The sequence below is a fragment of the Bacillus cereus group sp. MYBK108-1 genome (genome assembly GCF_051917185.1).
Taxonomy (GTDB): domain Bacteria; phylum Bacillota; class Bacilli; order Bacillales; family Bacillaceae_G; genus Bacillus_A; species Bacillus_A cereus.
In genome coordinates this window covers 57,672-115,342 of record NZ_JBQAHZ010000015.1, presented here as the reverse complement: position 1 = coordinate 115,342, position 57,671 = coordinate 57,672, and the positions used below count along the sequence as shown (strand labels likewise).

The following is a 57,671-nucleotide window of genomic DNA, read 5'->3' as shown; positions in this document are numbered from 1 at the left end:
AAGGACCATTCATTAAATCAAATGGTTCTTGCGCTTCTCTCGCAATTAAACTATCTACCTCTTTTTCTTTTACTTCTAGAGGAAGTTGAGAGTAATCCCTTACAGGTAATGCTCTAGGAAGGAATTCGACAATTTGTTGCACAGGTTGTTCTCCTACTTCTTTAAAAACAGTTCGTAATGATTCATGGCGTTCAATGAGTCGATTGAATCCCTTTTCTAATGCTTCAGGTATCCAATTTCCTTTTAGATGCCATACCGTTGGAATATTATATAAAGAACTGTTTGGATTAAATCTGTCCATAAACCACAAGCGTTGTTGTGCATAAGACAACGGGAGTGCTTCTTTATTCTCCTTTTTTTGCATTTGCTTCTGAAGCCATGCTCTCTTCTCAGGAGAAAGTGAACTCAGCTTTGCAAGTAAATCACTTCTCATTTTTTTACCCCTTCCTCAATCAAATTACTCTCAAATATCCCTTGTGCTTCTTCCTCTGATAGCTCCTCTAATTGCTTAAGTAGTTCCAATAATTCTTCATCATTACTCACTTCTGCTTCTTTTTGAACATAGTCTTGAAGACTTACATTCTCCTTACTATCATTCTGCATTTCTTGATTTTTGTTATCGAGCAATTGATCAATCTGTTCTGCCAATTGCTGCACCGTATGAAACATAAATAAATCATGCAATGGTATCTCGATTCCAAAAGCCTCTTTAAGATTGGAAACAGCTTGCGTAGCAAGTAATGAATGGCCACCAATTTCAAAAAATGAATCTTGAATTCCGATGTTTTCCATACCTAAAACTTCATGCCATATCGAAACAATTGTTTTTTCCGTAGACGTACGAGGAGCAATATAACAACTCGCTATCTCCTGTCTCTCTGGTGCTGGTAAGGCCTTCCTATCAATTTTCCCATTAGGAGTGAGTGGAAATGCATTTAATCCAACAAAATAGGCTGGAATCATATAATTTGGTAGTTGATCCTTGAGATAATCACGCCACTTTTGAGCATCCCCGTCTCCTACAACATAGGCGATCAAACGCGGATCGCCAGGATAATCTTCCTGCACCATCACAATAACTTCGTTAACTAGTGTATGTCTTTGTAATGTCGCTTCAATTTCTCCTAGTTCAATCCGGAACCCACGAATTTTCACTTGATGATCGATTCGTCCAACATACTCCAAATTTCCATCTGGTAAATACCTTACTAGATCTCCAGTCCGGTATACTCGCTCTCCTTCTTTAAACGGATGCGGTATAAAACGATCTTGCGTTAAGTCAGGGCGGTTTAAATATCCACGCGCTAACCCTGATCCACCAATGTATAGCTCACCAACTACACCAATTGGAACCATTTTTTGTTCGGCACTCAGTACATATACTTCTGTATTGAATATTGGTTTACCAATTGGTGGTACCCTATGCATGTCACACTTTTCTAATTCCATATACGTGGAATACGTAGTATCTTCGGACGGTCCATATAGGTTGTACACCTTTTCGATCGTACTTCTCTCGTATAAATCTTGAACAAGCGAATATGGCAATGGTTCTCCAGCCAAATTCATCACCTTTACCGAAGAAGGGATTGTTTTTGCTCGAACCAGTTCCTTCGCTACCGATGGTACAGTATTAACCAATGTTACACCTTTGGTAGACAACTTCTCTAGATGTAGAGCATTTTCAGTGACAATCACCTTACCACCCATCGTTAAGGGAACAAATACTTCAAAAACGGATAAATCAAAAGATAGCGAAGTTGAAGCTAACACTCCCGCTAATTCCTTTCGGGAATACGTATGATGCGCCCAATGAATCATTGTTACTGTATTCCTGTGCTCAATCATTACTCCCTTTGGATTTCCAGTGGAACCTGAAGTATAGATAATATAGGCTAAGTTATCGCCCGTCACTTCACTCATACATACCGTAGTTACTTCTTGTTCTATTTCTGCTTGATTACAATCAATACAAATCACGTCAACGAATTTAGGTATAACCATTTTTTGTCGTAACTTTTCCTGTGTCACCAGTACCTTTATTTGAGCATCTTCTAAAATGTACTGTAGTCGACTTTCCGGATACGCTGGATCAATTGGGACATATGCTCCTCCCGCCTTCATAATTCCTAAGAGGCCTACAATCATCTCAGATGAACGTGTAACGCAAATCCCAACTAATGATTCGCATGTTACACCATTTTTTTGTAAATAATGTGCCAACTGATTCGAGCGTTCGTCCAACTCTCGATATGTTAGTTCTTCATCTTCGCACACTACTGCAATTGCTTCTGGTGTTTTTTTCACCTGTTCTTCAAACATTGTATGAATCGTACTTTCTTCCATATCTATAACACGCGATTTATTCCATTCCTCTAGTAGTTGCTTATATTCTACTTTCGATAACATATTCAGTTCTGATAATACACATTTTGGATGAGAGACAATTTGATTTAACCAATGTTTAAAATGACTTGCCATACGTTCAATGGTTGTATCATTAAACAAATCAGTATTATATTCAAAGGTTAGTGATAATCCTTCTTCCGTCTCAGAAGCAAATAAACTCAAATCAAATTTGGCAACAGAAGCATGGCTTTCCATGAGTTCCATTTGTCTTTCAGATAGCTGAAGAAATTCTTGTTTCATATTCTGTAAAGTAAACATAGTTTGGAATATTGGTGAATGACTTGTATTCCGTTCAGGTTTTACGGATTCTACCACTTTCTCAAATGGGATGTCCTGATACTCGTATGCTTTTAGCGCTTTTTTTCTTACCTGCGACAATAGTTCTTGGAACGTCGGATTTCCACTGAAATCAGCTCGATAAACCAACGTGTTTGCAAAGAATCCTATTAATCCCTCAATCTCTTTCACATTTCGATTAGCGATTGGGCTTCCAACTATAATGTCGTCCTGTCCTGTATAACGAGAAAGGAAGCTTTGATACGCTGCCATCAATGTCATAAATAAAGTGCATCCTTCTTGCAGACTTAAATCTTTGAGCTTTTCCTGTAGGGAATTCGCCACTATTAAGGACTGACTTGCACCACGATGGGTTTGAACTGCAGGTCGAGGACGATCCATCGGTAATTGTAAAACCGGTAGTTCCCCAGATAATTCTTCCTTCCAATATTGAAGATGCTGATTCAAATTCTCCTCTTTTTGCCATTCCTTCTGCCACATGACAAAATCTGCATATTGGATAGATAACTCCTTCAATTCCACTGTTTTTCCGGTTAGTGCTCCTTCATAAAAAGCCATCCATTCTTCAAGTAAGATTCCCATTGACCATCCATCTGAAATAATATGATGCATCGTACAAATGAGAACCCACTCTTCCCTGTCCACTTTCAATATTCGTGTTCGAATCAGAGGACCTTGTCCAAGATGAAATGGTTCCTCCGCCTCGTTTTGAATAAGGCGTTGCATTTCTCTTTCCCTATCTTTCAAAGAAAGATCTGTTAGATTCGTTTGAGGAATATGTCTGAACACAAGAGATTGAACCTGTTGAAAAGGTTCACCCTCTTGTTCTAGAATTGTCGTCCTTAATGATTCATGACGCTCCAACAATTGATTCCATCCGACCTCCAATGCTTCAATTGACCATTTACCTGTTAAGCGACACGCTGCATGAATATTGTACATAGCACTATTTGGCATTAATTGATCAATAAACCATAGACGTTTCTGCGCATAGGAAAGTGGGATAACTTCTTCTCGTTTCATAGGTACAAGAGGAGCAATCTCTCGTTTTTCATCTTCTTTTCGTAACTGATCCACTCGTTTCGCCAATGCTTCCACTGTATCGTGCTTGAAAAGTTCACGTAATGGAATTTTAATTTGGAACAGTTCTTGCAATCTAGAGACGATTTGAGTAGCAAGTAGTGAGTGCCCACCACGTTCAAAGAAGGAATCTTGAATACCAATATTTTCTGTTCCTAACACTTGGCTCCAAACCGAGGCAATAAGCTCTTCCGATGGCGTCCGAGGTAGCACATTTAAATCTTCAATAGCTTGCTCATCAGGTGCTGGCAAGGCCTTTCGGTCAATTTTCCCATTCGGAGTAAGCGGGAAGTGTTCTAACTCTATAAAGTGCGCTGGAATCATATGATTCGGTAATTGGTTTTGTAAATACTCTCTCCACTCTTGGGTATTTCCATCGCTTATTACATATGCAACCAATCGTTGATCACCTGGACGATCTTCTCTAACTAATACGACAGCCTCTTTAATAAACGAACATTTTTCTAAAGTCGCTTCAATTTCTCCTAATTCAATCCTAAAACCACGCATTTTGACTTGGTGGTCCATTCTACCTATAAATTCTAAATTCCCATCAGTTAAATATCTTACTGAATCTCCTGTTCGATATAGTCGTTCCCCCAATCGAAATGGGTGCGAAATGAATTTTTCAGTAGTAAGATTCTGACGATTTAAGTATCCACGCGCTAAACCAGCACCACCAATATATAACTCACCCTCAGTTCCTATTGATTGCAAGCGTTGATTTTGGTCTAATACATATAATTGCGTGTTCTGTATTGGCTGCCCAATAGAAACAAATTCTTGATTAGGCTGAATATCAAATGCATTCACATAAATAGTGGCTTCAGTTGGTCCATAAAAGTTGGTTAATTTCACTTCTCCACTATAATTCCATTTCTGTTGAAATCGTCTAACTAACCCTGAACTTAGTTCTTCTCCACCAGAAAATACATGGCGTACGGACGAACAATTCATGTTCATTTCAATATGATTGAAGTGATCTAAGAAAACAGATAACATCGAAGGTACAAATTGAACTATAGTAACCTGATGTTGTTTAATCACTTCAGCTATAATAGAAGGATCTTTTTCTCCACCTGGAGGTAGGAAAGATACACTTGCACCAACGTGAATGCCCCAAAACAATTCCCAAACAGAGACATCAAATGAGAATGGCGTTTTCTGCAAGACCACATCCTTTTCAGAGAGCGGATATTTATGTTGCATCCATTCTAGATAATTAATTACTGAATGATGCTCAATCATTACTCCCTTTGGATTCCCTGTAGATCCTGAAGTATACATAACATACGCTAAATTTTCTCCTGTTACACCACTTATACATGGGGTTGTTTCTTCTTTTTCAATTGCAGTGTAATCTTTATTCATACAAATCGTTTCTATATTTTCAGATACAAACAAATTTTTAGAATTCTCTTCCGTCACTAGTACTTCGATTCCAGCATCCTCTAATATATATCGAAGTCGACTCTCTGGATAAGTAGGGTCAAGTGGAACATACGCTGCTCCTGATTTTAGAATACCTAATAACGCTATCATCATTTGTAATGAACGTTCCATATATACCCCAACTAGAGACTCTGGGCCTACACCATGCTTTTGTAAATAATGAGCTAGCTGATTTGCACGCTTCTCCAACCCTTTATAGGTAATTTGTTCATTTTCGTAACTAGCCGCGATTGCTTCCGGTGTTTTTTTAACTTGCTCCTCAAACATCGTATGAATCATGCCTTCAGCCGAATAATTAACTTGAGTATGATTCCATTCCTCTAGTAACTGTATCTGTTCTTCTTCTGTTAAATGGGTAATTTCAAATAGTTTTGAGTCTAGGCTCTTCGTCATCTGAATTAATATTTGCAATAAGTGATTCTGAATCAGATTTATTGTTTCTTCATTAAAATAGCTTCGATCATACATCAACTTTAAAGTAATTTTCTTACCGGGCATTACAATGAGTGTTAAAGGATAATTTGTTTGTTCCGTGCTTTTAACATCTAGTAATCTTAAATCATCATTTCTCTCACCTTGAATTGGATAATTTTCAAACACATACAAGGTATGAAATAAGGAGCTATTTCGCGGAACCTCACTCCAGCCTTGAATATCTATCAACGAATTATACTCATACTGTCTTCGTTCCATTTCTTTCATTTGTATTTTACGAAGCCAATCTACTACTGATGTATTATCCGCTAATCGAATTCTGGTAGGTAATGTGTTAATAAATAGCCCCACCATATTCTCTGCTCCCATTAAATCAGTAGGACGTCCAGCGCTAGTTACGCCAAATACGACGTCACTGTCACCGCTATACCTACTCATCAAATAAGCCCATGCACCTTGTACTAACGTATTCAACGTTAATCGACTATTTCGTACCCACTCTTGTAAATTCTCAGTAAGTTCCTCAGATACTTGATAAGCACACTCCCCATAACCCTTCTCTTGTCCTTGATCCTTTCTTTCCATTGCTAATGGAGTAGGTGCATAGAATCCTTTTAATTCTTCTTTCCAAAATTCCTCTGCTTGACTTTGATCTTGTTTATTTATCCATTGAATATATTTTTTATAAGGAAGAGATTTAGGAAGATTCAAAAATTCTCCCTTTATCATCTTGAGATAAACTTCCATCACTTCACTAAAGACCAATGACACACTCCATCCATCTAGCAAAATATGATGATGTGTCCAGATAATTCTCGTTTCCTCTTTTGCTTCTTTAATCGCAGTGACTCTCATCAATGGTGCTTCATCCAATAAAAATCCTTTCCTACGATCTGCAGTCAAAAACTGTTGTAATTTCTTCTCCTTCTCCTCATGCGAATAGGTACTCCAATCCTCTTGATGAATAGTAAAAGGAAGACGTTCGTAAACTGCTTGTAGAGGTTTTTCTACTTCTTCCCAAACAAATACTGAGCGCAGAACCTCATGTCGTTGAATAACATATTCCCAAGCTTTTTCAAAAGTAGCAACATCCAATTGCCCCCCGAGCAAGAAACCTACTTGTACAATATAGGAAAAAGAATGTTCATCATCTTGATCGTATAAAGTATGAAACAGTATTCCTTTTTGCAAAGGTGATAAACCATATATATCAATAACGTCTCCCATTTTTACACCCTCTTTTTTGTTAATTTAAGTAATACTTTGCTTAAGCTTTCTTCCGTAAGATCCTCTGCATCAGCAAAATCTGATACCGTAAAAGCAGACTCTGTTGTTGGTTTATTTATAAGTTGACGGAGATGCCTTAACATACCATCTGCTATCACTTGAATTTTTAATTTAGAAAACTGTTCCCTACTATACATCCAAATAAAATGTAACTTTTCATCTTTCACCATTCCGATAACATCAATTAGATGAGACGGTTTGGAATCTGGAGCATGATCTAAAAATGTAAATCCTGTCTCTTGCATAAACAAAGAGTCCCTTGAAAACACCTGATCAAATTGGCCCAAATAGTTAAAGCTTATTGAAGGCTTTTGCTGATAAAACGGAAGTAATCCTTTATTCAAGTAACGTAAAATACCATAGTCAACTCCGCGATTTGGAATTCGACGTAATTGTTCTTTGACAGCCTTTAACCCTTCAATAGGTGTCTGAGTTCCTTGAAAATTGAGATGAACGGGATAAATACTCGTGAACCAGCCCACTGTCCTTGATAAATCAATACCTTCAATCATCTCTTCTCTTCCGTGTCCTTCTAGATGAATAGAAACGGTTTGCTGATTTATACAATCAACGATAGCTTGTCCTAATGCCGTTAATAGTACCTCATCAATCCTTGTCTTATGAGTGACTAGAACTTCGTATAACAATGTTTGTGTTTCTTCTATTCCTAGAGTCCTCGTCACTTGATCAATCGATTCTTCTGTTGTTTCTTGTATTGGATAGTCCATTGGAATTTTCATCGTTTCTTTTTCTACTTGTTCATTCCAATAATTTTGTACTTCTTTTGAAATACCCGAATCACTGTATGTCTGGAGTCGTTCAGACCACTCTTTAAAAGATGTACTTTTTGCAGGTAAGCGAACTTCTTGACCTTGTTTCATCTGGTTATATACCACCTGTAAATCTTCCAATAGAATCCTCCATGACACTCCATCTACTACTAAATGATGAATCACCCAGAATATTCGATCATTTCCAGTCAAGTTATCTTCAAAGTACACTACTCTCATTAACGGACCAGTAACTAAATTGAAACTAGCTTGATTAATGTTCATCTCTTCTTGTATTATTTTATTCCACTCTTTTTCATTAACTTGATTACGTTTTACAACATGGAGTACTGACAGCTCATCAGTCCCTTCATTTCTCTGCCTCCACGTTCCGTTTGGTAACTGTTCGTACCGGAAACGTAAAGCATCATGATGTTTCAGTAAATTTAATATCGCTCCCTCTAGTAATTTCACATTCAATCTTTCTTTTACTCTTAAAAGCATTGATTGATTCCAATGCTCTGTATGTGGATGTTCTTGCTCGAAGAACCAGCACTGAATTGGAGTAAGAGGCACATCACCTATCACAATTCCCTGCTCCGCTTGTACTCCCTGCGTTTCTATAGCCACTTGTGCCAGCTCAGCGATAGTTGGGCATTCAAACATTTGCTTTGGAGTAAGTTTTAACCCCACTTGACTTGCTTGAGATATGATTTGAATACTGAGAATCGAGTCGCCACCAATTTCAAAGAAATTATCATAGATTCCCACCTTTTTAACACCTAATACTCGCTTCCAAATGGTAGTCAGTATCTGTTCGTTACTATTCCGAGGGCCAACCCATTCACTATTAATCTGCTTTTCCTCTGGCATAGGTAAGGCCTCACGATCAACTTTACCGTTAGCTGTAAGTGGAATAGCTTCCATCGCCACAAATCCCGAAGGAACCATATAACTTGGTAGTTTCGCTTTAAGATACTCTCTCCACGCATCTACATTTCCATCTCCTACAACATATGCTACTAATCTTTTATCGCCCGGCTGATCTTCTCTTACAATTACAACTGCCTCTGTTACAGATGCATATGTATTTAAAGTAGACTCAATTTCCCCAATCTCAATTCTAAAACCACGTATTTTAACCTGATGATCAATTCTTCCACGATAATCTAGATTCCCATCTGGCAAATACCTAGCTAAGTCTCCTGTCCGGTATAATCTTTCTTTCGGATTACTACTAAATGGATGAGATATAAAACGCTCTGCTGTTAATTCAGGTCTATTTAAATATCCACGTGCCAATCCTGCTCCACCAATATAAAGTTCACCATCAACACCTATAGGAACAGGTTGTTGATAAGCGTCTAGTATATACACTTCTAAATCGGGAATCCGCTTTCCAATATTACTTCTTGAAGCATGCTGCACATCATCTTGAGTAATTGGATAATATGTAACATGAACTGTAGTTTCTGTAATTCCATACATATTAATTAACTGTGGTTTTTTCTCCCCATACCTTTGAAACCACGGTAACAAGCCAATAGGTTCTAACGCTTCTCCGCCAAATATCACGTAACGCAGCTGCAAATTTTTATTCTTATCTTCTTGTTCACACACTCGTATTAATTGGCGGAATGCGGAAGGTGTCTGATTTAGAACTGTGACTTCTTCCTCCACCAATACTTGATAAAAATCCTTAGGTGATCGACTAATCCAGTACGGAACAACAACTAATTTCCCACCATATAATAACGCTCCCCAAATTTCCCATACTGAGAAATCAAATGCATACGAATGAAAAAGCGTCCAAGTATCTTTTTCATTAAACTGATACAAACAATCCGTCGATTTAAATAACCGTATAACATTGTGATGCTCTATCATAACGCCTTTTGGATTTCCCGTTGATCCCGAAGTATAGATTACATATGCCAGATTTTTGGGACCGACACTAGAAACCGGCAAAGTCTTACTTTCTTTCCCAATCTCATCTTGATCACGATCCAGGCAAATCGACTCAACATTTTCTGGTAACCAGTTCAATTCTTTTAAACTTTCTTGCGTTACGAATAACTGAATGCTAGCATCTTCTAAAATATATTGAAGTCGCTGCTCTGGATATGTTGGATCAAGTGGAACATAAGCCCCACCAGCCTTCAAAATTCCTAAAATACCTACAATCATTTCGAGGGAACGTTCAACGCACAGTCCAACTAAAGTATCAGGTCCTACTCCCTTTTTCTGCAGATAATGAGCTAACTGGTTTGCACGTTCATTAAGCTCCTTATAAGTAATTTTTTCTTTTTCATACGTAACTGCAATAGCATTTGGATAAATCATCGCTTGCCGTTCGAACATTTCATGAATAGTTACTTGAGGTGGGACATCCAGTTTAGGATTGTTGAACTCAACTAAACTTTTTCTTTTATCTTCCTCAGAAATGATTTCTATTTCAGCCACCTTCTGCTTTGGGTTTTCAAAAATATTTTCCAGTATCACTAGCATAACGTTAAAGAATCGTTCTATCTCTTCCTTAGAAAATAGCTCCTCACGATAATCAATATGTACATGTAAAGAGTCTATATCAATTAGATTTTCAATATGAACTGCAAAATCTTGTACTTCTTCACGGTTTGGAATCCATAGTGAGTCACCACTTTCATCACGATCCCTATAATCAATCGTAGTTCCGAAAAGTCTCACATTACTGTTATTCTCTTTATTAATCTGCTTTAATAACAAATCAAATGGATATTTCTGGTGTCTTAATGATTTACTTTGTTTTCTGGACACTCTACTAATAAATGAAAGTACTTCTTCTTCTGGATCAATATCCATTCTTAAAGGAACTGTACTCACCATCATTCCAATCAATTTTCGTTCCATTTTAGTCATACGGTTGCCGTAAGCCATTCCTAAACCAATATCAAGCGATGAGGTCCACCGATACATGGACAACGAAAAAGCAGCAACAAAAAGAGTATATAAACTATTTTTGTAATCTTCAGAAAATTTCTCTATCTTTCTCTTCAAATGTTCCGTTAATATAAACGTCTCACGTGATGCTTTTGTACTAACTTGGTACGTATTATAAGGCTTCAATCCAGTCACAGATGGCAGTGTTTTAAATTCCTCTAACCAAAATTTTTGATCTTTTTGAAAGCGACTACTATTCAAGTATGTTTGTTCGTTGGTCAGAAATTGAACATATGAATTTTTAATTTCGCCTTCCTCATTCTCGTTATGCATGTCATAATAATATTTTGCAATCTGCTCAGTAAATATTTGAATTGATAAACCATCCATAATAATATGATGAATATTTCCAAAGACTGCACATTCATTATCGTTTAATTTTATTAAAGCGAAATAGTATAAATTTGAATTAAATAATGTAAACGTTTCTTTTGTTTTCTGCTCAATCCATTCCTCAAGCAAATTTGTATTCTCCACATTACTGAAATCAAAAAACTCAAATTCTTGTTCTTCATGTTTAGTAAAATATTGTTTCGGTTCCTGATGCCCATTTTCTTTTAACCTAATGCACAGACCGTCATTTTCACTGATAACGCGATTCACAACTTGGTTTAATTTTGAATAATTCATTTTTCGATGAAGTTTAAATAAAAATCTTAAATTACATATTCCTTTATCAGAATGAACGACTTCTGTATACCATATTCTTCGCTGCGGATGGCTTAATGGATAGCATTCCTCATTGGTCATAAAAATCTTCCCTTCAAAAATTATTTGCTCTTATAGGTTCGTGTTTATGTTTAGCCCATAAATATTTCTGCAGTGAAACTCCAATTACTCCAATAATAACAAGCCCAATCCCTCCATAAACATAGAGTTGAGTTACTCCAAACAAATGCACTAATGGACCACTCATAGCAGGAGAAATAATTAGAACTGCGTTTGTTAAACTGCTTTGTATACCAAATACTCTTCCTACTTGATCTTGATCGGATTCTATTTGTAAAATGACTTGATTAGATACAAGCATCAGCCCACTTCCGATACCAGCGATAAAACTAATTAAATAAGCTAAAACGAAGACCGTACCGGGCGTTATCAAACCAATCCCCCCAAAACCAATTCCCATTAAAACCATACCTCCACATACTACCCAGCCATATTGAAATTGTTTTAATTTCTGAGTTAGTAATGCACCAAGTATTCCGCCAAGACCAATAATAGAAATGATATATCCCATTTTACTTTTATCATGTGGGAATAAGCTCTTAAATAAAGTTGGGAATTGTGAATCTACTAATTGTAATACCGCCATGGCTATTGTAACGAAAATCATGGTTGATAATATTATCCGATTAGATAACACATAACCCCACCCTTGTACCCAAGCGGTCCAAGTACTTTGTTTTTGCTGTTCAACAAATTCTTTCGATATAGTTTCTTTAAATTTTATTGTGGGTATGAGAACTAAGGTAGCTAATAAACAACTGATAGCTCTTATAATGAGGCAGAACTCTGGTTGAAACCAGCTCAACAACATGCCCCCTATAAGGGGGCCTACTATCTTGGTACCCTGCTCTACTATTCCGTTGATACTTACTGCTTTAGTAAGCAAGTCCGGGGATACAATCTGTCTTGTTAGTGTTTGCTGTGCAGGATAATAGAAAACAATAAAAATGGAACGAATCATTAATGCCACTAAGAGCCAGTGGATATCTTGTACAAATAAAAGAGCAATTGTTATTAGACCAACCATTAGATTACAGAACATCATAATTGGAATTTTTCTAAAACGATCTGCAATAACACCTGCCCATGAGCCAAAAATAATTCCAGGAAGTGCATATGCAACAGGAATCAATCCAATCATAGTAGGATCTACTTCCCATTCAAACCCAACTATAGTCATAATCGCTAACATATCAATAAAAACACCAAGCATAAGCAATGAATAGGCAGAGAAAACTTGTAAATAAACCCTATTTCCTAATAGGCCTTTTGAATCAGTAGTTTTCATAAAAGCAAGCTCCTTAGGTTACTAATATAAACGCTTTTGCGTATAAGGTACCTCTTTATTAAACCTAATTAATCATTATAAATATTTCACCTAGAATTTACTTTGTTAAAATCTAGACTAACATCAAGGTTTTTTATTTTTAAAATAATCAGATAAATTATAGTGCACCTATTTCTTCATTTTTATATCAACTGTTACAAAATAGACCTTTTCCTCACATTAATAACAGCTAAACGTTGCCTTAATATAATCTTTTACAGTCGTTTGCACATTCAATTCACATCCTTTTTAAAGTTGGCTTTTTTCTATCTCAAATACTATCACACAAATATTTCACCTACTATATTCATAAAGTTGAAATATTTGAATCAGAAAATTCGGATAAAAAACCAAATCCACAAATCATAACAAACTATTATTTATTTATATTTTCATTTTATAGATAGCTTTAACCATAAGGGTATCAAGAATTAAGTTTTTTAATTTTATTAACATAATAGTTTAAAGAGACCGTAAATCCTACTAAACAAAAAAATATACAATAAAGTATATTTTTTTCTTATCCTACATATTTTCTATGCAAATTAATCCCAATAACTAAAGTTGATAATAAAAATATAATATTACCAATCACTAATGTACTCATAACAAGAATTGAATAATATAGTATTAATACTTCTGCACCTACTACCTATTTTATTTATTGGATATTTATACTTCAAAAAATTACACATCATTCACAATTAGGATACATACCCAAAATATGTTTTGAACGTTTTATTATATTTTAAGATAATATAAAATCAGTTTTTCTATAAGAGAACTTAATTTTTATGTAGTACGAAACTGTTAGTAATACAGTATATACTAATTTAGTTATAAAAACATTTAAAGACCACCTATTTCCATAAGTGATCTTTCTTTGTGATTCTGTACTTGTGCACTACTGTAGAAATATATCGTAGAAACGCTTTGTTTGCTAAATGTTTAGTTCTTTCCATTTACTAAAAAACATAGCTTCATACACTTAATATCATATTCGTTACATTGCAAACTATTATTTTGTCTTCTGTACAGGCAAACTACTAAAAATTAATTCAGCAACTTTTACATATCCTTTTGAGTTTGGATGAATTAAATCCTTAGACCAAAGCGTATTGTCATTAACTAAATGATGATTCCAAAAATCAACATGATGAAGCTTATACTCTCTGCTCAGTGAATGTATAACTTCATTTGCCTCTAATAATTGTTCTTTTATTACTTGTTTTTTTTCAGAAGCAAAAGGAAGCCTAACTGTAAAATCTGGAAGGTTTGCCATAATAATATCAGCCCCTGCTTTACTTAATGTATCTATCATAAATTCCATATCGTTCTTATATGCATCATGATTCCAACGTCCTTTTAAAACATCGTTTGCCCCTGCAATGAGACTAACCAAATCTGGATTAAAAGTTAGCGCCTTTTCCAATTGCTGCGATTGAATTTCTTTAGTTACTAACCCACGCTTTGCAAAATTGGCATATTCTATATCATTTTCACACAGTTGAACAAAATGATCTACCCAGCTTTTTAATGCAATTCCCTCAACTTCATCCCCTATCCCCTCTGTAAAACTATCGCCAATTGCTACAAATCGCTTCCACATATGTATTCCCCCTTTATTGTTAACCATATCTATACTATACAATAGCTCACACCGTAATTGTTATTTCTAAGTGGTTTTCGATTTCAATTATATTCCACTTTACTATATTTACATTTAGAATCTAAAATTGACCGATTCCTAAGTATACTTAGGAATCGGTCATATTCATATATTTACTAAAGAAATAAAATCTATCTAGGAATTATACTTTTTTCAAAAAATTTGTTGTTCTTTGTTTTGCCCAGTTGATACATTTCTTTTCGATTAAATGATATGAAACTATAGAAAAAAGTAGTGTCATTGCAATGCACAAAGTAAGAAGGAATAAGATAGGTATTTTTGTATACAAAAGTTTAAATAGTACCATCATGATTGGAAAATGACACAAATAGATACTGTATGAAATTTCTCCTAAATATACAAATACACTCTTATTTAGAAATGCTTTTACTTTTAGGTTACTCATAGCCATTATAATAAATATACTAACCCCCATTACGACACCCCAATCTTTTAATAAGAAAGTTGTATCATTACGGGAAAAACCATAAATTAAAATGGAATATAAATATAGGATAACCCCTAATGCAATAAGAAATCCTTTTTTAAATTTTTTCATATTCCTATATGAGTAGATAAGTTTTTCCTGATACTGAAAAAGTAACATTCCAACAATAAACATAGATGTAAAATGCAGTGTATCAGCATAACCATTATAAAATCCTTCAGCTTTCCCAATATGCAACATATTAAGAACAACACTAATTAATGAAAAGCTCAAAGCAAATAGTATCGTTTTCTTCCAATTCAGTTTATAAAAAAGAAGGAATAACAAAGGAAACACAATAGATATACGCATTTCTTGAGCCAATGACCAAATAACTGGATTATAATTTTCCGTAAAAAAGTTATTAAGAAGCACAAAGTGGTTTAGAATATCTAATTTTGTTATAGACCCTTGCCACCTATCATAGAACCAATCCCGTAATCCTACCACTTCATACGACGAAAATAAAATAAATAAAACAAAGGTAACGATTATCCAAAAATAATAAGGAATATAGATTCTTACAAATCTCTTAATTAAATATCCCCAATAATTTGTTTTTGAATGATAAAGTGCCATAGATAACACAAAACCACTTAGTACATAAAAAACGATAACAGCTTCCCCACCCGCCCATAAAAACCTAAGCGGGGAAAATTTAATAGAATTAGGCAACGATGGTAGCATTAAACAAAAATGTCCAAATACCACAGTAAGTGCCGCTAACCCTCGTATCGAATCTAATTCTTTTATTCTCTTACTCATAAAATGTTCTCCTTGTAAAATATAAATCTTGCTGTTCATAAAGGCCACTATAAGAATGTAGTGTAGAATTGTACATATTGTTTCTTTAAATTTCTAATATAAGCAGTACAAAGTTAATTTTACCTCCATTTCTTTATATACATAATTTAAAACAAAACATTTAATACAAAGAAAAGATTTTATTAAATTTTTATAAAGTGAAACATTTAGTTGTATCCTATAAAATTAGCTTTTTATTATATCAATCGCACTATCCCACATACCACTAAAAAAAGATCCTGTTTTACGCATAAAACGTGTAAACCACTTTGCTTGTTCCACATCAGATTTTGTTACAAGGTCTATTTGTAATGATTTACCTGATAAGAACCCAGGATCTGTATTATCTTTAGGCGAGATAATCATTTTACTAATTGTTACACCTTTTTTAATAGGCGCTTCTTGTTCTTTATTCAATACTTTAAATTCTTTTTTATAAATGTCTTTATTGCCCTTCGACATTGGAAGTGAAACAGCTTGCTTCGTTTGAACTACTACATCTTTGTCTTTTGCATTTGCCACTCGAACTGTTTCATATCCTTTTATTACTGAATCTTTTCCATAGAAATTCTTCACTTCAAAATTCGCAAATCCATAATCGTATAATTTCTTTGTTTCATCAAAACGTGCCGTATGAGATTTTGCTTTTATCACTACAGAAATTAGGCGCATACCATTTCTTTCTACTGTACCAGTGAAACAATCTCCCGCTTCTGGAGTCGTTCCTGTTTTCAAACCATCTACACCTTCATATTGCTTAATTAAACCTTTTAACATCCAGTTAAAGTTCGCCATATCAATTGGATATTTACCACCCTCTTGGAATGTTTTTTTAGGAATTTTTGCTGTATTTAATATTTTGGGGAAATCTTGAATAAGACGTTGCGCTAAAATTGCACAATCCCTTGCAGACATTTTATTTTTCTCGTCTAGAGTTGTCCCTTCTGGGTGATATCCTTTTAAATCTTGATTTGTTAAGCCTGTAGAGTTTACAAATTTATAATCTTTCATTCCAAACTCTTTCGACTTATCGTTCATCATTTTTACAAAATTGACTTCTTTACCAGCAATCTGTTCAACTAAAGCAATTGTTGCACCATTTGCAGAGTAAATTGCCATTGCCTCATATAACTCTTTTACCGTATAAGAGCCACCATTTTCTAATGGAACGTTTGATAATGAACGATCTTGCGAAATCTTATGTGCATATTCAGAGATTTTAACTTTTTGATCCCATTTAAGTTTTCCTTTATCCACCGCTTCATGAACTAAGTATTCGCTCATCATTTTTGTCATACTAGCAATTGCCAATGATTCATCTGCATTTTTTTCATATAAAATTTTTCCGGAATTTGCTTCTATTAAAATTGCTGATCCCGCTTCAACGTCTATAGCAGAAACTGTTTCCGCTGCTGCTCTTCCAAATGTAACGAACATGCTAAAAAATAGTGTAAGCACTGTTACTATTGCAATAAATCTCTTGCAAAACATACCTTTCACTTCTTTTACCTCCAATACCTTTGTACTCAAAAAAAGCGTTATTCTAACATAATCTCAAAAAAATAGACAGTGTTCTCAAATTATATATACATATTAGACGTTAGGATCGCTTTCATATAGACCATCTCATCCGACACTTTTAGGTGCCCTGATACTTTGTACTCCCACACATATCCCTATTTTTAATCCCCTTATATTTTTCAAAATGATTCGCACTTTCATATTTTTTTAGGATTACAATTAATAGACAATCTAGATGCTACATTTGTTCCATATTTACAAAAAATAAAGTGAAACTTTAATGAGTGGGAGTCTTACTGCCCGTTAATGCTTTATTAGCTATCAATGATTTTAATTATTCAATTCAGCTATTTGCTAGACCTATATTAGAGATGAATTTTATTTAGTCTAAACTATTAGTTTTTTGTAATCAAAAAACTACACCCTATACTGGATGTAGTTTTTCTAACTGATTTATTTATTTTTCACTTCATTTTTATAAAAAGCAAATAATGGTTCGATGGATGGATTAGATAACAGCGGAATTGCCTTCTCAATCAATTTCCTATCCCAATCAAACCAACGCATTTCCATTAACATGTTTATTTCTGTATCAGTGAATCGTTTCTTTATTTCCTTAGCAGGATTTCCACCAACTATTGTATACGGCGGAACATCTTTACTTACGACAGATCCTGCAGCAACAATTGCCCCTTCACCAATAGTAACGCCAGGCATTATTATAGCATTCATTCCAATCCAAGCATCACTTTTTATGACTGTATCACCCTTAGGTTCATATGATTGTTCAATTTGCTCAGCGAATGGATATACTGTAATCCATTCTGAGTGATGATTATGGTTACCACCCATTAAAATGACTACTCCACTTGCAATGCAAACATAATTCCCAATAATGAGTTTATCAAGATGCCATCCCATCTGTTCAATTGGATTGAAAAGTGCTTGAGACTTAGCATCCCCCCACAAATACCTTACACAGCCATCTTCAAAATTTTGATGACTATAATAGCCTGAATAATAGGAGTACTCTCCCACTTCAATGAGTGGATTTGTTACTATATCTTTTATATACTTTGTTTCTGACCAATGATTAAATAATGGATACTTCATAACTTTATTCCTCGCTTCTAAGTATTATATATTTTGCTATTTACTTAGAAGCTTACTACGACAGCTACATTTTTTAGCTTTCTCAAACGACGAATCATTATCTTCAAGCCTTTCTTTTATACTAAAAAAAGCATAACGCAATACATTACACTAGTCAAATTGTGTAATTTTGAACACATCTTAAACAGCGTAATACTGCAATAAGAACATGAAAACACTCTAACTTTGATCCAAATAATATATTGATTACATTTAGTTTATATTTTGTAAAAAAATTTTAATTGCCATGACAAAGCAAACAATAACCACTATTGGTCGTATTAATGACGTCCCTTTTGTAAGCACCATCTTCGCTCCAATATACGATCCTATAATTTGACCAAGCATCATAATCAACCCAATTGTCCAATCGATTTGGCCAAAAATAATAAAATATAACAAAGCAGCGAAATTACTTGTAAAATTCAAGATTTTAGCATTTGCAGTTGCTCTCGTAGCACTATATCCACATAAAAGAATGAACGCTAAAGCAATTAAACTACCTGTTCCTGGGCCGAAGAAACCATCATAAAATCCAAGGAATGGAGCCACTGTTAACGCAAACAACAACATACTTATTTTTCTCGGTCGATCTTCGTTTGCTATATTTGGAGATAATAGAAAATAAAGACCAATAATAATAAGTAAAAAAGGTAATATCATGATTAAATATTCTGCTCGTATCTGTAAAACAAGCCATCCACCGAAAACGGATCCCAAAAAGGTCATTAAGATGGACAAACGCATTTCTTTAAGATTAATTTCTTTCTTCTTAATAAAAAACACTGTTGCCATGAGAGTTCCGCTACTCCCTTGTAGTTTATTAGTTGCTATCGCTACAGAAGGAGACATACCTACTAATAACATTATCGGGATAGTTATCATACCACCGCCCCCAGCAATCGTATCTATCCATCCTGCTAATACAGCTACTAAAAATAGTAGTATAAGTAATTCAATAGTAAAATCCATACAAAGAATATGGGAAGGCTTGAGCTATTATAACCCAAACCTCCCCATCGTCCCTCCTCTCTTTAAACTAGTTAATTAAATCTGTAAAGTAACTTTCTTTTTGATCACGTAATCGACTGGAAACGTATTGTCTGCAAACAATTCTTCTTCCATATTTATTATTTCCAATCGGGATTTTATATTCTTCCTCAGATAACCTTTCCCTACCATGAGTTACATTTGTTTGTTTACCATAGTATGAATTTGGTATAAGTAATAAATCTTCAGATGTAAGTGGAACCTTATAAGTAGGCGTTGTTCGTAAGAGTTCTAAAAACATGTCAAATTTCAATTTTTCTTCTTCACTTTCTCCCACATAAATTAATCTATTTTCCGCTCCATTCAAACAAGTTGCAATAATATCACCATTATCATCCAAAAATATGATTTGGTTTATTTCCCCTACAAATCCCGATATTTCACCATCCGCCATTCCTGCGATATGAGCAATAGGCATTTTACTTATCGCCAATATGTCATCTTTACTGAAGTGATTTTCTTCAAGATGCTTTTGCAGTAATTTTGGCGTTCCAATATGAGTTTGAGTTTTTAAATTTAACACTCCTTTTAATAAAAGAGCATCAACTCTAGTAAATTTTCCACAAGTAATTTCAGACACTATTCGTTCCACGGATTTATTAAGTCTATTTGATACAATTTCTAAATTCGTATTGAATGTTTTCAATCTTGCTTCAATATCTGATTGGTCTTTCATATCTGTATACACTGTGGCATCGTTATGTTGATAAAAGTTCCCGCCACCGGTGCTTGCACCGACATTTCGCAAAACTTCATCGTTGTTTAAAGGTGAAATAAGATGAAATCTATTTTTCCCTGCATGTTCGGATGGGTGAATTAAAGCATCATAATTAAAAAGTGTGGCAAAAAGCCATGTGACCCATTCTGCATAAAAATATTTTTTCATTCTATCGTGTTCGTCTTCGCCATAATTAAAACCTCTGCGATTTTCCCCAGGTAATAGTGTTTCCATAGGATCACATGGAGTATTTTTAATAAGAGTAGGTGGTACGTTTCCGCCACAATTCGCTATTTTTATTATATGTAGTAGGTTTTTCATATCTGAATTCGGATTTTTCTTTGAATAGTCAATCAAACAATTAAGCCACTCTTTTGAAAAATATGCTGCTATTTCTTGATCACAAGTATAAGGATTATGAGTTTTCAATTCATTTTCTATCAGATTCTTCATTTTATCCTTCAATACATTAGGAATGCTAATTTCTTCAATTTCTGTAATCTGCAGTATTCCTTTATTCATTATAAAACCTCCGTTGTTTTATTTTTTATACCCTATCTTCTATTAAACAAACTATCCATTTCTTTTTTGCTCCTTCGCTTTTCGTCAGAGCTATTAGAACTACCGATTTACAAATAAAAAACGTGGATTATAAGAGATTTCTTCTTAGGTACATTTCCCCGACGAACCTCTATTGAATTGGTAAATTTAATTTAAAAATCTCTTTCATTTTCTAAAGTTTTCCTAATTTTAAAATCAGAATTTTCAATACAACTATGTTAACATTAAAAATATAACACGAAACCAAAAAATGTAAATGAATAGTTTTTTTATAAAAAATAGTCAGACTATTTATGGAGTAATTCGTATTCCATTGAACGAACTACGGCCCCTCAATTTTATTGATAACAATAAAAAAACCCCTAAATTGATAGAGGAATTTTTTTCAAGTATATTCTATTTTAAAGTTCTTACTTACCTTTTACCCCGCTATTTGCCGGGCAGTCCGATTGGTTCAACTAATAATCAGTGGGGATGAACAAAACTCCCCCTGATTAAAGTTTCACTTTATTTTAAAAGATATTGCTTTAACTTCTTTATTAACAGTTCCATCCCGTTTGGACTTACAATAATCTTCCCATTCGCTAACGAAATATTGCTGTCTGAAATATCCCCTGTAAGTGCACAAGCTCTTGGAGATTGATATTTTCGTAAAATAATCTGGTCCTCTTCTATAAACATTTCAAGAGAATCTTTTTCTACAATTCCTAAACTCCGTCTTATTTCCATTGGAATAACAATACGCCCCATGCTATCTGCTTTACGAGTAATTCCTCTTGATTTCATAAAATGCCACCCTTTATATTTATCTAATATTACGGTATTTATTTTAGCAATAAACAACAATTAGGAATAGTTCGTATTACAGTACTTTTTTTAGAAATAAATAACAATTAGGAATAGTTTATGTTAGAATTCTTTCTTGTTTATTCTTGATTTTTAATATATTTTTCCTTGATCATTTTTATATATTGTTTTCTTTCAGTTAGTTCAAATATAAATAATGCTTTTTTTATGTCTGTTAAACCAACTTCATTAGAGTACTGAACTTTCAATAAAATTGCACCTTTTTCAAAAAATAATTCACCTAATAAGTATAAAGTATTCATATTTATCGCTAATTTTATACCTATTTCACTATACTTTATTGCTTCTTCATATTGATTTGCAAGGTGTAAACATTTTGTTAACGTATGAATGAGTCTTAATTTGATTTCTTTTTCTCTAGGAAATTCTATCTTATTAAAATTAATTAAACTTTGTTTTAATATATTTATACTTTTCTCATACTCTTCATTTTCTGCATGTATTATAGCAATTGAATTCATTATGCTTATTTCTTTTTCTGATAAAAAGTTACTACTACTTAAGGTTTGTTTTAGTGCTCTATTTAAAATGTCAAAGGCATTACTTGTTGCTCCATTTACATAATATATAGCAATCGCTTCATGCCATAATAGAAATTGTTTATCTTCTTTTGATTGAAAATTATTCTCATCTTTCTCTTTTTTTACTATTTCGTAAAGCTCATTATATTGTTTTTGTTTCACACAATCTCTCATTACACATTTTACATTTTCAATATATTTTATTTTTTTATTTTTGGTTAGTGCGAATATATAATTTGGATCAATACCAAGTCTTTCAGATAATTGATACAACAATATGCTAGATGGATAAATAATACCTTTTTCTATCTTACTAATTTGACTTTGTGAACATATTCCATGACATAATTCAGATTGTGACATGTTTTTTTTCTTTCTAAGTTCTTTAATAATAATACCAAGATTGTAGAATTCCATCTTTCCTCCCTCAAATGTAACACTTTATGAGTATAAGAATATTTCCCAACTTTTAATGTAATGTAAAATTAATATAGTTACAATTACTAATTATATGGATTTATAGTTTCTTTTACAAACTTGTATTACAATACGAGAAATTATTAAAAAATGGTTCACTAATAATTAATGGGAGTTTTATCCCCCCACTGATTATTAGTCCACTCCAGGCAGGCTTTTACAGGGAGTTCGACTTCTTTGCCACATCTAAATTTTGAGGTGGGAATCTTACTATCCGCAAATAGCCTGATTAAAATAAATATGATTTTTCACCTTTATTTCTTTTAATAGTTTCTTTTGATTTTTATATAAATAATTTCGAAGGAGCGTATTTTATGAAAAGAATGTTGACCGAAAGAGAGTTAGAAGTAGCTATTTATGTAGCAAAAGGATATACAGATGCAGAAATTTCCAAAAAAATATATGTTACCCCTCGAAGAATTTCAACGATAATTAATCATATTAAAGAAAAATGGCATATTAATTCTAGAGTGGAATTAGGTATTTTAGTTTATCATTATGGTTTTATAGATGCACCCTTATTTTCAAATAAAAAAATTCAGCTATGTAAAAAGGTTGTACAATAGATAGCGGAATATAACGAGTTTAAATTGCAAATAAAAATAGAAGAGCAGACAAACTTTTATTATTTGGTTTACTCCATCACTTTTTAAATTTCATACATTAATATAAAAAGGTTAGAGAATTAACTTCTCTAACCTTTTTATATACACTATTAGGTTTCAAACAGTAAAGATGCCCTAATGCTACCATTGATCCTGTTCCCTATTCAACCTCGTATAAACACAAAAAAGAATCAGACATTACCACTATTCAAAACCAGTTACAATTCTCTCTTTCATTTTCTGTAATACTTCACTGCTCAATACTTTTTGACCAGCAGGAAGTTTTAATATGGCAGCGGCACCTTTACTAAGGTATATTTCTTGATCATTATTTTGATTTACTACCAATATTCCTTGCCCTTCAAATTCGAAATAACTAATATCTTTTGTTTCATTTGTATTATTCTTTATTGCTGTATATAATCCATATAAATCTTTACTTCTATTTTCTCCGCCCGTTCGAATCGGTTCAGTATCATTCGCAACAATTAGTCCTTCTGGCTGCTCACCCTTCATAATAAACCACAGCTTTTCATTTGTTGGTAATAGTAAATGCTTAAATTCAGAGCTATTTAAAATTTGCTGTGCTGGAATTGTTGCATAGATTGGTAACGAAAATGGAGATGTTGTTATTTTTTCAAAGCTTAAATTTTCAGAAGAACTTCCCTTACTATATTGATAATCTTTTAATGCGATCGATTGTACTGATTCACTTTTATTTTTTGATGCATAACTAATTTTACTAGCAAAAATAATAACGGCCATTAAGCACATGCACGGTATCACAAGCTTAAGTAGTTTTCCCATTTATGAACCTCCGCTTTTAATATTATTAGTTTGCATGGATATTATAAACAGTTTCACTCCACCAAAAATTACTATTGTTATGGAACGTACTGAAATTATGATTATAATGATCACCATACCAAGGGTCCATGTATGTTATATAATCTGTTCCATTTGTCCCTTTATAAAACCCATCAAGTACTAAAAAGTGTCCGATGTTAGCGCCATTTTGCCACATAATGAGTGCAATCATCGGCTGATTACTATTAATTTGACTTTTGAACCAATCATACGATTTTGCTCCAGAACTTATAGCTGAGCTAACCCCATATCCGGATAATCCATATTGTATTTCACGTGAAGTTGCAGGATTATTATATGATCCACCCTTAACATACCTAACGTACTGATCTTGTGAAGGAGTTTTTCCAAAATAATTTAAAACTGAAACCGAAGTGCCTGCCCAACACCAATTTGACCTTTCTTGTAATATGTTAGGTACAGATAATTTACGATCTATTGATGTATTTGGAGGATTTCCATTAATATACGCTGACGTTACATATACTTTTTTTCCATCTTTAAAATAATAAAACCAACGATTATCTAAATTTCCTGTCCAGTAATCTTTAACCGCTTCACCATACTCCCATCCTTTAAAAGATACTGTTGTATTTCCGGGAATCACATCTACAATATTTGCATTCAAACTTTTTGCCTCTCTAACATTTACATTCAATGGAGCTGTTGTTCCTGAAAATTCAACTTCTTCTGCTATTATTTTCTGAACACCAATAAAACTAAATGTGAAGAACAATAAAAACATACAAACAATAAAATGCTTTCTTTCCTTCATTTCTCCACCCCTTCATCAGTACTAAAAAACATCAACAATTCATCCTTATTAATTGTTCAAGCTTAATATTACATACTAACGAAAAATGACTTCTCATAAATTGAAACTTTAATCAGTAGTGGTTTTATTCATCCCCCACTGATTATTAGTTGAACCAATCGGGCTGCCCGGCAAATAGCGGGATAAATTCCAATACAAAAAAGGAACCTATAAATTTTTATAGGCTCCTTTTTATTCCGTCGTTATTACTCAGCTAATTCTTTCGTAGCCTTCATTACATCAACGAAGAATCCCCAGTTATTCACTACAGAAGAGATACTGATATGTTCATCTGGAGTGTGGACGTTAAAAATGTCTGGTCCGAATGAAATTGCATCTAATTCAGGCATTTTTTGAACGAATGCGCTACACTCAATCCCCGCATGTACAGCGAAGATTTCAATTTCTTTATTGTATTTTTCTTGATGTACTTTTTCAAATAAATTACGAATTTGTGAGTTTGGATTGTATGGCCATTCTGGATACTCTGACTCTATTTCAAATGTAGCACCAACTAATTCAGCAATATATTTTATTTCTTCTGCAACATGTTGTTTTAAACTACTTACAGAACTTCGCACTTCGTTACGTAATTTAATTTCATCTCGCAATGTTTCAATAACACCTAAATTCGTTGAGCTTTCTACAAGACCTTTAATATCCATGCTCATGCTTTGAATGCCATTTGGAATTAAGAATAATGATGAAATAAGCTGCTTTTGTGTCTCTTTAGCAAATACTTTTTCAACTGTTTCATCCAATTTTGTCAGTGTAACATGAACATCTGGATCAACAGCACGCATTTCTTCTTGTAATACACGTGTCCATGATTCTAATTTTTCTTCTACTTTTCCTACATCTTCTGTACGAATTAAAATTGTAGCTACACTTTCACGCGGAATTGCATTCGTTTTTAAACCGCCGTGAACTTCACTTATGTTAAACTCCATATGTGCTGATAAATCACGTAATACTCGTCCTAATACTTTGTTCGCATTACCGCGTTGTTTATCAATTTCCATACCAGAATGTCCGCCTTTTAGACCACCAACATATAGACGGTATGCATCCATATCCGCTGGTGTTTCATCCCAAATTACGGGAATTGTTTCAACAGCTTTCGCACCACCTGCACTACTTACAAGTAATTTATGATCTTCTTCAGAATCAATATTTATAAATATCTTTCCTTCAAAATGATTTGGATCAATAGCAAAAGCCCCGCCCATTGTCGTTTCTTCTTCAGTAGTGATAACGACTTCAAGTGCTGGATGCGGAATTTCTTTCGAATCTAATAAAGCTAATGCATACGCAACTGCAATACCATTATCAGCACCTAAAGTTGTTTGATTTGCATATAACATGTCCCCAATGATTCGTAATTCAATTGGATCTTTTTCAAAATCATGTACTGTTGCTTGATTTTTTTCGCAAACCATATCCATATGACCTTGGATAATAATAGCTGGTACATTTTCATAACCAGCTGTTGCTTCTTTTTTAATAATGACATTTAATGCTTCATCTTGAATGACTTCTAAGTTACGCTCTTTTGCAAAGCCCACTAAATAATCACTAATTTCCTTTTCATTACCTGATCCTCTAGGAATCTTTGAAATTTCTGCAAAATGATAAAATACAGGGTGCTTTGTTAATTGTTCTAAAGTAGAATACATTTTTCAAGCTCCTCTCCAAATGACAAAATGATATGTAAGTCTTATATCATTATACCATGATTCATTATTTTACCTTTCTTTTTACTTTTATTGTTCATTTTATTTACAACACCCTTACACCATTGTAAGGGTGTTGTAATCTATATCGACTTTTCTTATTAAATAATAGTCCTATAATTTTTAAAGAAATACTTTGAAGGAGATAAAGAAATGAAAAAATTCCCAGTAATTATTACACTATGTTTATTACTTTCTAGTTTTACTATTAGCTGTGAGAGAGCGTTACTAAATAGAATTGGTAAAGATGTATATTACATGCAGATAAAAGACGAAGAAACTATCGAAAATGTAGATGATAGAAACTTACGAAACTATACGCTGCCCGCATATGATGAAGATGGTGTCAAAAAAAACAAATTACATTTAGAAGTACAAAAAAAGAAAACGACCATAAATTAAATGAAAACGCGTTTTTACGCCATTATGTAGATCAAGATGATAATAGCAAAAATGAAATATTATCAATTGAAGTAAAGTCCTATGAAGAGATTCAGAAAGCAGATTTACCTGAAAAATTAAAAGATAAGTTTACTATTAAATGAAAAAACAAAAGAAAATGCTCTATGCATTTTCTTTTGTTCTTTTCACCTGTATATATTTTGAACTACTATTATTCATCAATTTCTCTAACCGATTTATATTCTCCGTTAATGCACCTTTCACAAGAGAGAAATCTGTATTGGATTCTTCTTTTTTTTCTTTAAAAAACGAAGACTTTTGCACATTGACTTCAGCCATCTCTTCTCCCCCTTTTCAAAAAGATACAACCTTTTATTTATATTATATAGCAAATGTAGAAAGAGTGTACACTTATGATTTTCTTTTTAATTCTTCTTCTAATTCTTCTACTTGCTGCAACGTATCCCCTTTTATTAAAGAGAAATCTGTTGTATCTTCGTTACCTTCTTTAAAAAAATCATTGTCATAATCTTTTACCACTACAATCACCTCTACATGCTAGTGTAGGAATGATTGTCCAATTTTATTCAACTTTGTCGGATTTTGTTTTTAATTTATGTATAGAAGAAAAGGACAGAAAAAGATTCTGTCCTTATTTACTAAAATAACTATGATGTATTGTTAAATTATATACATTTTCAAAATCCCGATCTTGCAGGTTATTTTTCTTTCCATCAATAACAATGAAAACGTCACTTACTATTTTTGCTGGTATAATCCCGACATTTTCTACTTGCACCGCTTTCTGCTCATTCAATTGCTCGATATGTTCTAACGGAACGATAATACTAAATTGCGAGCGAATACCACGAAAGTTTGTATTTAACTCTTTCGCGGCTTCAAAAACAACAATTTTCGCGCCAATCTTTTCCCCATATGAATCTAAAAATGCATTTAAGCTCTTTGTATATTCCTCTTCCGTATGCCATTCCATCGTACCGAATACTGCTGGATTAACATTTTGAATAATTGTCGTGTATATTTCTCCTCTCGCTTTAGATGCAATTAATGATCGTTTTATTGATTGAACTGTCTTGCCAATATCGCTAAATTTCGCACCCCATATTTCAGAAATATTAGGTGTTAAAATGAACGCAATATCAACAAAAATAGTCATTGCAGTAAACATTAAAAGATTTTTCCAGAGGGTTAAATCAATTCCTTTTATCATGAAATACACGGTGACAGATATGATAAACAAACCATACCAAGTCTTTCTAATACGTTGCTTTTTCTCCTCGTACAACTCCTCATTTTTCCAATAAAAGAAAACAAGGACTACAAAGACAATCGCTAAAACAAATAAGCCAATTCGAATGTTAGAGATCATTAATCACATCACCCTCCATTCAAAAACTACTCACGATATCATTACATGCGCAAGCTGCTCTCTTTATGACAAAAGACGTGGACAAGCTTCTAAAATTAGCTACATCGCATATATATTAGAAAGTACCACGTCTTTTATCCTGTTATTTGTGGGCAGTAAGATCCCCACTGATTAAAATTTCACTTTACCATGAGTCTATATTGTATATGTAGACAAGCATTCATTTCAAATTTTCGTATTAAAAAGAAATATGTTTCGGAATTTCCCCTTCAGGTACTTCTCCATCCATACTTAAATAATAATGACGAATCGGACGTAAGTTTTCGTCTAATTCATAAACAAGCGGAATGCTAGTGGGAATATTTAATGAAACTACACCATCACTTGAAAGGTTGTCTAAATATTTTACTAGCGAGCGAATTGTGTTACCGTGTGATGAAATAATTACTTTGTTACCACTTTTTAATGTCGGCGCAATTTCTGAATGCCAATAAGCAAGTACTCTCTTCTCCGTATCCTCTAAACATTCAGTTAATGGAAATTCACCTTTTTTGAGTGTTTTATATCTTGGATCGATCGCTTCATATCGAGGATCGTCTTCAGTAAGAGCCGGTGGTCTTACATCAACACTTCTTCTCCAAATATGAACTTGCTCCTCACCATATTTTTGTGCAGTTTCATCTTTATTCAGCCCTTGCAATGCACCATAATGTCTTTCATTTAGCTTCCAAGATTTATGTATTGGAACCCAAGTAAGATCCATCTCATGAAGTACAATCCATAACGTCCGAATTGCGCGTTTTAATACTGATGTATAAGCCACATCAAAAGTATATCCGTTTTTCTTTAATATTGCTCCTGCTTCTCTCGCTTCACTTAATCCATTCTCTGATAGATCAACATCTGTCCATCCAGTAAAGCGATTTTCAAGATTCCATAAGCTTTGTCCGTGACGAATAAGTACAAGTTTTATCATTATAATTCCCCTTTCGGAAATGTGAATTTTATTGTTCCATTGCGTACACGTATAAAGTATCTAGTAATGTATCTTTTTATCCATTCACTCTATGACCAAATCATAGTTGCCAAATGTATGGATAAAATTTGTTCTTTTTCAAACGATAAAAACAGAAGTTTTTTCCTTATTTTTGATCGACTGGTATTTCACGTTTCGATATCCAAGCATCAAAACCTGATCGGCTATTTGCCATTTCATTCATAACTTGGTGCCAATTGTCCTCACATGATTCACCAAATTTTGAAAAAATAGCACCCATTTGTTGTCTTTGTACATCACTCAGTTTTTTCTCTAAATCTGTACCTTTTTCTGTTAAAGACAACTGTTTCACACGTCGATCATGCATAGCTTCACTACTCTCAATTAAGCCCTTTTCCACAAGTTGACGTAGCGGTCCGTGGAGCGCTTGTTTACTTATTTCTAATAGTGATAATAACTCATTTACACTTATCCCTGGAAAACGTGCGATAAAAAATAAAATTCGATGATGTACTCGTTGAATGCCATATTCTTTTATAATTTCATCTGGCTTTTCAGTAAATGTTTTATATGCAAAATAAAATAATGCTAATGCCTCATTCATCTGTTCTTCTTTATGTTGTGTCATCTACTTTCCCCCTGTATGTAAATTATACCACAATCTAGTAATGAATATTTTAATCAACGCATTAGAACTTGTTCAGTCTATTGAAACATTCATTGCATAATTAGGAGATGATTCATTTGAAAAAACAATATACTGTAAGTACATATTTATTGGATAGACTACACGAATTAGGAATTGAACATATATTTGGGGTTCCTGGTGATTATAATCTTGCCTTTTTAGATGATGTGGTAGCACATAAAAATTTAAAGTGGATTGGCAATTGTAATGAATTAAATGCTGCATATGCAGCAGATGGGTACGCTCGCATAAAAGGAATCGCTGCTCTTATTACTACTTTCGGTGTCGGAGAATTAAGCGCCATTAACGGTATTGCTGGCTCATATGCAGAAAACGTGCCAGTTATAAAAATCACGGGTACGCCACCAACAAAAGTAATGGAAAATGGAGCAATCGTCCATCATACGTTAGGCGATGGAAAGTTCGATCACTTTTCCAATATGTATCGAGAAATCACTGTGGCACAAACAAATGTAACACCTGAGCATGCAGCTGAGGAAATTGACCGTGTATTACGTGCATGTTGGAATGAAAAACGCCCTGTTCATATTAATTTGCCAATTGATGTGTATAATAAACCAATTAATAAACCGACAGAACCTATTATAAATAAACCTATTTTAAGTAATAAAAAAGCATTAAATAAAATGCTTCTACATGCCATTTCAAAAATAAATAGTGCCAAAAAACCTGTTATTTTAGCTGATTTTGAAGTAGATCGATTTCACGCTAAAGAAAATTTACATCAATTCGTAGAAAAAACTGGGTTTCCCATCGCGACGTTAAGTATGGGAAAAGGAATATTCCCAGAAAAACAGCCTCAATTTATAGGGATTTATACTGGTGATGTAAGTTCTCCGTACTTGCGAAAAAGAATTGATGAATCTGATTGTATTATTAGTATTGGTGTGAAGTTAACTGATACTATTACAGGCGGCTTCACACAAGGTTTTACAAAAGAACAAGTTATAGAAATCCATCCCTACACTGTGAAAATTATAGATAAAAAATACGGTCCAGTTGTAATGCAGGATGTTTTACAACATTTAAGTGATTCAATTGAGCATCGTAATAAAGATACCCTTGACGTTAAGCCATTTATTTTAGAATCCTCACCTTTTACTGAAGAGTTCATTCCAAAAGCACAAATGGTCACACAAAAACGTTTTTGGCAGCAAATGTACCATTTCTTACAAGAAAACGACGTCTTAATTGTAGAGCAAGGAACACCTTTCTTTGGTAGTGCTGCTATCCCTCTACCTAATAACACTGCATATGTAGGACAACCGTTATGGGGATCTATCGGATATACACTGCCCGCTCTACTTGGTACACAGCTCGCCAATTTATCACGGCGCAACATTTTAATTATTGGTGATGGTTCTTTCCAAGTAACTGTCCAAGAGTTATCAACTATATTACGTCAAAATTTAAAACCAATTATATTTTTAATCAATAACAACGGATACACTGTTGAACGTGCCATTCACGGCCAAAACCAACCTTATAATGATATACAAATGTGGGATTACAATAAACTATCAATGGTATTTGGGGCAGAAGAAAAAAGTCTAACATTTAAAGTAGAAAATGAATCAGAATTAGCAGAAGTCTTAACAAATATAACTTTTAATAAGAATCAACTTATCTTTATTGAAGTTATAATGAGCCAAAGCGATCAACCTGAATTGTTAGCTAAACTCGGGAAAAGATTTGGTCAGCAAAATTCTTAATATAAAAGCATAACCTAATTATACAATTGGTAGTGTAAAACTTGTTTTGAGAATAGTTTCGACACTCAAAATACATAAGGAAAAGGATGGAAAGCACCATCCTTTTCTATTTTAAGAGCGTTCTTCGACTAACGCCCCGTGCGACAAGCAAAAATTCTTAATCCATCTTTAACTTTATAGCTTTTGTCGCAATAAATGTTTTAATATGCTTATCTAATATCCTTGTTCCACCAAAATCATCCTCATAAAAACCTGTTATAGCAAAACCAGCTTCAATTTGGCCTTGGATTTGGTCTTCTAAAGTATGCGCATATTCTATTGTTTGATTTGAATCGATGTAATCTTGAACTTCATCCTCTGGTAAATAATCCAATGTTGATGAAGGAATTGAATGTTTAACATCAAGAATACCTTTTTGCTCTTGGTTATCATCAAAAATCCATAGTAACGGATTTGTAAATCCAGCAATAAGAATACCTTTATTCTTTAAAACCCTAGAAACTTCATTCCATACAAGATGAACATCTTTTACAAACAAATAAGCTACGCTTTTTCTTTTTTATTCAGCAAGAGTTAACTGCCAAGATACACCATACTTATCATTTAACCAGCCAAACTTTTTACTAAACGGATAAGAACCTAAAGGCATAAGAATTGCTCCATCCTGCGCTAATTTATGAAAGACCGTTTCAATTTCTTCTTCTGTCTCACAAGTTACATAAAGAGACATAGCTGGAGTGAATGTGAAATTATGATTTACATAACTATCAATACACATAAACTCTTGGCCATTTAGCGTAAAAGTTGCATGAATTACAGTTCCCTCTTTACCAGGTCCATTTTCATCGTAGCGAGAAATACTTACAATTTCTGATTGATCAAATAGCGACGTATAAAAATTCATCGCTTCCTCAGCTTTGCCCTCAAACATTAAAAACGTAGTAATTTTTTGATTTGTGTTACTCATATGGAGACAGCCCCTTGTTATATATTTATGTAAAACATAAGCCGGCCAAAAACCGAACGTATATTCCTATAAGTGTATTGTCTATAAAAACGATGAGTTTGTCAATTATCTACTTTCTTATTTCTTCTTAAATAATGCTGTCCAAAGAAATGATTCTCCAAACATTTCATTCGGTTGTTTTATTTGTTTCATCCTTCTAATCTCAATTACCTCAAATTCTTTAAATATCTCTCTTAACTTTTCTTCCGAGTATGCAAGACCACCTTGTAGACTCCATTCTCTATATACGTCCCAATCTGTTATTTCTGATCCATTTCGCTCATCTAAATCGCCTGCCGCAAAACATGTTAATCCGAAATAACCACCCGATTTTAATAAGTTTTTAATTAAATCCACATAATTTATTCTTCTATGCGGTGGAATGTGATGCAAACAGCCCGAATCATATACAAAATCAAATTCGTTTTGAACCTCTAAATTAAAAATTGAATCACAAATAAAATGAATTTCTACCCCTTTTGCCAATGCCCTCTCTTTTGCCCAGTTAATGCCTTCTACAGATAAATCCACTGCTGTTACATCAAATCCTTGAGTCGCTAAATAAATGGCATTTCTACCTGGACCACATCCAAGTTCTAATACCTTCCCTTTTAAAACCCTCTCTTTTTGTATATACGAAACTAGATTCTCATCTGGAACATTTTCAAAAAACGGAACATCCTTTTCTCTATTCTCATAAAACTCATTCCAAAAGGGTTCAGCAGGTCTTAATAATGAATCAAGCATTTTTAAAATGTCTTCTTGTGTGTGTAACATTTCAGTTTTCATTAATACCCCTCCATATTTTAATAGTCAGAAAATTATTATATATCTTTTTGAACTTTCAAACAAAGAAAAAACTCCTACATTCAATAGGAGTTTTTTCCTTTAAAATCCAAGTACATCTTGCCATTTTAGCAATTTCTCTTCCCGTACTTTCAAATAATCATGTTCATATTTCCCCATCCGTATTTCACTAACAATTTCTCAGTCTGCCAAAAAAAGAACTCTTTCTGTTTTCGCTGCTACCTTTACAACAGGAGTCACTTAAGAAGAATACTTTGCTGAAAAATAAAGCCGATTTCGTTAAGGTATATTTTTGCTAACGCCTCTTCTTTCATACAATCATACTTTTCTAATAAAATAACGTTTTTGTTCACTTTTTTGATACATTTACGAAACATTCATGTGTTATCTTCATTAAGTTCTTTTCTTTTTATAATGTCGTGTGAGATATACCAACAGAGGAAGCCCTAGATCCCCTAATCCTAGGGCTTTTTTATAAGAATTTTATACATTTTATTATTTCCACTAACTCTTTAAATTGTATATACATAATATAAAATTCTCATGTTGTTATATTTTTTGATGGCCTCTTATCTTTCCTTAAAAGGCCCTTTTTTCAAATAACGCTTTTGTTTAATTTATATTTAAAAAGTTCCTTTTCATAAAGAGTTTCCTTATATGCTATACTCATTTTTAAATAATTGTATAAGGAATGTTAAAAATGGATGATAGATCGTCAAGACAATGGAAATTGCGACAAAAGTTAAGAGCATTGAAAACAAAAAACAGAAATGATACAAACCCTTTGTTTAATGAATGCCTTGAATCCCTAGGAAACGAAACTGTCATTTTCCCCCAAGAAAAAAGCCAGCAGATTGCTACTATTTTAATGAATTCATTTCCTATAACTGGCTCGGGAAGAATAGATTGGGAACAGATAGATAATCAATTCATAGCTTCGAACAAAGAACAACTAATTTCCCTTATTAGAGCAAACCAACTAGATTTTAACGAACAGATTTTTATAATATGGGATAACTATGAAATCCCTGTAGTAAGTACAAATCTTGATAAAGTATTCCAATCACTAGTTGACGTTGATGCAGTCAGTTTTTATTACTGGCTATTAGACAAAGAATATAGATTCGTAATTGAAATAAATGATGAAGAATTGATTAGGGTTGGGTTTCGCTAATACTCTAAGCATATTTCCTCATTCTACTGATCTGCAAAATTTAAATTGTATTATTTATCAAAGACTTAAAATATACAAATGTCACGTAAAACGATTGGTGTTAATCATGTTTATGTTTATAATTACGTTGATTTGGATAACTTGCATTTATAAAATGTAAATATTTTATAAATGCAAGTTAAACAAACATTGTTATATCAAGGTTTGTTTGACCTAACATGTTATATTCTTGATATTAAGACGGTTTTTATGAGCATTTCGTATAAGTGTGATTTAACTGATTAAGACTATTTTTAAAAACGACATATCAGCGATAATTTATGTCTATTCTGTATAAGTGTTAGCAAGATCGTTTGCAAACTTGTTAGCACTTTTTTAAAACTTAAACCAGAGGAGATTCATACAATTTAGTAACAATGTAAAATTGAATTTATCAAGGATAAACCATTTAACAAATAGTTTGCAGCACTGAATGATTTACAAAAGAATACCCATCGATACACTACGAATAAAAATAATTAGCTAATCGAGGGAATATAATTATTTTTATTTAATTCGCACTTGTACTTCTTGTTCTTGTATTACTTGAATGATTAACTCCAATACAATATTTTGTATTAACTGATGCTCATTATCATGAAGTGTACTTTGTTCTGATATGTATTCAATACATTGATATATATACCCTTCTACCAATAAGCTCCCTTTTTCAACTGTAAGTGTATTTTGCCCATTCTTTTTTACCTTTGGTATTAAAAATTCGGTTTTTGTCAAAATAATCTCCTGTTCAACCTCTTTTATTCCTATGACTTTTTCTTTAAATACAACCTTTTCTCGTAAACTAATTTCACCTTTATATCTTCCTATTTCTACTGGTAGTTTCGCTGTAATAAAATTATTTACGTCTTCCCCATTTTCACTCTCTAATATTATACTGTGAATAGGAATCCATGAAGATGCCTCTACCTTATTCTCTTCTTTATTTCCTTTATTTTTTGGGTTATATAATTCAAAATGAATTCTCTTCTCATGAAGATTTAAAGAAACTAATTTACAATAACTATCCGAATGATATTGTTGCACTGTAGTTAATAACTTACAATCTAATTCACGCCCTTCTACACCTTTTTCATTCCTAAATACAAATGCTTCTTGATTTTTAACATTTATTTTTGGAAATATTTTAAAACTAGTTACTTCTGAAAAAATAGAAAATGGAGTTTTGACCACCAGTGAGCGTATTAAAGGCCCTATTTGTGATCCAGACGCTTTACCTTCTTTCTCTAATTTTGATGCTACATCTTCTCCCTTTAATTCAGGTGGTACTTCTTCTTTTTCCCCTCTGTTTTCGTGTGAATTATCTTGTATATTCATTTTATACTTGTAAATTTCATCCCATATTCCCTTACCAATCCATGGATTTTTCATCACCATCCCCCCGTCTGATGAAATTCAAAAAATTTGTTTTTTGTATGTGACCATTTCATCATTATATATGTTGTATACAAATAAAAAAGAAATTGTCTTTTTAACAAAGACAATTTCTTTTTATTTTTATGGTGCTACTTGTACTTGTTGTACTTGTAAAACTTTTAAAGTAAGATCTAGTACAATTTTTTCACGAAGCGTATCAAATGGTTCGTTTAGGTCTGTAGGACAAGGTGAAAAGTCTAATTCAAAAAATTGAGCGCTTACTAATTCACAATATGGTTGTTCGTTATAAAAAACTGCATTTTCAAAGAAATATTTGTCTAGACGTGGTAAATCACCGTTTTTAGGATTTATAAAATGAGAAGTAGTGTCCGAAGAAGAAGCTACTAAAGCTAATGATAGAAAATCACCTTCTGTCAGATCTGCAAAACCAGAAAATGGAACATTTGCAATACGATCATATAGAACTCCATTACACTCGTCATTTGCATATTCAATATTTTTACGAATATAGCCTTGTACAAATAATTTTGCTCTTGTAACTCGTCGGTAAGGTGTACCTGGTACTGGTACGAATGCTACAGGCACTAACTTACATTGTGTTAAAAATACGTTTTTTAAGATGCGTTTAATTTCGACTGCTGGAGGATCTAATGAAATATCGGACTCTACAACAATTTGAAGCGTTCTTTCAGCTAATACAACTGGAATCTTTACAATGGGTGCTCCTGGAGTAAGAATTGGTGTTGCAGTCTCATCACTTAATGGTGTTTGGGTTTGTCCTTCTACCTGACATGGTACATTAATTGGACATTGTTCGCTCATGTTTCATGCTCCTCTTTTTATAAGATTTTAGAGTTTATGAAATTTTCAAACTCATAATACTTGTATATGTCTTTCTTCTATTAATGTTTGGGTTCTATAGTAGCCTTTTTAATCATTATCGTTAAGTTAGTATAATCTAATCATTTTTATTGAAAATTCAGAAAAATAACATTTTTATGGAGATACAAAATCTGTTTTCAACGTATCTCGCAGATTCGGTAAAATTAAGCAGTCTTTATTAAATGAGTTATCTTGAATTAAATTTTGGATATCACGATATGAATATGGTTACCAAATGAAGATTTTTATTTTTTATCAAGCTATATATTCGTAAAAAATCGCTTTACATATACTGAAGTTTTATTTATTGTTACATAAAATCTTTTACCTATCCAATTTTGATATATATTCAAGACAATATACTCCCAAATAAGAAATTATTTTAAATTAGAATGTTTTCTTTGATAAGTGTGTTTTAATCAATATTATAATCAATAGTTCCATCCACTCTCCCTTGAAAATTAGCATAGTTTGTATGAATTCTATATCTAATAGAAAGCACTCTATCATATAAAAATATAATAATAGGTTAATGAACAAGCAGTTTTTTTACTAAAACATAGAATAATATGAACCCTAATTGAAGGGAGGTATAAAAGAATGTCCTGGAATAATAATTGCTGGAGTTCTAAGAAAAATCATTGTTGTGATGATTGGTGGAAATCTAAAGATAAGCATCATTGTGATGACGATTGGTGGAAATCTAAAGATAAGCACAGTTGCGATGACGATTGGAAGTTTAAGCGAAATAAGTGTCGTTGTAAATGTTTCTTTATTTGTTGTCATTGTAAAAAGAAACAGTGTTAAGTTTTTCAGTGCCAGCTTAAAGGCAAAGAACATGCCTTTGGGATTGATAAATACTAGATTATAGTATACAAAAAGCTGACTAATTATTATAGTCAGCTTTTTAATTACTTTACTACATACACATAGGCTTCACTTGTCGTAATATAGTATGTTTTTCCTTCGCTATTGTGTACTTTAGTTAACATTTACTTTCGCATCGATTGTGAAACCTAATCCTGTATCTACAGATCCAGCAACATCTTTATTCTGCCAAGATGGAGCATCATAAAATCGTAAATTATTAACTTTAGAAACAACACGCTTACCTATAATTGATGAATTCACAGTGCTTTTCTTACTAAACTTTACATAAGATGGATCGTTCTTAACCCATTGTTCACCACCAAGATTTAACCAACCATCCTTTTCAGCGCATACAACATAAGATTCCGGTTTATTTAGCTGACGAATCTTAGAATAGCTTGTACCAGGTCCTTTACGTAAATTCACATTGTAACCTTCAATAAAAGCAATTCCATTTGTTACAGCTGTTGGGACTTCTGCTGGTTTAGATGGTTTGTCAGGCACAGAGACCTCAACACTAGAACTATTGTATGCTCGTTTTACATCTGCTCTAAATTGCACTTCTGAAATTCCCATCGTTTGACCAGGGGACAATTGATTTATGAGTTCTTCCATATCTAACTGAGTATATAATGTTCCTTTCTTCACCGTCCCATTTCGAAAATACCCTGGATTATCATTCTTATGATAGATTCGAGAATTTAATTTCAAACGTGAGATATAGTAAGCTTCCTTTTCGTGAATCTTCTGTAAATCATGTAAGTCGAAATAGCCCAAATCTCTTATACACAAGTCTTTTGGTTACATGGCTTGTAGGCTTGTTGAACTAAAAGTTTTATCATTTTCTCTTCCTTCTCCTACATAAACTTAGAGGAACTTTCCGCTCAATAGATCATACTCCAATTGAATTTTAACTCCTGCCGTATGGCTACTTCCACCGGAACCTTGATAATGTGAAGAAAACTTATCTGGAAGCTGAAATGTTGTGGAATCTAGAATCCGAATGTGCTTAAAAGTCGTGGTATATTGATGAATTATTTTTTGTGTTGAATAAATCTTTTGAGTTAGAAGGTTAGATAAAACTTGTTCAAGAAACTGTACTGCGGAAGCATTGAATCGTTGGTTAAGCCCTTCAGGGCTGATAAGAACACCTCTAGATACTTCGAGACAGCTACATAATTGTGTGAGTGATGTACTAGCGACTTGTTGACTAAGCCATACACATAAAGCAACTAACTCCTGTGCTTGATATTTACTCTTTCGCTGAACGAATCCTTTTTCTTTGGCTAGATGTTCTAGAACATGAGGAGACATATGTCGTTGTAATTCTTCAGCAATCAGTTGAAGTTCGTCAAGAATCGAAAGATTCATAAAGAAACGCCATCCTTTCCTATGATTCTACAGAAAGAATAGCGTATTTTTCATTTGAGGGTAATTTATTTTCGTTAGATTAATAACAATTTGGCGAGATTATAACACAATCATCTCTAAATTATAAATCATCACCAATTCAGTTAACTTTTTAATAGTAGGTATCACTGCAATTACTCAATTATTATACAGTAGTTAGTATATAATTTTTAGTCTCAGGTTGAATCATGTATGTAAGATCAAGGATGATTAAAGAAGATTCTTTATTTCAATAATTGAGTAATTGCTGCTTCAAAATCACATTTTCCATATCCTGCATCAATAGCTGCTTTCATTTGATTTTCCATAACTTCACATACACTGGTATCAATGTTATTATCCTCTAATGTTTTCATTATCGTTTGGAGTCCATGCGTATGAACATCCAAGGATGCGACAGTAGCATCTTGGAATTTTCCAGTGTAGTTTTCTAGATTATCAGGCAAGTGGGTAACAAGTTGGTGCCCCACCACTGGAAGTGCTGTCTTAATATGTTTGCAATACTCGGAGACAGGTAAATTGTTTCGTATACAAAGCGCTGAACCTAGTAGGGCAAACCAATAAAAACCGAATTGCAGAGCTGACGTGCTCATCTCAATGATTTCTGCAAAGCGAATGTCTGTCCCCACAAAATGTGGCTGCGAAAGTGCCGCAAGCTGATCTTCAATTTGGTCAAAAGCCTCCTTAGGGCCAGAATATACAAGATATGCCCGAGGTGTACCAATATCGTGAGGGTAACAAATAATCACACTTTCAAGGGCGATAGCGCCTTTGTCTTTAATCATTTGCTCAAAAATTTCGGCTTGAGTTGGGGTTGTTGTAGTAGTATTTACAATGATTTTCCCTTTGATAGCTTTCGATTTGCATTGTTCAATAACCTGCATTGCTATCCTATGATCTGGTAAGTTTAACAGAATGAAATCGCAATTCAGAGCGTCATTCAATGATGATTTGAACGTAGCACCTTCAGCAACAAATGGTTCGGCTGCAACAGGATTTTTATCGACAATAGTAATAATGTGACCTGCTTTCATAAACGCTCGAATCAGTGCGCTTCCCATAACACCACAACCAACTACAGTAATTTTTGACATAAGCGACCTCCAATATGATTTATTTAGTCCACTTGGACTAAATAAATCATATTACTCATATCAAGTTTCGTCAATTTTTTTGAACAATCAAAAAACATCATAGCGTAATATTTGCTAGCACAGCATCTATTCTTGACTCATCTATCTTTTCGTGAAGTGAATAAATAAGAAGCCCATCAATAATGATTAAAACTGCTTCTGCCTTATATACCATGTGGTCATCCTTGCCTCGATAAATCTCTTCCAAAACACGTTTGATGGACTCTCTCCAATCGTTATAAACATTTTTGATTGCAGACCTTATTTCCGTATTGTATTGACCCATAGTGCTTATTTGTGTGAAAGCCCACGATTGTTTTTGATGACTTATCAAAACCATATCTTTGATGAAATGTTTTACTATCGTTTGTGAACTTTCGTTGAGATTGGCGTTATTTTGTTTATACTTTATGTACCAATGCTCAATCTCCGTTTTATATGAAATAGCAAAAAATTCGATATAAGCCAGTAGAAGTTTCTCTTTTGTATTAAAATAATAGTTGATTTTTGAATGAGCGATTTTGGCCTTGGCTGCGATATCTCGCATAGAAACCTTTAGAAGAGGCTTTTCCTCTAAACATTGCTGAAGTGCATGCAGTATTTCATGCCGTACCTGTTCTCTGTCAACAATAAGTGGCATATCCTTCCTTCTCCTTTTCTAATTTAATGTGCCTGATATCTTTTTCCAATCGATACCTCAACACATGAGATTATAGCACATTATTGACCTGTTTGATCTTGAGCATTTTTGCTTTTAGATACCCATCAATCCAAGATTATATAACTTTAATTTCACGTAAGTTTTTTCTTTTTTTAAATATCAGTCCGATTTATTTAAAAATAGGAAAATTCCCATCACCATCCACTTAAGAAATTGATTGTTGTCCAAAACGAAGGAATTGAGCCAAATTCTCATGAATAATTGTAAAAAGTTGAAATTTTCGTTATGGGGATAATTAAAAACCTTAGGTTGATGGGCATGTGGTGCTACCCCGAATTGCCCGCCACATCTGAAAATATTTCCATTTAAGAGAGGAACCTATCATGAAATAAGATGGGTTCTTGTTTTATTATCTAAATTAGAATTATCTTATGGGGTTAATCATGCTAAACATTCAAATCACTTATCCTGAAATAAGTAATTTGAATGTACTCTATTGGCTAAAAGTTTACTTTCATTTTATTGTATTATTACTGGCTAAGTAGTTTAGGCTTTCATGTCCCGTTATTGAGACAAGAAAGTACCTACAAAATTTATGGTAAGGGCTATTTATCAACGATTGTTCATGAGATTTTAGTTTAGACTTTTATGTCTTTCTACACTTAATGTACTGTACAAAGACAAGAAACTCTAAACTGAAATTTTTTAGATTTTATATAATATCCATTTAACCTAATGTTAAACCAAATAAATAAATTCGAAAGAATATAATTTATTTAAAGAAAAATCCCCAAAAATATGAATTTTTAGGGATTAAATGCATTATACGTATAAATGGTTTACCACTTGTTTTATTTTTTTATTGATATTAGTAATTAAACGAATTTCTTCTGCTTTTAGTTCAGTTGATTTCACGTTAGGTGAATACCCTACTTCCACCAACAATTCTATTGCAACCGCATCTTTACAAGCCTGTTTACCGAAGTGTAGGATTACTTTTCTCAATTTATTTGATTTAGTACAATTACTAAAATATCTACCAAAAACATGTATAAATCACTTGTTATTATAAAAGAGTATTTTTTTATAGTTAACTTTTGAGTATTAAACAATGCAATTCTAGACTGATAACCTTTGAATTTTATATATTGTTCAAAGAAATAATCCTGGTGACTCCTAATTTAATGCGCCATCATCTCGTGCGCAATATCATGTCCATTCATATCCGATGGGTAGTAGGTAGGCCAGTGTATGACTTCATCGAATAAAGCTTCACGATTGTCACCCCAATACAAGTGGTAGTGATCAGCTTTATTCGGATAAATACTATGATCACTAAATTGAATATACTGAGGAACTCCTTCTGTTTTTTCTGCTAGTTTAAATATGTATCTTACACCTCTATTCCCTGCATCATATGTCAAAATTTTGTACCCATCATAGATATATTTACCAGAATATTCTTCTTTGTTTTTATAGAATGTTACAGTATCTCCTTGAATCACGATACGGTTGACATCTGTTTGATATCCTTCATTATAATACTCCTTATATTCTTTGGCTGACATTTTACCTTTATGTTTCGCTTTGTAAGCAAATACCTCATCAAGCGTTCCATCTTGTAAATATGGATATACCGATTGCCAGTCTCCTTTCCAATCGGAGAGTGATCGATCCTTCACTTGGTTGTCTTCGAAATACCCTTCATAAATTTTTTCTGTTGCTTCATCATGAGCATGACTATGATCATGACTGTGATCGTGTTCATTTTCGTGTGTATGACTTTCAGATGTTTGCTCTTGCTTTTCAGAAGGTTTTTCTGCAACTAATGCGAGTTGTGTTGCTTCTTTTAAAGCATTAACATTTTCTTTCATTAAAGTGAAGTAATCTTTATTATTCTTCGCATCGTCTTCAGAAATAGTAGCAAGGTGATTTAAGCGTAAAACTTTTGTAGCAGTTTCTTTCTGAATAACTGATGCTACTTTTGGAGTAGAAAACGTTTCGAATAAGATGTATTTTAACCCGTGTTCTTTAACTGTTTTTGTAATTTCACCAAGCTCTTTTTGAGATGGTTCATCAGAAGCTGAAATCCCAGCGATAGGAATTTGTTTTAAACCATAGCGTTGTTCCCAGTAACCATAGGCTGCATGAGAAACTAAAATTTCTTTCGTTTTTGCATTTGCTACAGCAGCTTTAAATTGATCGTCTAAATCTGTAAATTTAGTTTGAAGTGCTGCAAAATTCTTTTCGAATTCTTGTTTATGATCAGGCTGTAATTCTACAAGAGCATTTTTGATTTTTTCAGCTTGTTTCATCGCTAGTATAGGATCTAACCACACGTGTGGGTCTTTATCATGATGATCTTCATCTTCTTTATGTCCATCTCCATGATTATGATGTTCATCTTCGGTTGCAGCACGCAGTTCGATGCCTTTTGATGCATTTACAATTTTAACATTTTCTTTTTGTAATGTTTTTTCCATTTTTTCAGCAAACGGTTCTAATTCTGCACCGTTATAAATGAATAAATCGGCTTTTGCAACTTTAACTGTTTGTTTTTGGCTTGGTTCAAATGTATGTGAATCTGCACCAGGTGGATAGATTGATTTAACAGTTATATAGTCACCACCGATTTTTTTTGCGAAATCTGCAAGCGGGAAAATAGTTGTATAAACAGAAAGTTTCTCATCTTTTTTTACTGCACTTTCTTTTTTATTAGAACATCCAGCAAAAATTAAAGTGAAAATAAGTAGGAATGAAAACATAGTTAATTTTTTTGGCATGAAATTCTCCTCTTTTCTTTTTTACAAGTTTATTTTCTCCAATTCCATGAAGAAAATATCGTCTCGGTATAAAACGTAATGATTACGTTTTAGTTTGCGAACTTAGTATAATACATCTTTTCGAAATTCGCAATAAATAATAATCATTACGATTTATCTTTGTTATAAACTTATTGGGGTAGCACCACACATCCATCAACCTAAGAATTCCGAAATACCCCAAAATAAAAAAGCGTAGAAATAAAACCTTTCTACACTTTTTTATTACTTAACTAAATCTAATTTATATTATTAAAATTTCTAATTAGGCCTCACCATACCATTTCGGGAAATTTGTACGTTTAGACACATGTTAGACACAGAAAAACAAGGGTGTAAATTTAGATGATGGTTATAAGTTCAAAAGGGGATCTAATTTTTTTATTATTACTAAAGATAGCCGGTTCCTTGTTTTACAGGAAATCGGCTAATTTGGTTTAATACGTACAATTTTCTTTTTTTGATATGATGATCCGAATTAACTCTTTAACATTTACACTTGTTAATTTTTTATTTATCTTCCTTTAACTCATACTTTCGTTGCCCATTGGGTACATGGATTGCTTTATTCATCTTCAATTTTCGAAAATCCCCTGTTTCCACGATTTCATTTCTAATTGATCTACTGTTCATCATAATTTTTCAAGTTAGAAACAAAACTCATCCCGTTAACCTTTTTGAAAATATTAATTTTAAACCCCTTTTAGATTTGAGATAATACTTTACGATTTAAGAATTTCTTTAGACACCTAGAATGCGTACAAACAAACTGCTCAATCATTTGATTTAACTCTGTAGCCGCTTTTGTTGGTATTTGATGTTTTGCACCAGTAATAAATCTTAATTCATTACATGGCAATTCTTTATGTAGTAAATTTGCATGACTATAAAAAGTTTTGTCATTTTTTCCATAAACCAATAACATAGGTAGATGAATGTCTTTAAGGCGATTGGTACAATTATAGTGCAAACTATAGCGATAATATTGTTCGATATTTTTTGCATTACCTTTCCGAGCTTCTCGAAACATTCTTTTAAATAATTTTTTTGTATTAGAATTTCCCCACGAAATGACAAATGCTAAAAATGAAATTGCTCTTGCTTTCGCCAATTGGACACCTAGAGAAATCTTATTTTTTAAGTACCCTTTACGCACTTCTGACATGCCACCTATTAAAATTCCCCCTAAACTATTTTCGGGATATGTTAATAAAAATTCCAAGGCAACTGAGCTTCCTGTTGAATACCCACATACAAAAGACTTTTTTATTTCCAAGTGGTCCAGTAAACTCTTTATATCTTTAGCAATTAGTGAATACGTAATTGGCTGACTTGAACTCTGACTGTTCCCATGTCCTCTGACATCAAAAGCGATTACTTTAAAATTTCTAGATAATTCTTCTATCTGATATTCAAAATTTTCACAGGTAAGTGTAGGTGGGTGAATAAAAATGATAGGAGTCCCTTCTCCTTTTACTATGTAGTAAAGACTACATCCCTCTACCTCTAACTTTGGCATGTATTAAATCACCCCAACAATTTATAATCTCTTAATAAAAGCTACTGATTTCATAAGTATTTTACTCTTAATAATTTGTATAAAAAGAAAGAAATATACTCACTTCCTATTTTGTTAAAGGATTCAATATTCATTTCTCTCTTTACAAAACATAAAATGTTCAAAAAAGTTCATTTTGATTAATGAAACATTTTAGGCAGATATTTACCCGGTTCATTATTCATTTTGGGATAAAGCTTTTAATACTTTTTATTCCTGCATAGCTCTCCTCAACTCGCTTATACTATAACTGTAACTTAAAGTCACAAATTATTAATCGGTGCGCGTAGGATTCCTTTTTACTACACGTAGGTATTTGGAATTTGCCATATAAAATGAAGCTTGTTAAACGTTCTTTACCTCTAAAATATCTAATAATAGAATATTATGATGTTAAGTAAGTACTATTAAAAAGGTGAATGATATGAAAAGATTTCTAACTTTGTATGCCTTAGTTTTAATTTTAGCGGGATGTTCAGAAAAAACACCCTCTCTTAAAAAGAATGAATTACAAGTTAAACAAAAAGATAACAAATTGATTCAAAATACAACACATTCATTTCCAAAAAGTAAATCTTTACAACCATCTCCCACTTCAGCCACTAAAAAAATCATTTTAGATGTGCCGCTTATATCGCAAAAGCCAGAATTAAAATATGGATGCGAAGTTACAAGCTTAGCGATGGTATTACAGCATGCAGGTATTAAAGTTAATAAAATGGATTTAGCTAAAGAGATAAAAAAAGATCCTACTCCACTGTCTACAAATAAAAGTGGAGACATTATTCAATGGGGAGATCCTAAAGAAGGTTTTGTCGGAGATATAACTGGGAAAAATAAGGGATACGCTGTCCATGTTCAACCGTTACAAGAATTAATGGAACGTTATCTACCAAATCGCACAGTAAACTTAACGGGAAAAACTTTTAATACTGTGTTAGCTCAAATTAAGCTCGGTAAGCCTGTGGTTGTATGGACTACAGGAGATTATCGCCTTCCAGATAGATGGGAGGCTTGGAAACATGATGACAAAAAAATTACAGCTCCTTTGGATTTACACGCTGTTGTTATTGTAGGTTTAGAGGACAAATACATTTATATCAATGACCCATTAATTGTGAAAAAAGCGCATAAAGTGAGCCAAGATATCTTCATTGAATCGTGGGAAGCATTAGGGAAACAAGCATTATCCTATCGCTAATCTAAATTTGCTGAATATCTAATACTTCTATTAGTTGTACCCTTTGTATACAACTAATACAAAGTGATTTGATAATAAATATATTTTGTCCATAGAAGTACAAAATATAAAATACTCATTAAACCCGTTTTTATTTTGTATTTAAGGCTTTTTAGAATACGGAAGACTTCTTTTGTATCGACGATTTATTGCTAAAGCTATGTATAAAAAATGGCTTTTTAGGCGTGAATATCCGAGCTTATTTCATAAGAAATTTCTAAAAGAGATAGAATATATAAAGTTCGATTAAAATTAAGGATTTTCAACTGATAGGAAATACAAAAATCTTTTCCAATTCTTTTTTACACAGTATCCTTTATTAGGATCATATCCCATTATTGAGTTTATAAAGTACATTACAAGAATTAGTAATGAAACAATCAAAATAGAGTCCTGTTAATACAGGATTCTTCATTTTATATTAAATCTCAGCTTCAGTCGCAATCCCCGCAGCCCACAGAGATTTAATATAATTAATCCATTGATTACTACTTTGAGGTAATCTTTCACTTTCGAATATTGTAGTATTACTGGCTAAGTAGTTTAGAGTTTCTTGTCCTATGTTCGAAAAGTTTAGACTTTCATGTCTTTCTACAAATGCTTAGATTTTAAACCTAGTCATTGCTTTATCCATTGCATCTTGATTTACCCTATATAACGTAATGTGACCTTCTCTGACGAATGATTGAATATTTCCATAAGTAATGCTATGTTTTTTGTTTGCATGTACATGTGATACCCGTAAGTCTTTCTCAAGGTATGTGTGCCTATTTCATCTAATCCGAATTCTGCCGCTGCTCCAATTAATATCTTATATGCCATGCTACGACCAATCGGACGATTCCTACCTTTTCTACTTTGTAATAGGTACTCATTATCTTCTCTTTCTTCAATAAACCATTTAAGCTCCCTTTTCAGTGCTGTAGTAATTTGTATTCGTTTCTGTTTCCCTGTTTTCTTTTCTCTCATAGATATATGACTACCTTTTACATCTCCTACCTTCAATTTCAAAATGTCCGAGATTCTCAGGCCTGTATTAATTCCCATAATAAAGAGAATATAATTACGTAAGCTCTTTTCCTTAAAATATTCTTTTAAGTGCTGTATTTGCTCTGGATCACGTATTGGCTGAACAAAATTCATTTTTCATTATCTCCAGTTTCTTCAGTCTCATAAACTTCTAATCTAAGAGCAAAAGCAAGTTTATAAAACACTCTAGCCTTAACGCGTCGATAAGTACGCTCGCTCATGCCAAATTCGTTATACACCATATAATCGCATACATCTTCATCTTCTAAATAACGCTTAATAATAATGTTTCTTTGGTCCTTTCCAGCACTCCCATTTCCTAAACGACTTAGGAATTGATCAATACAAAATGATGTTTGCTTAATCCACTCTTCTCGTTTACTGTGTTGTACATTAGCCATTGCAACATTTTCTAATGGCTTTCCTACATCATTTGTAGGTGCGTGATATCTAATTTCATAAGAAGGAGTGACTTTCATTTCTTCACGCATCATTCCAAACTGCCTAGATAAACGTACACTTTCCAGAACACCTTCTAATTTTTTCTGCGTTGCTACTCTATCAATTTTTGGCAAGAAAGATAATTGTTTAGTCATGTAAGACCACTCCTTTTTATTATTAAATTACTTTTGTCTTAATGCTCCATGTCTACGTTCATAACGCGGTCCACGAATCCCCATTAAATCCTCTATATCACGCGTACTTAATTTCTCTTTTTTTCTTTTCTTATTTTTCTTTTTTGTTTGATTCGATTGCTTTTTCCACTCACGTAATTGATCACTTAACGCCTTCATTTCCCCATCTCCCTTTTCAAAATAAAAAGGACACCTATTCCTAAAACAGCCTTACTTGCTGCTTTAATGAATTGGTGTCTTCTAGTTTTCTAGCCGGACTGTATTTATTTTGTGATACTTGACTGCACGAAAAGGTTCATCCATGCTTTATCTAATCTTTCTTTCTCATATTTTTGTATAGCCTTTGTGCGACGAGAAATTGCTTTTTTGAATTTCTTCTTCTTTAAATTATTCAATCCTCTCACTCCTTCTTACGAAACACTTTTACTTTCCATTTTTGGATGTTTTCATTAATTTAATACCTTATTACATTCAAAAAACTAATTGAATGTGAATTGTACCTATTTAACTTCAAAAGGATTATTTTGTTTAAAATTAAATTTACTTTTAATTAATAAATGTAAATTTCTTTTAAAAAACTTAACTAAGTTAAAATCTCATTCATTTGTTAATCACGTTACAATATAAGTAAATTCGTTCATAGACGAATACCCTATGACTTGCTAGGAGAAATCCTAGCCTTTTTCTCTTGAAAAAGAGTTTCTACCCTTGAATAAAACTCAACACACCGTCAATACTACAAACGACACGGTAATTTTTCTCCGATTCACTTGCACGAGCAGTTAACTTTTGTTAGCTGCTTTTTTATTGAATAACTCCCTAAAATATGTTAATAATATAGATACACCAAGGTTGAATACGAATGACCATTGTGTTCTTCTTATTCACTGTGCAGTTAGCTTTTGCTAACTGCTTTTTTATATTGAACTAATAATAAAATTTTGGTTTTATTTCTTTTCTACATCATATAATTTTAACCTAAACATCCACTCAAAGTGTTACCTCCTATCTTAAAGAGCACTTATGCATGGTGCTCTTTTCTCATACTGTATAATTCTTTTATACTTGTATAAACTACAGATAGTTCCATTTTTGAGATTGTCACATTCTGTCTTAAGAAGATTCAACGGAACAGTTATTCTTTTTGAGATAATATTGTAAACTTTTAATTAGGTGCTCATATATTAATATTGAATGACAACTCATAGGACATTGAGCTATCTCTCCGAGGGCACTTTTCGCAGTGCTCTTTTTATTTGTTATTCAATTTTAAAATATCCATTTTGTTACACTCCTTGCACTTTTAAATAAGGCAAGCATATGTTATAGTATTATGTTTCATCACATTCCTTTTTTTCAAGAGTACATATTCAATATGTACTCTTTTTGCATTACTATAAAATGAAGTTTTTGTTTAGTTTCCTTTCATTTCCGAATAATATTTCCAACCCGGTTCATACTATTTTTGCAACTTAAAGTTACAAATTATTTCTGTAAGTGCAGCATTTCTTTTGTACAACGAGCAGTTAGTTTTATTAACTAGCTGCTTTGTTTTGCTTAATAAAGTTTTCATTTAACTTTTTGCATAACATTTTCAACTCTGTTCATACTATAGCTGTAACTTGTAGTTACAACTCATAATATGTATGCTTAGTAAAACTCCTCAGCGTATTACAATGGAGCGGTTAGCTAGATTAGCTAGCTGCTTTATTGCGTAAAATGAAGTTTTTATTTAACTTTTTGCATAACATTTTTGCTGCTGCTCATACTATCTTTGTAACCATAAGTTACAAAGTATTGTGGGTATCGTCATTGTTGGATGACAAAGCAATTAGTTCATTTAGCTAGCTGCTTTGTCATTTATTAAGCTCAAAATAGCGTTTCTGTTAAAAACTTTTCACGTTTAAATTGGACGAGCATATGTTGTTGTATGGAGGCAATCCACTTATAGAAATCTACCTTTCTTGTTAAAGAGCATGCTTATATGCGTGTTCTTTTTTATTATGTTTCCTTTTGTACAACAGGCAGTTAGTTTTATCCATAACAGTACAACTCTGCACTATTCACTATAAATTTTCATATATTGTATTGTGCTTGTCCAAAACGTGAGGTGATTACTCACGTAATCTAAATAAAAGAAAGGAGTGAAAATATGCGCTCATCTAGTCGTAAGCTCACAAACTTTAATTGTGGAGTACAAGCCCCCAGTACACTACCAGCTCTCGGTTTTGCTTTTAATGCTACTTCACCTCAATTTGCAACACTATTCACGCCACTACTACTACCTAGTACGGGCCCAAATCCTAATATTACTGTTCCTGTAATCAATGATACAATTAGTACTGGAACCGGTATTAGAATTCAAGTAGCTGGTATTTATCAAATCAGTTATACATTAACAATCAGCCTCGATAATGTTCCAGTAGCCCCGGAAGCAGCGCGCTTTTTCTTAACACTAAACTCATCAACTAATATTATTGCAGGATCTGGAACCGCAGTCCGTTCTAATATCATCGGAACTGGTGAAGTCGATGTATCCAGCGGTGTCATACTAATTAACTTAAACCCTGGTGATTTAATTCAAATTGTACCGGTTGAAGTAATTGGTACAGTAGATATTCGTTCTGCAGCGTTAACAGTTGCACAAATTCGTTAATAAATACAATATGCTTGGCTAATTAACATTTAATGTTCCTTATACACACCAAAATATATGTTATAGATTTGACACACATTTATATCAAACAAGCATATTTTATAGTATGATGACTATCTAGTCATACAAATCTAAAGCGTTCATAAGAGCACACTTATATGTGATATGTGTGCTTTATTTTTTATGAAAATCAAGCTTTAAACACACACCACTCTAAAACAGCATGCATATAATGTCATGTTTCCTCTTTCAACTTATATTTTGGGGCAGAGCGCTGTAACAAGCGCTCTATATATTTAAATAAAGATTTTATATATAAACTGCACATATACTAGAAACATATATACAATACTCATGATTATTTCAGAATTAGCCATTGAGCACCTTTTACAGTGCTCTTTATTTGTTACTAAATAAGGGTTTTGTTAAAGAACTTAATAAAATTCAATATTTTGCTAATATTAATCATAATACAATCTGCTTCTTACCCAGGTTGTATCGAATAGAGCAGTTATTATAAATAGCTGATCTTTTTTATTTTATTCCCTTTCGTTTTTGAATAACATTTTTAACCATGTTCATACTATTTTTGTAACTTAAAGTTACAAACTATTACTGTAAGCGCAGCGTTTCTTTTGTACAACGAGCAGTTAGTTTTATTAACTAGCTGCTTCGTTGCGCAAAAGAAAAATCTGCACATGTATTAAGAACATACATAAAATATGTTGTGGGATTCTTTTTCAGCATTAGTTTTGATCATGGAGCACCTTAAAAAGCGCTCTTTACATTTATAATTAATAACCATTTCGCTCGAACATACTCACGGTTTATATTGGTTAAGCATTATATTTATATAGACAATACATAAATTTTATTATGCATGCACAATTTTTGTGCATGTTTTTTCAATATAATATGGGGGATTTTTAACCATCTAAGAACCCAGCTTCACCAATATAGTTTCAAAATTTCCCATTTCTCATGTATAATACTGTTAAACAATTGAATTCTACAATCAGTAATGGAGGCATTTAAATGGGTAGTATCGCAAAATTATCACAACAACAATTGAATCCTAAAAATTATTCTCAAAAGGATAAAAAACTGAGTCGTCGTCTTTTACTAGCAATAGCTTTTATGCTACCTATGATTATTTCCGTCCAAACCTCTCTCTATAAGCAAGAGCAAATAATTAAGGAAAGACAAATTTCACTTAATAACGAAAAGAAAAAACTATCTGAATTAGAAATACTTGGACGCTATTTTGACAACGATATTAAAACTTTAACAGAGAGCGAAGAAGGTATTTTAAAATTCGCAAGGAAATTGTATGGATTTTCTAAGCCTAATGAAACTATATTTCAAATAGCTGAATAACCTTTTTTAAATAACTATTTTATTAAAACTTTTCATCTTTTAACTGGACAAGCATATGTTATTGTATGGAGACATCCTCTCATAAAAACCTACCTTTCTTGTCAAAGAGCATGCTTATATGCTTGCTCTTTTCTCTTGTTATGAAATACAGATCTTTGTATAAAACTACACCTCTCTAAAAACCATACATACAATATGATGTGAACTCTTTTTTTCTAAATAAGTCTTTTGGTTATAAAGCGCCTTCCTCCCAAGGCACTCTTTAATTTTCAAATAAGGATTTTGTATAATTTTATTCATTTCGCTCCCGATATTATATATACTAAATATTTTGAAATACGTTATAATTCTGTTGTGAAACATCACGTATTTCAAATAAAACATCTTTTGATGACCTCTTATCTTTCCGTAAGAGGTCTTTTTTTCAAATAACTATTTTGTTCAAATTTTAGATAGATGTTAATATTTTTAATAAAGGAGGTATACTGATGAAAAAATCATGGATAAAGATTTCTTTAATTATTTTCACAGCAAATTTCCTTTTAATAATCTTATATTTTGGTGGTACATCTGTTTTTTGGAATAAACCATAAATCAAGTACAGCTGTTATATTTTCCTAACTGTTCTTTTTTTATTTATTATTTTCGCTACTCTCAATTCCTACATTCGATTAGCCTGTCAAAAAAATTTCAAACGGATGGACAGACACCGCTTCAATTCTCCTTTTTTCTAATAGATTAAATTATAAGAATAAAAGGAGTGAACTATTGCAAAATGAATAGAAAAAAATACTCTGATAGTTATAATTGCTATAATTATGAAGATGATTACAAAAAGTACAAATCTTCTTGCCGTAACTCGGATCAAACGATTGTTAAAGTGTATTGTAATTATAAAAGTAATCTTGAAAGTCAATCGGCTTTTAAGGCAACGCAAAATACCTTCCAACCACTTATTGCCAATCAACCTACTAGAGTTTTGTTTCCAGTTGAGGTATTTGATATTAATAATGAGTATAATCCATCTACATCGATTTTTGTCCCTCGTCAAAACGGTATATATACTTTTAATACAAGCATTATTTTTACCCCAACCGCACAAGCATCTGCCACAATAATTCTAGACATACAAGTAAATGGAATCAGTGTATCTAGAAACGAGCAAGGCGGCTCACCAAATGAATCACTTATTGTAAAAACTTCTACTATCGTACTATTACAAGCTGGTGACAGAGTTGACATATTAGCTGAAGCTGGGTCGGCAAATGGAACTATTGTAGGCGTTCCGAGTCTAACATATTTTGAAGGCGCTCGAATAAGTTAAGCTGTTCCTTTAAATATACAATCTTCTTTTAATATAGATGGTTCCTTTTACAAAATTTATTACCTGTTGAGCAATTAGCTTATGCTAGCTGCTCTTTTGTATTGAGTTGATAATATTTTTTAGGTCTTATTTCTTTTCTACGTCATATAATTTTAACCTAAACATCCAGCTCAAAGTGTTACCTCCTATCTTAAAGAGCACTTATGCATGGTGCTCTTTTTTATTTTGTTTTCTTTCATTTCTGTATAACATTTGCAAACTATTTCTATAAGCGCAGCGTTTCTTTTGTACAACGAACAGTTAGTTTCATTAACTAGCTGCTTTGTTTTGCAAAAGAAAGAGTTTTTTAAACTGCACATTTATTAAAAACATACATAAAATATCATGTGGTATTCTTTTTCAATATTAGTTTTGGTCATGGAGCGCCTTAAAAAGCGCTCTTTAGATTTGTTAATAAATAACCCTTTTGTTCAAACATACTCACGATTTATATAAACTAAGCATATATTTACAAAGACAAGACATAGCTTTTTATTATACATGCGCAATTTTTGTGCATGTTTTTTCTTTAATAAAATAACTATTGTTTTAGATTTCATAAATACAAACACTTGTCCATTTCATTTTGTTCTCCTCCCACATTTACTATTAGTAATACGAACTTTTCAGAGGTGAAAATAAAATGGATGAGTTTTTATCTTCTACTTCAATAAACTCTAATCTAGTTGGACCTACATTACCACCTATTCCACCATTCACACTGCCTACTGGACCTACTGGCGTTACTGGACCTACTGGATTACAATCTGTAGCTTACGGCACTTTTTGGCAAACGGAATTCATTACAGTCCCTTTCGGTGCTCCTTTTTCTTTTAATCAGGCTGAACCTTTGGTAGGGGGAGTTTCTCTGTTAAATCCTACCACAATTAATATCACACAACCGGGGGATTATCGCGTTTCTTTTATTTCCTCAATTAATTTAACTGTCCCTCTTACATTCCCTTATCAGCCTGTTATTTCTATACTATTAAATAACAATCTGATTCCAAACTTCAAAGCTACTTTCAGTATCCTAATACAAGATTTAGAGGATGTAGATTGTGATCAACTCACTGGAGAAACTATTTTATCAATTCCAGCCAATTCAACAATTCAACTTATAAATAATAGCTTTGTAGGTAATAGAGACATTGGTACATGCAATAATGGAATAAATGCTTTGGAATTAACCATTATCAAATTAAACTAGTACAATTTTCTCTTTAAAATTAGGTACTATTACAACATCTAGTTTTCAGTTTCCAATGATTTTTTTAATAACAACACACACAAAACAAAAAATAAATCTATAAAATGTTTTATATTCTTTTCTTTTTAGAATAAATAGTCTTTACAGAGCACTTCTCCAAGTGCTCCTACATTTACATATCAAATAGCATTTTTACTTATTTACAAGAGCGGATTTTATTATTTTGTACAAGCACTCTTTTCTTTTTTTTATACAATATATAGATATCTCAAAGAAAGGAGAGTAACATAAGTATGGCTGATTATTTTTATAAAGATGGTAAAAAGTATTATAAAAACCGATCGTATTCTCACCATCAAAAAGATAACTGTTTTATCAAAACCCATACAATATCCGGTTCAAATAGTGCTTTAGCTTTTAGTGTACCAGCTAACACTTCAAGAACATCTTTTGAAGATTTGACCAATAATCACAATAAAACATTACTTGATTTTCGCGTTCCTGGTGGTGTTCAACCAATTGAAGTAACCATTCGAACAAGAAGGTCTGGACCAATTACCTTTACAATAACTGCAGGTGAACAAAGGATATTTCAAGTTGAAGATTTTCAAAACCTCACTCTCACAAACAATACCAATACCGGTAGCACCATTAGTATATTTATTCAAAAAACGTTTTGTATCTGCTGTAATAATCAAAACAATTTTCATAAAAAGTATTATAAAGAACAATCATATTCTTACTTTCAAAAAGATAACTGTTTTATCCAAACTCATACCGTAGCTGGTTCAGATACCACTCCAACTGAAAATGTTCCTGTAACCATCATCGTACCCTCTGACACTTCAAGAAGAGTTTTTGAAGATTTGACTAATAACCACAATAAAACATTACTTCAAATATCTGTTCCTGAAGATGTCTCCCCTATTGAAGTAACTATCCAAACAAGAAGTTCTCCCACGCCAATTATCGCGACTCTTGCTACAAATGAAACAAGAGTATTTCAAGTTGAAGATTTTCAAAGTCTTATTCTCACAAATAATACCGAATTCCTTAACTTCATTGAAGTATTGATAAAAAAAACATTTTGTATTTGCTGCAATGATAGGAATGATTCTTGCGATGAATATTACCGTGATTACGAATGTGATTGTTAGGTTGATTCTCCAAAAGAATCCTTATAAAATGAAGTTTTTCTTTTACCCTTGTAGCATCTAATCATTCACATTTGTTCACTATTTTATCTCTTAACAAAATTCAAATTTAGTATTCATCAATAACTTCAATCTCATGTTAAATCTATGTAAAGATGGTTATAATTCATCCTATCCAACCAAGAAACGTTATATAATGAATTTGCAAACAATCGTTTTGCACGCAACTAACTTTCCGTACGATATAACTCTTTACTAGGAGCAATCCTAGTCTTTTTTATTTCTCTCATATCAGTTGGGTCTTTCCAAATACCTACTTGTTTCCATTTCTGCTTTACTATCGAATACATGGGCAACTAGTTTTACCTTTTATTAAAAATTCCATGTTTCTTCATCCCTTGAATATTTTTCAAATAAAAATACATACTATTTTCAAGCCGCCGTATCCACGGCTAATACTTCTTTCTTTTGTTGCAGTAGAAGCAGGTAGGTTCTTCACTTATCTGCTTTCTCTGTATATTTTTTAAGAAATCGAAAATAATACCAACAAGCTGTTTGAACTAGCAGCTTCACTCTTCTCGTAATGGGGATGCAATTTATCACAATTAGCTAACTCATTGAACTCATTGGCAGACAACAAAAATCGTTGTCTGCTTTTTGTATGAAATCTTTCATTTTACATATAATACTTTTGAACCTGCATACCAATACGAGCCATTTTGGTGCTTGAGATTTCCCTTCCGGGGATAAGTATTTTTTACTTATCCCTTTTTTGTATAGACACGTATATTTACGGCAAAGCTAATTACAAGCAGATTTTCTGTTTATGCGTAGTTCTAAACAAGATTACTTTTTCTCCTATTAAAGGACGGCAGGTACGACTGCTAGTCCTTTTTTCTTATTTCGCATACTATCCCTTCTGTTAACTTCACACTGCATTATCTTCATCATCGTAGTAAGTAATTTCCCAATAAGGATGGTAGTTGTGTTTCTCGAGTTCCCCATCCAACAAAACTAACAAATTAGTTTTTCAGTTTCCAACGTTCGTATCCCAATACCCAATACGAGTTAAATCCTTCATAAACTTCTCTTGTTCCATTTCGATAATTGCGGAATGTGTAATGAAAATACTCGCTCGCTTCAATACCTTTTCTTTCAACCAAAGTGGTCTACTGAAATAGTAGACATAATAAGTTCCGTTCTCTTTTTGCTGCAACATAACATTCTCGTACCATTTGGATGTGTTACGAATTTCTTTCAACCCATCGTCCAATTCTTTGTTTGCAAAAGATATTTTCGTATCGTTATACCAATTGATGTTTTCATAATTCGTATCATCAGAGGAGCTAGTACGAATTGCTTTCTCTCGATTTTTTCCGATTAAATATTGTTCATATGTAAGTTGCACTTATTCTTGAATTGCGACATG

At 32.8% G+C, this 57,671-nt stretch carries 41 protein-coding genes and 7 pseudogenes (1 of these 48 only partly in view); 11 read left to right on the top strand and 37 right to left on the bottom strand.

Going from position 1 to position 57,671, the window contains the following annotated elements:
• The 12 genes from ACTFSL_RS19890 to ACTFSL_RS19835 form a co-directional block, all read right to left on the bottom strand.
• A protein-coding gene (locus ACTFSL_RS19890; RefSeq protein ID WP_440042258.1) for a non-ribosomal peptide synthase/polyketide synthase crosses the window boundary here: on the bottom strand, nucleotides 1–433 show its 5' end (the start). Its footprint begins 14,450 nt before the window's first position; 433 of the gene's 14,883 nt are visible here — the first part of the coding sequence; its start codon is at nucleotides 431–433; its stop codon lies off the left edge, out of view.
• On the bottom strand, nucleotides 430–6,900 hold the full coding sequence (locus tag ACTFSL_RS19885) for a non-ribosomal peptide synthetase (RefSeq protein ID WP_135277600.1): 6,471 nt from the start codon (nucleotides 6,898–6,900) through the stop codon (nucleotides 430–432). Before ACTFSL_RS19885 ends, ACTFSL_RS19890 begins: the two co-directional genes overlap by 4 nt.
• A 2-nt stretch (nucleotides 6,901–6,902) precedes the next feature.
• Nucleotides 6,903–11,459: a non-ribosomal peptide synthetase gene (locus ACTFSL_RS19880; protein WP_135277602.1), complete on the bottom strand. Its 4,557-nt coding sequence runs from the start codon at nucleotides 11,457–11,459 to the stop codon at nucleotides 6,903–6,905.
• A 13-nt stretch (nucleotides 11,460–11,472) separates the two neighbouring features.
• Nucleotides 11,473–12,726, bottom strand: a complete 1,254-nt coding sequence (locus ACTFSL_RS19875; RefSeq protein ID WP_000858621.1) for an MFS transporter — start codon at nucleotides 12,724–12,726, stop codon at nucleotides 11,473–11,475.
• Between the two features lie 1,057 nt (nucleotides 12,727–13,783).
• Nucleotides 13,784–14,374, bottom strand: coding sequence for an SGNH/GDSL hydrolase family protein (locus tag ACTFSL_RS19870; protein WP_135277604.1), 591 nt, complete (start codon nucleotides 14,372–14,374; stop codon nucleotides 13,784–13,786).
• A gap of 202 nt (nucleotides 14,375–14,576) precedes the next feature.
• Nucleotides 14,577–15,725: an acyltransferase family protein gene (locus tag ACTFSL_RS19865; protein ID WP_135277606.1), complete on the bottom strand. Its 1,149-nt coding sequence runs from the start codon at nucleotides 15,723–15,725 to the stop codon at nucleotides 14,577–14,579.
• A 186-nt stretch (nucleotides 15,726–15,911) separates the two neighbouring features.
• Nucleotides 15,912–17,225, bottom strand: a complete 1,314-nt coding sequence (locus ACTFSL_RS19860; protein ID WP_000677649.1) for a D-alanyl-D-alanine carboxypeptidase family protein — start codon at nucleotides 17,223–17,225, stop codon at nucleotides 15,912–15,914.
• 474 nt (nucleotides 17,226–17,699) lie between these two features.
• Entirely contained in the window at nucleotides 17,700–18,359 is a 660-nt protein-coding gene (locus ACTFSL_RS19855) for a CatB-related O-acetyltransferase (RefSeq protein ID WP_135277608.1), read from the bottom strand.
• A gap of 252 nt (nucleotides 18,360–18,611) precedes the next feature.
• Nucleotides 18,612–19,370 (bottom strand): TSUP family transporter, encoded by a 759-nt coding sequence (locus ACTFSL_RS19850; RefSeq protein WP_000347993.1) that lies wholly within the window; start codon nucleotides 19,368–19,370, stop codon nucleotides 18,612–18,614.
• A gap of 67 nt (nucleotides 19,371–19,437) precedes the next feature.
• Nucleotides 19,438–20,688, bottom strand: a complete 1,251-nt coding sequence (locus tag ACTFSL_RS19845) for a hypothetical protein (RefSeq protein ID WP_071740618.1) — start codon at nucleotides 20,686–20,688, stop codon at nucleotides 19,438–19,440.
• A 546-nt stretch (nucleotides 20,689–21,234) separates the two neighbouring features.
• Nucleotides 21,235–21,513 (bottom strand): AbrB/MazE/SpoVT family DNA-binding domain-containing protein, encoded by a 279-nt coding sequence (locus tag ACTFSL_RS19840; RefSeq protein WP_088339131.1) that lies wholly within the window; start codon nucleotides 21,511–21,513, stop codon nucleotides 21,235–21,237.
• 140 nt (nucleotides 21,514–21,653) lie between these two features.
• The gene (locus ACTFSL_RS19835) at nucleotides 21,654–22,532 is read right to left on the bottom strand and encodes a helix-turn-helix domain-containing protein (RefSeq protein WP_000397980.1); all 879 of its coding nucleotides are present in this window, start codon (nucleotides 22,530–22,532) and stop codon (nucleotides 21,654–21,656) included.
• A gap of 374 nt (nucleotides 22,533–22,906) precedes the next feature.
• Between ACTFSL_RS19835 and ACTFSL_RS19830 the strand changes: the two genes are divergently transcribed.
• Complete coding sequence (locus ACTFSL_RS19830; RefSeq protein ID WP_000827560.1) at nucleotides 22,907–23,158, top strand: response regulator transcription factor; 252 nt, start codon at nucleotides 22,907–22,909, stop codon at nucleotides 23,156–23,158.
• Nucleotides 23,159–23,401: 243 nt separating this feature from the next.
• On the opposite strand, the gene ACTFSL_RS19825 is transcribed toward ACTFSL_RS19830, so the two are convergent.
• The 3 genes from ACTFSL_RS19825 to pepD all read right to left on the bottom strand — a co-directional run bounded on the left by ACTFSL_RS19825 (nucleotide 23,402) and on the right by pepD (nucleotide 26,554).
• Nucleotides 23,402–24,004, bottom strand: a complete 603-nt coding sequence (locus ACTFSL_RS19825) for a hypothetical protein (RefSeq protein ID WP_088339130.1) — start codon at nucleotides 24,002–24,004, stop codon at nucleotides 23,402–23,404.
• A 25-nt stretch (nucleotides 24,005–24,029) separates the two neighbouring features.
• Entirely contained in the window at nucleotides 24,030–24,839 is an 810-nt protein-coding gene (locus ACTFSL_RS19820; RefSeq protein WP_000664546.1) for a papain-like cysteine protease family protein, read from the bottom strand.
• 245 nt (nucleotides 24,840–25,084) lie between these two features.
• Complete coding sequence (pepD, locus tag ACTFSL_RS19815; protein WP_135277610.1) at nucleotides 25,085–26,554, bottom strand: beta-Ala-His dipeptidase; 1,470 nt, start codon at nucleotides 26,552–26,554, stop codon at nucleotides 25,085–25,087.
• Between the two features lie 210 nt (nucleotides 26,555–26,764).
• On the opposite strand from pepD, the pseudogene ACTFSL_RS19810 reads away from it, so the two are divergent.
• Nucleotides 26,765–27,156 (top strand): annotated as a pseudogene (locus ACTFSL_RS19810) (YxeA family protein).
• A gap of 19 nt (nucleotides 27,157–27,175) precedes the next feature.
• Here the strand turns inward: ACTFSL_RS19810 and spoIISB are convergent.
• From spoIISB to ACTFSL_RS19785, 5 genes are all read right to left on the bottom strand, one after another.
• Entirely contained in the window at nucleotides 27,176–27,352 is a 177-nt protein-coding gene (spoIISB, locus tag ACTFSL_RS19805; protein ID WP_000852629.1) for a stage II sporulation protein SB, read from the bottom strand.
• A 72-nt stretch (nucleotides 27,353–27,424) separates the two neighbouring features.
• The gene (locus ACTFSL_RS19800) at nucleotides 27,425–27,553 is read right to left on the bottom strand and encodes a hypothetical protein (RefSeq protein ID WP_000237819.1); all 129 of its coding nucleotides are present in this window, start codon (nucleotides 27,551–27,553) and stop codon (nucleotides 27,425–27,427) included.
• A 112-nt stretch (nucleotides 27,554–27,665) separates the two neighbouring features.
• Nucleotides 27,666–28,403 carry a type II toxin-antitoxin system SpoIISA family toxin gene (locus ACTFSL_RS19795; RefSeq protein WP_135277614.1) on the bottom strand — a complete coding sequence of 246 codons (738 nt, stop codon included), beginning with the start codon at nucleotides 28,401–28,403 and terminating at the stop codon, nucleotides 27,666–27,668.
• Nucleotides 28,404–28,641: 238 nt separating this feature from the next.
• Nucleotides 28,642–29,379, bottom strand: a complete 738-nt coding sequence (gene gpmA, locus ACTFSL_RS19790) for a 2,3-diphosphoglycerate-dependent phosphoglycerate mutase (RefSeq protein WP_088339127.1) — start codon at nucleotides 29,377–29,379, stop codon at nucleotides 28,642–28,644.
• A gap of 166 nt (nucleotides 29,380–29,545) precedes the next feature.
• Entirely contained in the window at nucleotides 29,546–30,028 is a 483-nt protein-coding gene (locus ACTFSL_RS19785; RefSeq protein WP_135277616.1) for a MarR family winged helix-turn-helix transcriptional regulator, read from the bottom strand.
• A gap of 107 nt (nucleotides 30,029–30,135) precedes the next feature.
• On the opposite strand from ACTFSL_RS19785, the gene ACTFSL_RS19780 reads away from it, so the two are divergent.
• The gene (locus tag ACTFSL_RS19780; RefSeq protein ID WP_135277618.1) at nucleotides 30,136–31,821 is read left to right on the top strand and encodes an alpha-keto acid decarboxylase family protein; all 1,686 of its coding nucleotides are present in this window, start codon (nucleotides 30,136–30,138) and stop codon (nucleotides 31,819–31,821) included.
• Nucleotides 31,822–31,978: 157 nt separating this feature from the next.
• Here the strand turns inward: ACTFSL_RS19780 and ACTFSL_RS19775 are convergent.
• From ACTFSL_RS19775 to ACTFSL_RS19760, 4 genes and pseudogenes are all read right to left on the bottom strand, one after another.
• A pseudogene (locus ACTFSL_RS19775) lies at nucleotides 31,979–32,368 on the bottom strand (SAM-dependent methyltransferase); the annotation flags it as partial.
• Nucleotides 32,369–32,380: 12 nt separating this feature from the next.
• Nucleotides 32,381–32,788 carry a VOC family protein gene (locus ACTFSL_RS19770; protein WP_000072495.1) on the bottom strand — a complete coding sequence of 136 codons (408 nt, stop codon included), beginning with the start codon at nucleotides 32,786–32,788 and terminating at the stop codon, nucleotides 32,381–32,383.
• Nucleotides 32,789–32,905: 117 nt separating this feature from the next.
• A complete protein-coding gene (locus ACTFSL_RS19765; protein WP_135277620.1) occupies nucleotides 32,906–33,616 on the bottom strand; it encodes a class I SAM-dependent methyltransferase in 711 nt (236 codons plus the stop codon).
• A gap of 99 nt (nucleotides 33,617–33,715) precedes the next feature.
• Nucleotides 33,716–33,874, bottom strand: a pseudogene (locus tag ACTFSL_RS19760) (ABC transporter ATP-binding protein); the annotation flags it as partial.
• Between the two features lie 460 nt (nucleotides 33,875–34,334).
• Between ACTFSL_RS19760 and ACTFSL_RS19755 the strand changes: the two are divergent.
• Nucleotides 34,335–34,808: a CDI toxin immunity protein gene (locus ACTFSL_RS19755; protein ID WP_135277622.1), complete on the top strand. Its 474-nt coding sequence runs from the start codon at nucleotides 34,335–34,337 to the stop codon at nucleotides 34,806–34,808.
• 546 nt (nucleotides 34,809–35,354) lie between these two features.
• Here the strand turns inward: ACTFSL_RS19755 and ACTFSL_RS19750 are convergent.
• Both ACTFSL_RS19750 and ACTFSL_RS19745 read right to left on the bottom strand, forming a co-directional pair.
• Nucleotides 35,355–36,236 carry a BC_2427 family protein gene (locus ACTFSL_RS19750; RefSeq protein ID WP_088338929.1) on the bottom strand — a complete coding sequence of 294 codons (882 nt, stop codon included), beginning with the start codon at nucleotides 36,234–36,236 and terminating at the stop codon, nucleotides 35,355–35,357.
• A 126-nt stretch (nucleotides 36,237–36,362) separates the two neighbouring features.
• The gene (locus tag ACTFSL_RS19745; protein ID WP_135277624.1) at nucleotides 36,363–37,064 is read right to left on the bottom strand and encodes a CsxC family protein; all 702 of its coding nucleotides are present in this window, start codon (nucleotides 37,062–37,064) and stop codon (nucleotides 36,363–36,365) included.
• Between the two features lie 640 nt (nucleotides 37,065–37,704).
• Between ACTFSL_RS19745 and ACTFSL_RS19740 the strand changes: the two genes are divergently transcribed.
• Nucleotides 37,705–37,995: a hypothetical protein gene (locus ACTFSL_RS19740; RefSeq protein WP_205664826.1), complete on the top strand. Its 291-nt coding sequence runs from the start codon at nucleotides 37,705–37,707 to the stop codon at nucleotides 37,993–37,995.
• A 40-nt stretch (nucleotides 37,996–38,035) separates the two neighbouring features.
• Here ACTFSL_RS19740 and ACTFSL_RS19735 read toward each other — a convergent pair.
• From ACTFSL_RS19735 to ACTFSL_RS19710, 6 genes and pseudogenes are all read right to left on the bottom strand, one after another.
• Nucleotides 38,036–39,365, bottom strand: a pseudogene (locus ACTFSL_RS19735) (IS4 family transposase).
• A gap of 263 nt (nucleotides 39,366–39,628) precedes the next feature.
• Complete coding sequence (locus tag ACTFSL_RS19730) at nucleotides 39,629–40,498, bottom strand: NAD(P)-binding domain-containing protein (protein ID WP_072192703.1); 870 nt, start codon at nucleotides 40,496–40,498, stop codon at nucleotides 39,629–39,631.
• Between the two features lie 97 nt (nucleotides 40,499–40,595).
• A complete protein-coding gene (locus ACTFSL_RS19725; RefSeq protein ID WP_135277628.1) occupies nucleotides 40,596–41,177 on the bottom strand; it encodes a TetR/AcrR family transcriptional regulator in 582 nt (193 codons plus the stop codon).
• Nucleotides 41,178–42,379: 1,202 nt separating this feature from the next.
• A pseudogene (locus ACTFSL_RS19720) lies at nucleotides 42,380–43,009 on the bottom strand (metal-binding protein ZinT); the annotation flags it as partial.
• Nucleotides 43,010–43,036: 27 nt separating this feature from the next.
• Nucleotides 43,037–43,981: pseudogene (locus ACTFSL_RS19715) on the bottom strand (metal ABC transporter substrate-binding protein); the annotation flags it as partial.
• 742 nt (nucleotides 43,982–44,723) lie between these two features.
• Nucleotides 44,724–45,539 carry an alpha/beta fold hydrolase gene (locus tag ACTFSL_RS19710; protein WP_440042256.1) on the bottom strand — a complete coding sequence of 272 codons (816 nt, stop codon included), beginning with the start codon at nucleotides 45,537–45,539 and terminating at the stop codon, nucleotides 44,724–44,726.
• 463 nt (nucleotides 45,540–46,002) lie between these two features.
• Between ACTFSL_RS19710 and ACTFSL_RS19705 the strand changes: the two genes are divergently transcribed.
• The gene (locus tag ACTFSL_RS19705; protein ID WP_135277636.1) at nucleotides 46,003–46,779 is read left to right on the top strand and encodes a C39 family peptidase; all 777 of its coding nucleotides are present in this window, start codon (nucleotides 46,003–46,005) and stop codon (nucleotides 46,777–46,779) included.
• Between the two features lie 640 nt (nucleotides 46,780–47,419).
• Here the strand turns inward: ACTFSL_RS19705 and ACTFSL_RS19700 are convergent.
• The 4 genes and pseudogenes from ACTFSL_RS19700 to ACTFSL_RS19685 form a co-directional block, all read right to left on the bottom strand.
• Nucleotides 47,420–47,961: pseudogene (locus ACTFSL_RS19700) on the bottom strand (site-specific integrase).
• Nucleotides 47,958–48,443 carry an ArpU family phage packaging/lysis transcriptional regulator gene (locus tag ACTFSL_RS19695; RefSeq protein WP_135277639.1) on the bottom strand — a complete coding sequence of 162 codons (486 nt, stop codon included), beginning with the start codon at nucleotides 48,441–48,443 and terminating at the stop codon, nucleotides 47,958–47,960. The pseudogene ACTFSL_RS19700 and the gene ACTFSL_RS19695 overlap by 4 nt, the downstream one beginning before the upstream one ends.
• Nucleotides 48,444–48,470: 27 nt before the next feature.
• On the bottom strand, nucleotides 48,471–48,641 hold the full coding sequence (locus ACTFSL_RS19690; protein ID WP_088119035.1) for a hypothetical protein: 171 nt from the start codon (nucleotides 48,639–48,641) through the stop codon (nucleotides 48,471–48,473).
• Between the two features lie 104 nt (nucleotides 48,642–48,745).
• Nucleotides 48,746–48,877, bottom strand: a complete 132-nt coding sequence (locus ACTFSL_RS19685; RefSeq protein ID WP_135277641.1) for a DUF3983 domain-containing protein — start codon at nucleotides 48,875–48,877, stop codon at nucleotides 48,746–48,748.
• A gap of 1,757 nt (nucleotides 48,878–50,634) precedes the next feature.
• Between ACTFSL_RS19685 and exsF the strand changes: the two genes are divergently transcribed.
• From exsF to ACTFSL_RS19660, 5 genes are all read left to right on the top strand, one after another.
• On the top strand, nucleotides 50,635–51,138 hold the full coding sequence (exsF, locus tag ACTFSL_RS19680) for an exosporium protein ExsF (RefSeq protein ID WP_135277643.1): 504 nt from the start codon (nucleotides 50,635–50,637) through the stop codon (nucleotides 51,136–51,138).
• 1,035 nt (nucleotides 51,139–52,173) lie between these two features.
• Nucleotides 52,174–52,515 (top strand): septum formation initiator family protein, encoded by a 342-nt coding sequence (locus ACTFSL_RS19675; protein WP_135277645.1) that lies wholly within the window; start codon nucleotides 52,174–52,176, stop codon nucleotides 52,513–52,515.
• Between the two features lie 775 nt (nucleotides 52,516–53,290).
• Complete coding sequence (locus ACTFSL_RS19670; RefSeq protein ID WP_135277647.1) at nucleotides 53,291–53,839, top strand: C1q-like domain-containing protein; 549 nt, start codon at nucleotides 53,291–53,293, stop codon at nucleotides 53,837–53,839.
• 682 nt (nucleotides 53,840–54,521) lie between these two features.
• The gene (locus tag ACTFSL_RS19665; protein ID WP_135277649.1) at nucleotides 54,522–55,088 is read left to right on the top strand and encodes an exosporium leader peptide-containing protein; all 567 of its coding nucleotides are present in this window, start codon (nucleotides 54,522–54,524) and stop codon (nucleotides 55,086–55,088) included.
• Between the two features lie 293 nt (nucleotides 55,089–55,381).
• Nucleotides 55,382–56,245, top strand: coding sequence for an exosporium protein D (locus ACTFSL_RS19660; protein ID WP_088119037.1), 864 nt, complete (start codon nucleotides 55,382–55,384; stop codon nucleotides 56,243–56,245).
• A gap of 1,027 nt (nucleotides 56,246–57,272) precedes the next feature.
• Here ACTFSL_RS19660 and ACTFSL_RS19655 read toward each other — a convergent pair.
• Nucleotides 57,273–57,650 (bottom strand): hypothetical protein, encoded by a 378-nt coding sequence (locus ACTFSL_RS19655; RefSeq protein ID WP_240690438.1) that lies wholly within the window; start codon nucleotides 57,648–57,650, stop codon nucleotides 57,273–57,275.
• Nucleotides 57,651–57,671 lie beyond the last annotated feature (21 nt).

Excerpts from the sequence above, each read along its gene's own strand:
- ACTFSL_RS19855 (WP_135277608.1), bottom strand. The coding sequence starts at position 18,359 with ATGAAGTATCCATTATTTAATCATTGGTCAGAAACAAAGTATATAAAA.
- ACTFSL_RS19710 (WP_440042256.1), bottom strand. The coding sequence starts at position 45,539 with ATGCCAAAGTTAGAGGTAGAGGGATGTAGTCTTTACTACATAGTAAAA.
- ACTFSL_RS19745 (WP_135277624.1), bottom strand. The coding sequence starts at position 37,064 with ATGAGCGAACAATGTCCAATTAATGTACCATGTCAGGTAGAAGGACAA.
- ACTFSL_RS19820 (WP_000664546.1), bottom strand. The coding sequence starts at position 24,839 with ATGAAGGAAAGAAAGCATTTTATTGTTTGTATGTTTTTATTGTTCTTC.
- ACTFSL_RS19850 (WP_000347993.1), bottom strand. The coding sequence starts at position 19,370 with ATGGATTTTACTATTGAATTACTTATACTACTATTTTTAGTAGCTGTA.
- ACTFSL_RS19830 (WP_000827560.1), top strand. The coding sequence starts at position 22,907 with ATGAAAAGAATGTTGACCGAAAGAGAGTTAGAAGTAGCTATTTATGTA.
- ACTFSL_RS19795 (WP_135277614.1), bottom strand. The coding sequence starts at position 28,403 with ATGATCTCTAACATTCGAATTGGCTTATTTGTTTTAGCGATTGTCTTT.
- ACTFSL_RS19690 (WP_088119035.1), bottom strand. The coding sequence starts at position 48,641 with ATGAAGGCGTTAAGTGATCAATTACGTGAGTGGAAAAAGCAATCGAAT.
- ACTFSL_RS19725 (WP_135277628.1), bottom strand. The coding sequence starts at position 41,177 with ATGCCACTTATTGTTGACAGAGAACAGGTACGGCATGAAATACTGCAT.
- ACTFSL_RS19870 (WP_135277604.1), bottom strand. The coding sequence starts at position 14,374 with ATGTGGAAGCGATTTGTAGCAATTGGCGATAGTTTTACAGAGGGGATA.
- ACTFSL_RS19865 (WP_135277606.1), bottom strand. The coding sequence starts at position 15,725 with ATGAACAGCAAGATTTATATTTTACAAGGAGAACATTTTATGAGTAAG.
- ACTFSL_RS19675 (WP_135277645.1), top strand. The coding sequence starts at position 52,174 with ATGGGTAGTATCGCAAAATTATCACAACAACAATTGAATCCTAAAAAT.
- ACTFSL_RS19880 (WP_135277602.1), bottom strand. The coding sequence starts at position 11,459 with ATGACCAATGAGGAATGCTATCCATTAAGCCATCCGCAGCGAAGAATA.
- exsF (WP_135277643.1), top strand. The coding sequence starts at position 50,635 with ATGCGCTCATCTAGTCGTAAGCTCACAAACTTTAATTGTGGAGTACAA.
- ACTFSL_RS19885 (WP_135277600.1), bottom strand. The coding sequence starts at position 6,900 with ATGGGAGACGTTATTGATATATATGGTTTATCACCTTTGCAAAAAGGA.
- ACTFSL_RS19825 (WP_088339130.1), bottom strand. The coding sequence starts at position 24,004 with ATGGGAAAACTACTTAAGCTTGTGATACCGTGCATGTGCTTAATGGCC.
- ACTFSL_RS19780 (WP_135277618.1), top strand. The coding sequence starts at position 30,136 with ATGATTCATTTGAAAAAACAATATACTGTAAGTACATATTTATTGGAT.
- ACTFSL_RS19770 (WP_000072495.1), bottom strand. The coding sequence starts at position 32,788 with ATGAGTAACACAAATCAAAAAATTACTACGTTTTTAATGTTTGAGGGC.
- ACTFSL_RS19845 (WP_071740618.1), bottom strand. The coding sequence starts at position 20,688 with ATGAATAAAGGAATACTGCAGATTACAGAAATTGAAGAAATTAGCATT.
- ACTFSL_RS19660 (WP_088119037.1), top strand. The coding sequence starts at position 55,382 with ATGGCTGATTATTTTTATAAAGATGGTAAAAAGTATTATAAAAACCGA.
- ACTFSL_RS19695 (WP_135277639.1), bottom strand. The coding sequence starts at position 48,443 with ATGACTAAACAATTATCTTTCTTGCCAAAAATTGATAGAGTAGCAACG.
- ACTFSL_RS19765 (WP_135277620.1), bottom strand. The coding sequence starts at position 33,616 with ATGAAAACTGAAATGTTACACACACAAGAAGACATTTTAAAAATGCTT.
- ACTFSL_RS19705 (WP_135277636.1), top strand. The coding sequence starts at position 46,003 with ATGAAAAGATTTCTAACTTTGTATGCCTTAGTTTTAATTTTAGCGGGA.
- ACTFSL_RS19835 (WP_000397980.1), bottom strand. The coding sequence starts at position 22,532 with ATGGAATTCTACAATCTTGGTATTATTATTAAAGAACTTAGAAAGAAA.
- spoIISB (WP_000852629.1), bottom strand. The coding sequence starts at position 27,352 with ATGGCTGAAGTCAATGTGCAAAAGTCTTCGTTTTTTAAAGAAAAAAAA.
- ACTFSL_RS19755 (WP_135277622.1), top strand. The coding sequence starts at position 34,335 with ATGGATGATAGATCGTCAAGACAATGGAAATTGCGACAAAAGTTAAGA.
- ACTFSL_RS19750 (WP_088338929.1), bottom strand. The coding sequence starts at position 36,236 with ATGAAAAATCCATGGATTGGTAAGGGAATATGGGATGAAATTTACAAG.
- ACTFSL_RS19840 (WP_088339131.1), bottom strand. The coding sequence starts at position 21,513 with ATGAAATCAAGAGGAATTACTCGTAAAGCAGATAGCATGGGGCGTATT.
- pepD (WP_135277610.1), bottom strand. The coding sequence starts at position 26,554 with ATGTATTCTACTTTAGAACAATTAACAAAGCACCCTGTATTTTATCAT.
- ACTFSL_RS19730 (WP_072192703.1), bottom strand. The coding sequence starts at position 40,498 with ATGTCAAAAATTACTGTAGTTGGTTGTGGTGTTATGGGAAGCGCACTG.
- ACTFSL_RS19670 (WP_135277647.1), top strand. The coding sequence starts at position 53,291 with ATGAATAGAAAAAAATACTCTGATAGTTATAATTGCTATAATTATGAA.
- ACTFSL_RS19875 (WP_000858621.1), bottom strand. The coding sequence starts at position 12,726 with ATGAAAACTACTGATTCAAAAGGCCTATTAGGAAATAGGGTTTATTTA.
- ACTFSL_RS19785 (WP_135277616.1), bottom strand. The coding sequence starts at position 30,028 with ATGACACAACATAAAGAAGAACAGATGAATGAGGCATTAGCATTATTT.
- ACTFSL_RS19665 (WP_135277649.1), top strand. The coding sequence starts at position 54,522 with ATGGATGAGTTTTTATCTTCTACTTCAATAAACTCTAATCTAGTTGGA.
- gpmA (WP_088339127.1), bottom strand. The coding sequence starts at position 29,379 with ATGATAAAACTTGTACTTATTCGTCACGGACAAAGCTTATGGAATCTT.